Genomic DNA, 57,671 nt, shown 5'->3' with positions numbered 1-57,671 from the left:
ATTCAGTGCCAGCACCAAACTGGAATAGTGCCACGCCGACCACCGGAATAGTCACCACAAATGCGCCAATGTACGGAATAAGCACTGAGAAGCCGACCAGCACCGCCAGCAGCAGCGAATAGTTCAGTCCGAAAAGCAAGAACCCCAGCCAGGTGGCGATCCCCACCACAATCATCTCCAGCACCTTGCCACGGATGTAGTTGGTGATTTGCTGATTCATCTCCTTCCAGACCTGGCCTGCCAGCCCACGGTTACGCGGAAGCACCCGACGGACAGCATTCAACATTTGCTCTTTATCTTTCAGAAGGAAAAAGACCATCAGCGGCACCAGCACCAGATAGACGGCAATGGTCAGCAGGCCCACCAGCGAGGCGAGAGAGATTTTCACCACCGAATCGCCCATGGTGAGCATCCGACTGCGCATATTGTCGGCCATCGCATCAATAATGCCCGCATCCATTAACGCCGGATAACGGCGCGGCAACGTGGCGGCAAAATCAGACAGTTTATTGAGCATCCCCGGCATATCGCGGATTAAATAGATGCCCTGCTGCCAGGCGATAGGCAGTACCACGAACGCCATCAGCAGCAAAATACCCACGAAAACCACCAATACAATCGACGTCGCCCAACGGCGGGAACAGCCAATAGATTGCAGGCGCACGGTTGGCCATTCCAGCAAATAGGCCAGCACAATAGCCACCAGCAACGGTGCGAGCAGGCCACTAAAGAAAAAGATAATGCCAAATCCGGCAACTAAAATAACCAGCAAGGCAATCGCTTCCGGGTCGCTAAAACGGCGGCGATACCATTGCATCAACATTTCGAGCATAAAGACCTTCCCTGAACCTCAAGAGCGGGATTGCGATCCGCAATTGTATCGAAATGTCACAAAAAAGACTTCGCTTTTTATGACGGATTCAGGAAACTGAAAAGTCATTTGAGTGGGCTAATCTTCGTCGCTACACTCAAAGGCGGCGCGGTGGGAACGATATTTCACAGTATCGGTCAAATGACTATCTCCAGAAATACAGGACAGAGGTTATGTTCAGGCAGTTGAAAAAAAACCTGGTTGCAACCCTCATTGCTGCTATGACCATCGGTCAGGTAGCCCCGGCGTTTGCCGATAGCGCAGACACTTTGCCGGATATGGGAACCTCCGCAGGAAGCACGCTTTCCATTGGTCAGGAAATGCAGATGGGCGACTATTATGTTCGCCAGCTACGCGGCAGCGCGCCGTTAATTAATGACCCGCTATTAACGCAATATATTAATTCGCTGGGGATGCGCCTGGTTTCACATGCAAACTCCGTTAAGACGCCGTTCCATTTCTTTCTGATCAATAACGACGAAATCAACGCCTTTGCTTTCTTTGGCGGCAACGTGGTGCTGCACTCTGCCTTGTTCCGTTATTCCGATAACGAAAGTCAACTGGCTTCGGTCATGGCGCACGAAATCTCCCACGTCACCCAACGTCACCTGGCGCGAGCGATGGAAGATCAGCAACGCAGCGCGCCGCTTACCTGGGTCGGGGCGTTAGGTTCTATTTTACTGGCAATGGCCAGCCCGCAGGCGGGGATGGCGGCGCTGACCGGTACGCTGGCGGGAACGCGCCAGGGGATGATCAGCTTCACCCAGCAAAATGAACAGGAAGCGGACCGCATTGGTATTCAGGTGTTGCAACGCTCGGGGTTCGATCCGCAGGCGATGCCGACCTTCCTCGAAAAACTGCTCGATCAGGCGCGCTACTCTTCGCGTCCGCCGGAAATTCTGCTGACTCACCCGTTACCGGAAAGCCGCCTGGCTGATGCCCGTAACCGTGCCAATCAGATGCGCCCGATGGTGGTGCAGTCGTCGGAAGATTTCTATCTGGCAAAAGCGCGCACACTGGGGATGTACAATTCCGGACGTAACCAGCTCACCAGTGATTTGCTGGATGAATGGGCGAAAGGTAACGTTCGTCAGCAACGGGCGGCGCAATATGGTCGTGCTTTACAGGCGATGGAAGCCAATAAATACGACGAGGCACGGAAAACGCTGCAACCGTTACTGGCGGCAGAACCCGGCAACGCGTGGTATCTCGATCTGGCTACCGATATCGACCTTGGGCAAAACAAAGCCAATGATGCGATCAATCGCCTGAAAAATGCTCGTGATTTACGCACCAATCCGGTGTTGCAGCTCAACCTGGCAAACGCTTATCTGCAAGGTGGGCAGCCACAGGAAGCGGCTAATATTCTGAATCGCTACACTTTTAATAATAAAGATGACAGCAATGGCTGGGATTTGCTGGCACAGGCAGAAGCCGCGCTAAATAACCGCGATCAGGAATTGGCAGCGCGAGCAGAAGGTTATGCACTCGCAGGGCGACTCGATCAGGCCATTTCCTTGTTGAGTAGCGCCAGTTCGCAGGTGAAATTAGGCAGCCTGCAACAAGCGCGTTACGATGCGCGCATCGACCAGTTGCGCCAGTTGCAGGAACGCTTTAAGCCTTATACCAAGATGTAATTTGCATTAAAGGAAGAACAATGACCAAACAGGTAAAAATCTACCATAACCCACGCTGTTCAAAGAGCCGTGAAACGCTGAACCTGCTGAAAGAAAACGGCGTGGAGCCAGAAGTGGTGCTCTACCTTGAGACACCCGCCGATGCGGCAACGCTGCGCGATTTGCTGAAAATGCTGGGGATGAATAGCGCCCGTGAATTGATGCGCCAGAAAGAGGAGCTTTATAAAGAGCTGAACCTGGCTGACAGTTCGCTTAGCGAAGAGGCTCTGATTCAGGCGATGGTGGATAATCCGAAGCTGATGGAGCGCCCGATTGTGGTCGCCAATGGCAAAGCGCGCATTGGACGTCCACCGGAACAAGTGCTGGAAATCGTGGGTTAAGATGTGCCCCGTCGCTAGTTAAGGCACATTGCCGGATGCGACGCTTGCCGCGTCTTGTCCGGCCTGTGATTGCATTGGATGTGCTTCGCATAGTTCGGATAAGGCGTTCGCGCCGCATCCGACAATAAACACCCTGCCTACAGCTTCAGAATCTCTTTCACAAACGGAATGGTCAGCTTACGCTGTGCGGTAATCGACGCATGATCCAGCTGATCCAGTGTCATAAATAGCGTGCGCATCTCTCTGTCGAGCCGCTTCAGCAAGAAGCGTCCCACATCTTCCGGCAGTTCAAAACCACGCAAACGCGCGCGTAACTGTAGCGCCTGCAACTTATCTTCATCAGAAAGTGGCTGCAATTTGTAGATCTGCCCCCAGTCAAGACGCGACGCGAGATCCGGTAATCCCAGATTCAACTGACGCGGTGGACGATCGCCAGTGATCAACAACCGTGTTTTACCCGACTCCAGAATCCGATTGTAGAGATCGAAAATCGCCATCTCCCACAACTCATCGCCGGCAATACACTCAATGTTGTCGATGCAAACCAGCGACAAATGCTCCATACCGTCGAGCACTTCCGGGACAAACCAGGTGCGTTTATCCAGCGGGACATAGCCCACCGCATCGCCACGCTGCGACAATTCCGCGCAAGCCGCATGCAGCAGATGGCTGCGCCCCGCGCCTTCGCGTGCCCAGAGATAGATGTAACCGCTATGTTCCTGACGCAGCACGTTTTGCAGCGCGGCCAGTAGAGAGGAGTTATCCCCCGGCCAGAAACTTGCAAAGGTTTCGTCGTCAGGAAGATAAAGTGGCAAAGAGAGCTGTGCCGGTGTGTTCAGAGATACCTCAACCAGGATTTCACAAAATCGCGAGAAGTTTACCACAGAATCCCATGATGTTTGAACCGGGCAGCAGCACTGCCCGGTCAGTACATTATTTATCTGTTATATCCGCGTCTTCTGCGTCCAGCACCACTTCTTCAGGGCGCAGCACGCTAATCAGTTTGAAGATCAGGCTTAAGCCAATACCGACGATAGTCGCCAGCGCCATGCCTTTCAGCTCCGCCGCGCCGATGTTTACCTTCGCGCCACTGACGCCGATGATCAAAATCACGGAAGTCAGGATCAGGTTCTGTGCTTTGTTGTAATCCACTTTCGATTCAATCAATACACGAATACCGGAAGCACCGATGACACCGTAAAGCAGCAGCGAAACACCGCCCATTACTGGCAGTGGGATCATCTGGATAGCGGCAGCCAGTTTACCAACACAGGAAAGCAGGATAGCGAAAATCGCCGCGCCGCCGATAACCCAGGTACTGTAAACGCGAGTGATCGCCATAACGCCAATGTTTTCCCCGTAGGTGGTGTTTGGCGTGGAACCAAAGAAGCCGGAGAGCACGGTCGACAGGCCGTTAGCAAACATCGAACGGTGCAGACCCGGATCGCGCAGCAGATCTTTTTTGACAATGTTAGCCGTTACTACCAGGTGCCCTACATGTTCGGCAATAACCACTAACGCCGCTGGCAGAATAGTCAGAATGGCGAACCACTCGAAGCGCGGCGTATAGAGAGTTGGCAGAGCAAACCAGTGAGCATTAATAATCGGCGTGGTATCGACAATTCCCATTGCGAAAGAGAGCGCATACCCCACCAGCACGCCAATTAAAATCGGGATAATGGCCAGGAAACCACGGAACAGCACGGAACCTAAAACCGTGACCGCCAGCGTGGTAATAGAAATGATGATGGTTTTGGAATCTGGCGTTTGCCCTTCAGCCGGGAGTAAACCGGCCATACCAGCAGCTACGCCCGCCAGCTCCAGACCGATGACGGCAACGATTGCGCCCATTGCCGCAGGTGGAAACAGCACGTCCAGCCAGCCGGTTCCCGCTTTCTTCACGATGAAAGAAACCAGACAGAACAGCACGCCACACATAATAAAGCCGCCCAATGCGACTTCATAACCCAACGGCAACAGTAACAATACCGGTGAAATAAAGGCAAAGCTGGAGCCGAGATAAGCCGGGATTTTACCTTTACAGATGAAGAGATACAGCAGCGTCCCGATACCGTTAAATAACAGTACGGTCGCCGGGTTAATATGAAATAAGACGGGCACCAGGACGGTTGCACCAAACATGGCGAACAAATGTTGCAAACTAAGCGGGATTGTCTGTAAAAGTGGCGGTCTTTCACTCACCCCGATAGCACGGCGCGTCATAGTATATTCCTCTGTATTATGTGTTATAGGCGCTTTACTCAAAAAAAAGCCGACTCTTAAAGTCGGCTTTAATTATTTTTATTCTTTATTTTGTACCAAAGATTTTGTCACCGGCATCGCCAAGCCCCGGAATAATGTATCCGTGCTCGTTCAATCCCTGGTCAATTGATGCGGTATACAGCTCGACGTCCGGGTGCGCTTTTTCCAGCGCAGCGATACCTTCTGGCGCAGCCACCAGCACCAGCACTTTAATGCTGCTGCAGCCCGCTTTTTTCAGCAGGTCGATGGTCGCGATAACGGAACCACCAGTTGCCAGCATTGGGTCAACGATCAGCGCCATACGCTCATCAATGTTAGAAACCAGTTTCTGGAAGTACGGTACTGGTTCCAGCGTTTCTTCATTACGGTACATACCGACTACGCTGATGCGCGCGCTCGGAACGTTTTCCAGCACGCCGTCCATCATCCCCAGACCGGCGCGCAGAATTGGCACCACGGTAATTTTCTTACCTTTAATCTGGTCGATTTCCACCGGGCCATTCCAGCCCTCGATGGTTACTTTTTCAGTTTCGAGGTCAGCGGTCGCTTCGTAAGTCAGCAGGCTACCCACTTCGGAAGCGAGTTCGCGAAAGCGCTTGGTGCTGATATCTTGCTCACGCATCAGTCCCAGCTTGTGTTTGACGAGTGGGTGTTTGACTTCCACGATCTTCATACTCTTTCTCCTTTGAGGGGCAGCCACAAAAAAAATCGACGGATTATACCTCCTTTCTTTAAGGCGGCAATATTATTTTCGTTGATTTTAGTCAAAACCATAAAAATTTTAGATAAAGTTATTTCATAATCAAACAGTTAATAACGGTAATTATCCTGGCAAAAAATCATTCATCCCCTCTATGTACACCTTTTTTTGTCACTCTCTCGGTAAAAAGAGGTTAAAAAAGGTTGTGTAAAGCAGTCTCGCAAACGTTTGCTTTCCCTGTTAGAATTGCGCCGAATTTTTATTTTTCTACCGCAAGTAACGCGTGGGGACCCAAGCAGTGACCGATAAAACCTCTCTTAGCTACAAAGATGCCGGTGTTGATATTGACGCGGGTAATGCTCTGGTTGGAAGAATCAAAGGCGTAGTGAAGAAAACGCGTCGCCCGGAAGTGATGGGCGGTCTGGGCGGCTTCGGTGCGCTGTGTGCGTTGCCGCAAAAATATCGCGAACCCGTGCTGGTTTCCGGCACTGACGGCGTGGGCACTAAACTGCGTCTGGCGATGGACTTAAAACGTCACGACACCATTGGTATCGATCTGGTCGCCATGTGCGTTAATGATCTGGTGGTGCAAGGCGCTGAACCGCTGTTTTTCCTCGACTATTACGCAACCGGAAAGCTGGATGTTGATACTGCTGCATCAGTGATCAGCGGCATCGCCGAAGGTTGTCTGCAATCGGGCTGTTCGCTGGTGGGGGGCGAAACGGCAGAAATGCCGGGGATGTATCACGGTGAAGATTATGACGTTGCTGGTTTCTGCGTTGGCGTGGTAGAAAAATCAGAAATCATCGATGGTTCTAAAGTTAGCGACGGTGATGTGCTGATTGCGCTCGGCTCCAGCGGCCCGCACTCGAACGGCTATTCGCTGGTGCGCAAAATTCTCGAAGTCAGCGGTTGTGATCCACAAACCACCGAACTCGACGGCAAACCATTAGCCGATCATCTGCTGGCACCGACCCGTATTTACGTGAAGTCAGTACTGGAGTTGATCGAAAAGGTCGACGTGCACGCTATTGCGCACCTGACCGGCGGCGGCTTCTGGGAAAACATTCCGCGCGTATTGCCGGAAAACACCCAGGCAGTGATTGATGAATCCTCCTGGCAGTGGCCGGAAGTGTTCAACTGGCTGCAAAGGGCAGGTAATGTCGAGCGCCATGAAATGTATCGCACCTTCAACTGCGGCGTCGGGATGATTATCGCCCTGCCTGCTCCGGAAGTGGACAAAGCTCTCACTCTGCTTAATGCCAACGGTGAAAACGCGTGGAAAATCGGTATCATCAAAGCCTCTGATTCCGAACAACGCGTGGTTATCGAATAATGAATATTGTGGTGCTTATTTCCGGCAACGGAAGTAATTTGCAGGCAATTATTGACGCCTGCAAAACCAACAAAATTAAAGGCACCCTACGGGCAGTTTTCAGCAATAAGGCCGACGCGTTCGGCCTTGAACGCGCCCGCAAAGCCGGTATTGCAACGCATACGCTCATCGCCAGCGCGTTTGACAGTCGTGAAGCCTATGACCGGGAGTTGATTCATGAGATTGATATGTACGCTCCCGACGTGGTTGTACTGGCCGGTTTTATGCGCATTCTCAGTCCGGCGTTTGTCTCCCACTATGCCGGGCGTTTGCTGAACATTCACCCTTCCCTGCTGCCAAAATATCCCGGTTTGCACACCCATCGCCAGGCGCTGGAAAATGGCGATGAGGAACACGGTACATCGGTGCATTTCGTTACTGATGAACTGGACGGTGGTCCGGTTATTTTACAGGCGAAAGTCCCGGTATTTGCCGGTGATACGGAAGATGACATCACCGCCCGCGTACAAACCCAGGAGCACGCCATTTATCCGCTGGTGATTAGCTGGTTTGCCGATGGTCGTCTGAAGATGCACGAAAACGCCGCGTGGCTGGATGGTCAGCGTCTGCCGCCGCAGGGCTACGCTGCCGACGAGTAATTCCCTCGTAGTTAAAGCGCCAGCCCTGCCGTTGGCGTTTTTCAATTCACCTGTAAATCGCAGGCTCCAGCAGTTTTTTTCTCCCTTTTCTGGCATAGTTGGACATCTGCCAATATTGCTCGCCATAATATCCAGGCAGTGTCCCGTGAATAAAACGGAGTAAAAGTGGTAATGGGTCAGGAAAAGCTATACATCGAAAAAGAGCTCAGTTGGTTATCGTTCAATGAACGCGTGCTTCAGGAAGCGGCGGACAAATCTAACCCGCTGATTGAAAGGATGCGTTTCCTGGGGATCTATTCCAATAACCTTGATGAGTTCTATAAAGTCCGCTTCGCTGAACTGAAACGACGCATCATTATTAGCGAAGAACAAGGTTCCAATTCTCATTCCCGTCATTTGCTGGGTAAAATTCAGTCCCGCGTGCTGAAGGCCGATCAGGAATTCGACGGCCTCTACAACGAACTGTTGCTGGAGATGGCGCGCAACCAGATTTTCCTGATTAATGAACGCCAGCTCTCCGTCAATCAACAAAACTGGCTGCGTCATTATTTTAAGCAGTATCTGCGTCAGCACATTACGCCGATTTTAATCAACCCTGACACTGACTTAGTGCAATTTCTGAAAGATGATTACACCTATCTGGCGGTAGAAATTATCCGTGGTGATACCATTCGTTATGCGCTGCTGGAGATCCCCTCAGATAAAGTGCCGCGCTTTGTTAATTTGCCGCCGGAAGCACCGCGCCGACGCAAACCCATGATTCTTCTGGATAACATTCTGCGTTACTGCCTTGATGATATTTTCAAAGGCTTCTTTGATTATGACGCGCTGAATGCCTATTCAATGAAGATGACCCGCGATGCCGAATACGATTTAGTGCACGAGATGGAAGCCAGCCTGATGGAGCTGATGTCTTCCAGTCTGAAGCAGCGTTTAACCGCAGAACCGGTGCGTTTTGTTTATCAGCGCGATATGCCCAGTGCGCTGGTTGAGGTGTTGCGCGAAAAACTGACTATTTCCCGCTACGACTCCATCGTACCCGGTGGCCGTTATCATAATTTTAAAGACTTTATTAATTTCCCCAATGTCGGCAAAGCCAATCTGGTGAATAAACCACTACCGCGTTTACGCCACATTTGGTTTGATAAAGCCCAGTTCCGTAACGGTTTTGATGCCATTCGCGAACACGATGTGCTGCTCTATTATCCTTATCACACTTTTGAACATGTGCTGGAACTGCTACGCCAGGCCTCGTTCGACCCAAGCGTACTGGCGATTAAAATTAATATTTACCGCGTAGCGAAAGATTCGCGCATCATCGACTCGATGATCCACGCCGCTCACAACGGTAAGAAAGTCACCGTGGTGGTTGAGTTACAGGCGCGTTTCGACGAAGAAGCCAACATTCACTGGGCAAAACGGCTGACTGAAGCGGGCGTACACGTGATTTTCTCTGCGCCGGGGCTGAAAATTCACGCCAAATTGTTCCTGATTTCACGTAAAGAAAACGGTGAGGTTGTGCGTTACGCGCATATCGGGACCGGGAACTTTAATGAAAAAACCGCGCGTCTTTATACCGACTACTCGCTGCTGACCGCCGATGCGCGCATCACCAACGAAGTACGCCGGGTGTTCAACTTTATTGAAAATCCATACCGTCCGGTAACTTTCGATTATTTAATGGTGTCGCCGCAAAACTCCCGTCGTTTGCTGTATGAAATGGTTGACCGCGAGATAGCCAACGCTCAACAAGGGCTGCCTTGCGGTATTACCCTGAAACTGAATAATCTGGTCGATAAAGGTCTGGTCGATCGTCTGTATGCGGCCTCCAGTTCCGGCGTGCCGGTGAATCTCCTGGTACGCGGGATGTGTTCGCTGATCCCCAATCTGGAAGGCATTAGCGACAATATTCGTGCTATTAGTATTGTCGATCGTTACCTTGAACATGATCGGGTTTATATTTTTGAAAACGGCGGCGATAAAAAAGTTTACCTTTCTTCCGCCGACTGGATGACACGCAATATTGATTATCGTATTGAAGTGGCTACACCGCTGCTCGATCCCCGACTGAAGCAACGGGTGCTGGACATCATCGAAATTCTGTTCAGCGATACAGTCAAAGCGCGTTATATCGATAAAGAACTCAGTAATCGCTACGTCCCCCGTGGTAACCGCCGCAAAGTACGGGCGCAATTGGCGATCTACGACTACATCAAATCACTCGAACAATCTGAATAACCCTATGCCAATACACGACAAATCCCCTCGTCCGCAGGAGTTTGCTGCGGTCGATCTTGGTTCAAACAGTTTCCACATGGTCATTGCCCGTGTGGTGGATGGCGCAATGCAGATTATTGGCCGCCTGAAACAACGGGTGCATCTGGCGGACGGTCTGGGGCCAGATAATATGTTGAGTGAAGAAGCGATGACGCGTGGCTTAAACTGCCTGTCGCTGTTTGCCGAACGCCTGCAAGGTTTTTCTCCTTCCAGCGTCTGTATTGTCGGAACCCATACGCTACGTCAGGCGCTGAATGCCACTGACTTTCTGAAGCGAGCAGAAAAGGTTATTCCCTACCCGATTGAAATTATTTCCGGCAACGAAGAAGCGCGTCTGATTTTTATGGGCGTGGAGCATACCCAGCCGGAAAAGGGCCGCAAACTGGTTATTGATATTGGTGGCGGCTCAACAGAACTGGTGATTGGTGAAAATTTCGAACCGATTCTCGTGGAAAGTCGCCGGATGGGTTGCGTCAGCTTTGCCCAGCTTTATTTCCAGGGCGGCATCATCAATAAAGAGAATTTTCAGCGCGCACGCATGGCGGCAGCGCAAAAACTGGAAACCTTAACCTGGCAATTCCGTATCCAGGGCTGGAATGTGGCAATGGGCGCTTCCGGCACCATTAAAGCTGCTCATGAAGTGTTGATGGAAATGGGCGAGAAAGACGGGATAATTACCCCGGAACGTCTGGAAAAACTGGTAAAAGAAGTTTTACGGCACCGTAATTTCGCATCGCTGAGTTTACCGGGTCTTTCCGAAGAGAGGAAAACTGTCTTCGTTCCTGGACTGGCGATTTTATGCGGTGTGTTTGATGCCTTAGCCATCCGTGAACTGCGACTTTCTGACGGGGCGTTACGCGAAGGCGTGCTGTATGAAATGGAAGGACGTTTCCGCCATCAGGATGTGCGTAGCCGCACCGCCAGTAGTCTGGCTAACCAGTATCACATCGACAGTGAACAGGCCCGACGGGTGCTGGATACCACCATGCAGATGTACGAACAGTGGCGGGAACAGCAACCGAAACTGGCGCATCCACAGCTCGAAGCATTGCTGCGATGGGCCGCTATGCTGCATGAAGTCGGGTTGAATATCAACCATAGTGGTCTGCATCGACATTCTGCATATATTTTACAAAACAGTGACTTACCGGGATTTAATCAGGAGCAGCAGCTGATGATGGCGACACTGGTACGCTATCACCGTAAAGCGATTAAGCTCGACGATCTGCCGCGCTTTACCTTGTTTAAGAAGAAACAGTTCCTGCCACTGATTCAGCTATTGCGCCTTGGCGTATTGCTCAACAATCAACGTCAGGCGACTACCACGCCGCCAACATTAACGCTGATTACCGATGACAGCCACTGGACCTTGCGTTTTCCGCATGACTGGTTTAGCCAGAACGCGCTGGTATTGCTTGATCTGGAAAAGGAACAAGAATACTGGGAAGGCGTGGCTGGCTGGCGGTTAAAAATTGAAGAAGAAAACACGCCTGAAATTGCGGCTTAATATGAAATGAAAACGGGCCAACATGTTATGTTGGCCCAAATAAATTACGCGCTTTCCCGGACCGGTTCTCTTTCACCCAACATCGCCACTAACGGCTGCGGTTCACCAATCAAAAAGCCTTGCAGGTAATCAATACCCAAAGAGTGAACCGCCTGGCGAATCTCTTCATTTTCAACATATTCCGCAACCACTTGCATTTTCTTCATTCGCGCCAGATGACAAATTGATGCCACTATCTGGTAATCCAGACTATTCGAGACAATATTGCGTATGAAGCTGCCATCAATTTTTAATAAATTGGCATTCACATTTTTTAGCCGCGCATAACTGGCGTAGCCGGTGCCGAAATCATCAATTGCAATTTGGCATCCTAACTCCTGAAGATGCTGCAGCGTATTCTGTGCCTGCTTAACATTGGTCAGGGTATTACTCTCGGTTACCTCAAAGATAAGCTGCCACGCTTCTATTTGATATTTATTCAAAAATTTACTGACATCTAAAGGGAAACTCGCCTGACAAACGGAAGTGGGCGACAGGTTAATAGCAAATCGGCGAGCAGGCATTTTTTCTCTATTTTCTGCCATAAATTGCAGTGTATGCTCGATAACCCACATGTCGATGCTGGACGATAAGCCAAATTCATGCGCGACCGGTAAGAAATTGTCAGGATTGATGAGTTCGCCATTCTCTCCTTTCATGCGCAGCAGAATTTCATGATAAACATCACCGCGCACTCCTGTAATCGGCTGGGCCATCAGGCAAAAATCGTTATGCTCGAGCGCCTGTTGTAGCCGATTCATCATCGCCACCTTGTCTTTCAATTCACGTTGTAAATACATTGCCCCGCGACGCTGCATATTTTCCGGGGTATTGGTCACGATAGAAAGTTCGGCAACCGTATTTAGCTCTCCCAGCAGCAGATATATATGATTAACCGGTGAGCGGACATAGCAATAACTGACGCCAATCTGAGGCTGTAACGGCATTCCATCCCAAAAGAAACGAAACTGCTTCAGATGATTATCCAGCGTGGTAATGCGCTCCTGGTATGATTCTGTATTCAGTCGCAACGCAAGGTCGTTACCGGAAAGCTGATAAACAGCTTCGCCCGGTTCCAGCAACGGTGTCAGCCAGTGTGAAAGTTTTTGTTTATATTGAATGCGTAGCATGATGCCATAGTTCTTTACCAGCATTTCCATGCCAGGGATGCGTAAATAACATAGCGCGGACCATGGTGCATCACGCAATGCACGGTTCAGGGCGCGAATATTTGGCAGATGAACAACCGGATCCACATATGCAAGCCGCTGAATGCGTCTGACCACCGCTCGCTGACGGGTTGCCAGAACAGCCATGTAATTGACAATAAAAGAAAATACCAGATAACTGGAGGAAGTTATGGTCAGTTGCGTGGTATATCCAGGATAAAGGGGAATGTAGTTCTGATAGCTGTGAATGCTGATCATCAGCACTACCGCCCAGAGCAGCGATATAAACTTATAGCCATAGCGCATTGCTCCCCACATCATCAGCGGTAGCAATAACGATAACGTATAGTTGGTGCTAAAAATTGTGCTTTTTTCATTTAACGGCATACATAGCAACAACAACAACGCACCCAATGCAAGCAACCAGATCGCAAATTCTTTTTTGGTAACCTTTTTGTCAACCTGCTGTTTTAATTGCGAATAATAGCTACGTAAATAAAACGGATTCCGCACCACCCGAATGATGAAGTAGCACAATGGGACGCCGATAAGATTACCTACCAGCAAGGCCTGGTAATTGATTAATGTCCCGAGGTTAAAGGGCATAACCCCTACCAGATTGTCTCTGCTTGCCAGTAACCCTACAAACGCAGCAAACTGGAAAAGTACCAGGAACAACGTTGCCGGAAAAACAATCTGCCAGAAAATTCGCTGGGAAATTAAGCGGGTATCCCCATGTGCAACGTTGTTACGCCGGGGAGAAAAAACTCTGTAACCACCCCAACAAATAATGACAATGATAATAAAATTAGTCGTTAACGAAAGCGTTTCATACAGGCCAAGCTCCGCATACTTACGAACAAAAATGCCTAATGCTATACCCGGTAATGCTGCCCAGTTAAAAAACATCATCATGCTGATCATCAGAGCCAGGGGCAGATAAAAGAGAAAAACTTCACCGGAGGAAATATGCGCAAAAGTATTTATTTGTGCGAAAACGGGCAAGATTAAAGAAGGCAGGATCAGCGGAAGCCCCCACCATTTATCACGTATTTTTATATAAGTTGCATTCAGTTTCATAGATGCTCAACAGAATTCCCCACATCCTGAAAGGGGTGTATTCAGACAGGCATCCCACCTGAATTCGACGGATGATTATTCATCACTATAGAGAGTATCGATTCTAAGTGTCATATGAAAGTTCCAATTGATATATATCAAACAAAACAACCCTGATTAATGAATTATTACGTTTATCATGTTAAGCCATCATTATTACATCATTATTGTAAATAATTAAATTAACTTCCATAACATTGAAATATGTATCCACTGACGCTTTTTTACATAATGAAGAATTGACCATTTTGCCCAGGTGTGCCTTAATGTAAGTACCGTCCACAGAGTGGGACATACTTCAAGGAACCTTTTGTGAGTCAGGCAACCAGTATGCGAAAACGACACCGATTTAACAGTCGCATGACCCGTATCGTACTACTCATCAGCTTTATCTTCTTCTTTGGTCGCTTTATCTACTCGTCTGTTGGTGCCTGGCAGCATCATCAGAGCAAAAAAGAAGCGCAGCAATCCACACTCTCTATCGAATCCCCGGTACAACGTTAGCGGTTACCTTCTCCATTTTAACTTAGCAAGACGGCGCATTGCTGCCCGATGTTTTTGCTCTTTGTAGTTAACAAAGCGGCAGGCATTCTTTCACCTTAAATTTCACCCATTGTCCTGACTGACGTAGATCCTGCCTAAGAAGTAATACGCTCTAAATTAATACATATATTTAAATTATATTTCTTTAATAATTTATTTTCCGCATGAATTTTAATAAATTTAATCTATTAGTTTATACACAATACATTTACTTTCCTCTTTTGATGATCTTAAATATCTTATTTTTCGTAATGTGTATAACAAGGAATAGTGATGAAATTTAAAAAATGTCTTCTGCCTGTGGCAATTTTAGCGTCATTCACCCTGGCAGGATGCCAGTCAAATGCTGACGATCATGCCGCCGATGTTTATCAAACCGATCAACTGAATACAAAACAAGAAACCAAAACCGTTAATATTATTTCCATTCTTCCCGCCAAAGTTGCCGTAGACAACTCACAAAATAAACGGAACGCACAAGCCTTCGGCGCACTTATTGGGGCCGTCGCTGGCGGCGTTATCGGCCATAACGTCGGCTCCGGCAGTAACTCCGGAACGACGGCAGGTGCAGTTGGCGGCGGAGCCGTAGGTGCGGCGGCTGGTTCTATGGTGAATGATAAAACATTAGTGGAAGGTGTTTCTTTAACATACAAAGAAGGCACCAAAGTGTACACCTCCACCCAGGTGGGTAAAGAATGCCAGTTCACGACGGGTTTAGCCGTTGTTATTACCACTACGTATAACGAAACGCGTATTCAGCCAAATACAAAATGTCCTGAAAAAAGCTAATAATCAGGAGGATTCATGAAGAAGGTTTTACTTTGCGCCATCTTAGCCGCCTTAAGTAGTTCAACTTTCGCCTCTTCATTACAGGATCAACTCTCTGCTGTCGCAGAAGCGGAACAACAAGGTAAAAATGAAGAGCAAAGGCAGCATGACGAATGGGTAGCGGAGCGCAACAGGGAAATCCAGCAAGAGAAGCAACGGCGTGCAAATGCGCAGGCTGCAGCAAATAAAAGAGCGGCAGCAGCAGCAGCGGATAAAAAAGCTCGCCAGGATAAACGGGACGCCGAGGCCACTGCGGATAAAAAGCGCGATCAAAGTTATGAAGATGAGCTACGCAGCTTAGAGATTCAGAAGCAAAAACTGGCGCTGGCAAAAGAAGAAGCCCGCGTTAAGCGTGAGAACGAATTTATCGATCAGGAACTGAAGCACAAAGCCGCGCAAACCGATGTTGTGCAATCTGAAGCTGACGCTAACAGGAATATGACTGAAGGCGGCCGCGATTTGATGAAGAGTGTGGGTAAAGCAGAAGAGAATAAATCGGACAGTTGGTTTAATTAATTGATGTCAGTAACTTCAAGCCTATGATTTGTGAGGATTATGGGCTTTTTTATATTGCTTGACTTTAGTCAGCGATGTAAAAAAACCCTCTGTAGCAACAGAGGGTTTTGTTCATTCATAGTGCGGGTATCAAATCATTCCCACTCAATAGTCGCTGGCGGCTTGCCGCTGATGTCATACACCACGCGGGAAATGCCGTTCACTTCATTGATAATTCGATTGGAAACGCGGCCGAGGAAATCGTACGGCAGGTGCGCCCAGTGTGCGGTCATAAAGTCGATGGTTTCGACAGCACGCAGAGAAACAACCCAGTCATACTTACGACCATCGCCCATTACGCCAACGGAACGTACTGGCAGGAAGACGGTGAACGCCTGGCTGACTTTGTCGTACAGATCTGCTTTACGCAGCTCTTCAATGAAGATGGCATCCGCACGGCGCAGCAGGTCGCAGTACTCTTTCTTCACTTCGCCCAGCACGCGCACACCAAGACCCGGTCCCGGGAACGGATGGCGATACAGCATGTCATACGGCAGACCCAGCTCCAGACCAATCTTACGCACTTCGTCTTTGAACAGCTCTTTCAGCGGTTCAACCAGGCCCATCTTCATCTCTTTCGGCAGGCCACCCACGTTGTGGTGAGACTTGATAACGTGCGCTTTACCGGTCGCAGACGCGGCAGATTCAATAACGTCAGGATAGATAGTTCCCTGCGCCAGCCACTTCACATCTTCCAGTTTCAGTGCTTCTTCATCGAATACTTCAACGAAGACGCGACCGATGATTTTACGTTTTGCTTCCGGATCGTTTTCGCCAGCCAGTGCTGACAGGAAGCGGTCTTCTGCCGGAACGTGAACAATGTTCAGGCCGAAGCGATCGCCAAACATATCCAGAACCTGCTCTGCTTCGTTGAGACGCAGCAGGCCGTTGTCGACAAATACACAGGTCAGGTTTTTACCAATTGCACGGTGCAGAAGCATTGCGGTTACGGAAGAGTCCACACCACCAGAGAGGCCAAGGATCACTTTATCGTCGCCCACCTGTTCGCGGATGCGGGCTACCGCGTCGTCGATAATTTTCGCCGGAGTCCACAGGGCTTCACACTGGCAGATATCACGCACAAAACGCTCCAGCATACGCATACCCTGACGGGTGTGAGTCACTTCCGGGTGGAACTGCACACCGTAGAAGCGTTTTTCTTCGTTAGCCATAATGGCAAACGGGCAGCTTTCGGTGCTGGCTACGGTAACGAAATCTTGAGGAATTGCAGTTACCTTATCACCGTGGCTCATCCACACGTCAAGCAGCGGTTTGCCATCTGCGCTTAATGCATCTTCGATACCATGAATCAGCGCGCTATCAGTTTGTACTTCAACCTGCGCATAACCAAATTCACGTTCGTTAGAGGCTTCAACATGACCACCTAACTGCATCGCCATAGTCTGCATACCATAGCAAACACCGAATACCGGTACGCCTGCTTCAAAGACATACTGCGGCGCACGCGGGCTGTTTTCTTCGGTGGTACTTTCCGGGCCGCCGGAAAGAATAATGCCGCTTGGATTGAAGTCACGAATTTGTGCTTCTGTCACATCCCACGCCCACAGTTCGCAGTAAACACCCAGTTCACGCACGCGGCGCGCAACCAGTTGAGTGTACTGAGAACCGAAGTCCAGAATGAGGATGCGATGCTTATGAATGTTTTCCGTCATTGACGCTTATTCCGAGGCAAGTGAAACAGATAATATAAATCGCCCGACATGAAGTCGGGCGAAGAGAATCAGGAGCCCAGACGGTAGTTCGGGGACTCTTTAGTAATGGTCACGTCGTGAACGTGGCTTTCCTGGATGCCCGCACCGCTGATACGTACAAACTCCGCTTTAGTACGCAGTTCGTCGATAGTACCACAGCCGGTCAGACCCATACAGGAGCGCAGGCCGCCCATCTGCTGGTGGATGATCTCTTTCAGGCGGCCTTTGTACGCTACGCGACCTTCGATACCTTCCGGCACCAGTTTGTCAGCGGCGTTGTCGCTCTGGAAATAACGGTCAGAAGAACCTTTGGACATCGCGCCCAGAGAGCCCATCCCACGGTAAGATTTGTAAGAACGCCCCTGGTAGAGTTCAATTTCACCCGGAGATTCTTCAGTACCTGCCAGCATGGAACCTACCATCACCGCGCTTGCACCAGCAGCGATAGCTTTCGCAATATCGCCAGAGAAGCGAATACCACCGTCAGCGATAACCGGAATACCGGTGCCTTCCAGGGCTTCTACTGCGTCAGCAACGGCAGTGATCTGCGGAACACCTACACCAGTAACGATACGAGTCGTACAAATAGAGCCAGGGCCGATACCGACTTTAACTGCGCTGCAACCTGCTTCTGCCAGCGCGCGGGCACCAGCAGCCGTTGCTACGTTACCACCGATGATTTGCAGATCCGGATATTTAGCGCGAGTTTCACGGATACGCTGCAGAACGCCTTCAGAGTGACCGTGAGAGGAGTCGATCAGCAGAACGTCAACGCCTGCGGCAACCAGTGCATCAATACGCTCTTCGTTTCCAGCACCCGCGCCAACCGCTGCACCAACACGCAGACGACCTTGTTCGTCTTTACACGCGTTCGGTTTACGTTCCGCTTTCTGGAAGTCTTTCACGGTGATCATGCCGATCAGGTGGAATTCGTCATCAACCACCAGCGCCTTCTCAACGCGTTTTTCGTGCATTTTTGCCAGCACAACTTCGCGGGCTTCGCCTTCACGCACAGTCACCAGACGCTCTTTCGGCGTCATGTAAACGCTAACTGGCTGGTTCAGGTCGGTCACAAAACGCACGTCACGACCGGTGATGATGCCGACCAGTTCGTTTTCTTCGGTAACGACCGGGTAGCCCGCAAAGCCATTACGTTCAGTCAGTTCTTTCACTTCGCGCAGCGTCGTGGTTGGCAGAACCGTCTGTGGGTCAGTCACCACGCCAGATTCGTGTTTTTTCACACGGCGAACTTCTTCAGCCTGGCGTTCAATAGACATGTTTTTGTGGATAAAGCCGATACCGCCTTCCTGAGCCAGAGCAATAGCCAGGCGCGCTTCCGTTACGGTATCCATTGCTGCGGAGAGCATAGGGATATTCAGACGAATAGTTTTCGTCAGCTGGGTGCTGAGGTCAGCAGTATTCGGCAGAACGGTAGAGTGAGCAGGAACGAGGAGAACGTCGTCAAATGTGAGAGCTTCTTTAGCGATACGTAGCATGGGCAATATCTCGACCAGAGTGGTTAATAAATATTGCCGCGGCATTATACAGAGCGTAACCGATTGCATCTACCCCTTTTTGCAAAAAATGCTTGCTATCCCCAGAAGGCGGGTTACTATCGATTGAATAACCTGCTGATTTAGAATTTGATCTCGCTCACATGTTACCGTCTCAATCCCCTGCAATTTTTACCGTTAGCCGCCTGAATCAAACGGTTCGTCTGCTGCTTGAGCAGGAGATGGGACAAGTGTGGATCAGCGGTGAAATCTCGAACTTCACACAACCGGCCTCCGGTCACTGGTACTTTACGCTCAAAGACGATACCGCCCAGGTTCGCTGCGCGATGTTCCGCAACAGCAACCGCCGGGTTACCTTTCGCCCACAGCACGGGCAACAGGTTCTGGTTCGCGCCAACATTACGCTGTATGAGCCGCGCGGTGATTATCAGATTATCGTCGAGAGTATGCAGCCAGCCGGTGAAGGCTTGTTGCAACAGAAATACGAACAGCTAAAAGCGAAGTTGCAGGCAGAAGGTTTGTTCGATCAGCAACTAAAAAAACCGCTCCCCTCCCCCGCGCACTGTGTCGGTGTGATTACATCCAAAACCGGCGCGGCGCTGCACGATATTTTGCATGTGTTAAAACGTCGAGATCCTTCACTGCCGGTGATTATTTATCCTACTGCCGTTCAGGGCGATGATGCGCCGGGGCAAATCGTTCGCGCGATTGAACTGGCGAACCTGCGTAACGAGTGCGACGTCTTGATCGTCGGTCGCGGCGGCGGTTCGCTGGAAGATTTGTGGAGTTTTAACGATGAGCGTGTGGCGAGGGCGATTTTTGCCAGCCGAATTCCGATTGTCAGCGCCGTCGGTCATGAAACCGATGTGACGATTGCCGACTTTATTGCCGATCTGCGCGCACCAACGCCCTCTGCCGCCGCCGAAGTCGTGAGCCGCAATCAACAGGAGTTACTGCGCCAGGTGCAATCTGCCCGCCAGCGGCTGGAGATGGCGATGGATTATTATCTCGCCAACCGTACCCGGCGCTTTACGCAGATTCATCACCGTTTACAGCAGCAACATCCGCAGTTACGTCTGGCGCGGCAGCAAACCATGCTGGAGCGACTGCAAAAACGGATGAGCTTTGCGCTGGAAAACCGGTTGAAGCGGGCAGGTCAGCAACAGCAACGGCTTGAACAACGTCTGAATCAGCAAAATCCTCAACCACGCATTCATCGCGCGCAGACTCGCATTCAACAACTGGAATATCGCCTGGCGGAAACTCTGCGAGCACAGCTTAGTGCCACACGTGAACGCTTTGGTAATGCAGTGACACATCTGGAAGCCGTGAGTCCACTGTCCACGCTGGCGCGTGGCTATAGCGTCACCAGCGCCGCCGATGGGACAGTGCTGAAGCAAGTTAAGCAGGTAAAACCCGGTGATACATTGACCACGCGTTTGAATGATGGCGTGGTGGTCAGCGTGGTGAGCGACGTGACGAAAACACGCAAATCACGCAAAAAAGCGGTGAACTCGTAGGCCGGATAAGCTGCGCCTGCATCGCGTCCAGCAATATCACCATGCCAGCACCAGATGCAACCAGGCCATTATTGGAAACAGGTGGCAAAACCTGGTGTTTTACCCGCCTCAATACCACAATCCTGAGTACTATTTTGTTCAAACATGCCGCAATATAATACCCCGGCTCGATCGGTTGAAAAGTAAGGGAAGTTTTTAGGGGATGAGGGCCACCCTAACGAATTAAAGCTGTTAGATAACACCTCTAACTCGTTATATGTCGGCGCACTATCCATGCTACCGCACTGTTTCTTGATATCCCATTTTGACGAATCAACGACATGAGCAAGACCCCACGTTTCGTTATTGATATCAGGTGTCCCAGCTGCTTGTGCCCCAGAGGGTAATTCCGTCGACAGCAATGGTCGATGTAATGTTTTTCCATTCACCCCCACCGTATCCGCCATATGTCCCCAGAAATGAGCCGAGGAGACGTTCGGGCTGGTGATAACAGTGAAAATAGTGTCCATCGTCGCGTTGATGCTGGTGTTATCGGTCAGCGTCACCGTCAGCGGCGTTTTATATCTAGGCGTATTATCCTGTTTAATCATAAATGTCGCTGTACCGTCGGAACCGGTGGTTCCCTGGAGTGAATTACCACTATCAGTCATTATGACCGTCGCGCCAGTTGGCGGCTGAACGGTCAGATCATCCATTGCCGCCACATCGCCATATAAAGTCGCACCTGGGTTGCGCGGCGCTGCATCACCGCGTTTCAGGCTAAAGGCCACGTTTGACACTGGGTTCCCGGCGCTGTCTCTCACGGTGACAGTCACAGGCATAGATTCCCCTTTCTTCACTTTCGCAGCCTGAGTAGAAGAATCAAACGCTGGTGAGGTAAGTGTTACCACAGACACCGAAGCGTTAGGGTTCAGCAAGCAGGCCTGCAATGCGCGGCTTCTGTTCGCCGCCTCAGCCTGGCCATTATACAAATCGACAGTCGCGCATCTGTTGACTCCACTGGTATCACACGTTGAGTCCACTGCCCACCAGGCATACCCCGATGACTCCACCGGCCAGCCGGTATCAGCCATCAATGTTCCATTGGGATGACGGTTATACAGCGATATAAGTTGCTCGTTGGTCGGCCAGCGCGCGGCCTCACACGCCGCCGTGCCGCTACGTTCCCTTTCCTGAACAGTAGGCACAAGCCAACTTTCACTATTTAAATCCTTAACGTGAACGCCTGAGGTGTTCGTTAACTCAGCCTTTATTTTAGGCCGCACAAAAACGGTGCCATCTGCCGCCGTCACCGTTTCCCCCATATGCCCCCACATGTTGGCTACGCTAACGTCCGGGCTGGTGATAACCGTGAAAATCGCGTCCAGCGTGGCTGTTGGCATAGGGCTGAAGCCCAGTGCTTTTACGGTTATCGGCGTTCTAAGACCGGTCGTACTATCCTGGTGAAGATTCAGCGTCGCTTTACCCTGAGCATCAGTCTGAATAACCAGATAACTGGTATTACTACGACCATTCATGCTGGCGCTTTGTATGGTTTGTGCTGGGTTGAACGTATCAGCCACCAAATCATCCGTCGTTACCGTTTCGCTGAGCGATGTGCCCGCGCGATTGTAGCTGGCGGCACGCAAAATCCCTACCGACTCAAATGGTGCAGGCGAGCCATCCGCACGGGTCACAGTAATCGTCAACGGAAGCGGTGAGCCTTTATGTGCTTTCCCGGCCGGTAACGAACTATCCCAGTTTTCCTCCGCAGTGGTCAGGGTAATATTGCCCACCGACTCCACACTTTCCAGACAGGTCTGGAAGTTGAGATCTGCAGAATCCGACGCGACATGTCCAGTATTCCCCACCTTGAGGTTAATATACTGATAATTAGGATTAACAGCGCCTGAACTGGAGACAACGCTTCGTGACCAGAAGTACGGCTTTGGCGCTGTTGACTTGTCAAGCGGCCAGCCCTGTGCCGTTTCAATCGTTCCTGAAGGGTATGCCTCATATAACGATTGCAGATCGCCAATAGACGGCAGTTTATCTTTACAACCTCCCTGCATACCACTCAGCGCATTATTGATAGTCAGTCGCTGCCAATATTCATTGTTAACAATAAGCCCATTGGAAGAACCGACTTCATCTTTTAACTGTGGGCGATGGAAGACTTTGCCGTTTTTAGCCGTTAAGGTCTCCGGCATATGACCCCAGAAGTTAGCTTTTGGCGTATCCGGGCTGGTAACGATCGTGAAAATCGCGCTCAGCGTATTCGAGATAATGCCGTTACCGTCATCAATTTCTGCGGTGAGCGGGATACGCGTACCGTCTCCCTTATATATCTGGCGTAGAATAAAAGTGACCGTACCGTCACCACTGGTCATGCTGTAATATTTATTTCCGTCATCAAAATAACCGTTGGAATTATTGTAACTGTCTTGCACATAAATCAGCCGTGACTGATTGGTAATCTTGCCGTTGTTGGTCGCATTTGAGGTTCGAGCCACGGTGAAACCATGATTCAACGTAATCGGCACATAACCTTTCGGATTTCCCTGGGCGTCGCGAGTGGTCACCGTCATGGTGATTTGATCCCCGGTATTGCTGTAGTCTGTTCTGACTTTTACTGCATCAAGGTTGTCATACTTTGCCGTTTTATCAGACGTTAATTCGATGGTGCTCACCTTCGGATTTGCCGTTGCCTGGCAGGTCAGATACCCTAACTCCGTGGATGCCAGACTGTAGCTGGTCCCGTCGCTCAATTGTACGCTTTTATATTTGCGATCCTCGATACTGTCTTTTTCCGGTGTGCTGGAGTCGTAACCTTTTTTTAGCAAGACAGGCCAGCCATCTACCGCATGTCCACGCCATTCACTGGCGAGTGTGAGTAACGCGTCCTGAGTCGGAATATAATCCGCGCCACAGCCGCCATTACTGGCCTTCGTCGCCTGATCTTCGGTAAACAGAGCCCAGCTTTCGTTATCCTCTACATCAGACTTACGTTTGGCGGCAGGGCTATCGGTTAGTTCCGTAAACAGAATCGGCCGTTTAAATGTCAGTCCACCTGCGCTCAACGTTTCCGGCATGTGGCCCCACATATTCGCTTTATCGGTATCCGGACTGGTAACCACGGTGAAAATGGTATCCATTGCAGCCTTTTTTGTCGGATCGGAATAGAGCGCGGCGGTGAGCGCCGTTTTCGTGCCGTGGGTATCCGGACGCGTAATATTGAGAATTTTACTTCCGTCGCTACCGGTTAGTGCCACATATGCTGTCGCTGTATCGTTGAGCACCATCTCATCAGGCAGACCCGCATCAACCACCACCGATGAAACAATCCCATCACCGCTACCTGCCGTATGACGTTCACCAGAACGGGTATATCCATCGCCACGTTTCAGGGTAAATGGCATATCTGCCATCGGGTTACCGGCAACGTCTTTGACCGTCACCTTCACCTGTAACGTCTCGCCCTTTTTCAGCTTTGCCGCATTAAGCGAACTATTCCACTGCGCCTGATCCACCACTTCCAGTGTAATGATGCTTGCGGGAGGGTTAGCATCTTTCAGACAACTCATATAAATCGAGTCATCGGCAGCATTCTGTACGTTCCCGTTATTCAACCAGACGGAGGCAAGGTGCGGAACTTTATCCATCGGCGTACCGCTCCAGTATTGTTCACGCAAGGTGAGCCAGCCATGAACGGTTTGAATCGTATTGTTACTGTTGGCGTTGTACAGAGCGGTAAGCTGTGACTGGCGTGGCACTTTATTTTTCTCGCAACCGCCAGCCGCGATATTTTCGATATCAGACTGCGCCACACGCACCCAGGTTTCGTTATTTTCCACTAGTGAACGGTTTCCTGCGCTCACTTCAGAGAATAATTTCGGTCGCTTAAAAGTTATAGAATCCACAGTGATGGATTCGTCCATGTGACCCCACATTTGCGCACTGGCTACATCCGGGCTGGTGGGGGTAGTAAAAATCACGTTGTAGTTAACGGTATTGGGAACATAAGAGTTAGTCGGCGTGATATCCAGAGGAGTCCCCAGCCCAACGCCTTGCGGCTGCTCAATGTCCACCGTTGCTATACCTCGAGCGTCGGTTGTACCGGAATAGACAGTTGTGGGCTGAGAAGTACCGTAGAAAGTACCGTTCATCTCTATCGCGCCGCTGGTTGGATCATCAAACCCAGTAACCTGCCCTGGACGGTTATACCCCATGCCTTTGGTGATGGTGAAATTTGTAAACGGCACAGCCGCGTCATTTAATGCGTTATAGGTTCGCACTGTCATGACAATTTTTTCACCGACTTTAGCCTGCGCCCGGCTTCCAATAGCGACATCATGATCGGTCGTGACCGCCACCTGCGCGACCATTTCATTACCTGAACAGGAAAGGTAGTTTTGTTTAAAGCCAGAATAACTATCGACCAGCCCCGTTTTGAAACTGACCGATGAATGCGTCGCCTGCTCCACCGCGCTTAAGTAATCTTGTTTTGCCGTTGGCCAACCGTATTTTGTGCCTATAACATTAGCAGGATAAGCGTTGTACAGACTTTCCAGCGAACTCTGGCGCGGAATATGTCCCGTTCTACATTCCGCCTGCATAGAGCCATTTTGGTCAAACAGTGCCCAGTCTTCGTTATTTTCCCGCATAGAACCCAGTTCATGAGCAGTTTCATCCGCCAGCAGCGGGCGTTTAAAGACGCTACCAGATTCGATAATCCCGAGCATATGCCCCCACATTCTGGCCTTATCGCTGTCCGGACTGGTTACTACTGTGAAAATGACATCTTTCGCATCAGACGCAGTGAAGTCACTACGCATTCTCGCCGTAATATGGGTTTTAACGCCAGCGCCATCGGGCTGACTCAACCTCAATGAGGCCTGACCGTTAACATCTGTTATCCCTTCATAAGTATGCGCATCAACCTGGTGAAAATTGGCTCCTCCCGTTATTTGCACCGGATGCGCTTCCCATGCGTCGTCGGATTGATTCTTTCGGTTGATGCCATCATCCAGATGCAGCGAGAAATAGTAGTAAGCCAGCGGCTGACCATTATTTTTGTTATCGGTGATTGTCAGTCGCATAGAGGCATCTTCACCCACCTTAACCTTCATCGCCTGTACCGTGGAGTCATAGCTTGCAGGTGTGAGAATCAGTTTTGGTTCAACGTCCGGTGCCTCTTTATCCACACAGCTAACAATAAGTTTTGTATCGTCCGGTTTTTGCGCTTCGCTACGGTTAGACACATCTGCCGCATGATGCTGCCCGGTCATGCCCGCGAGGGATGACCAGTAATAATCTCCCTGCATCGGCCAGCCAGCGACTTCCTGAATTGATGTAGGAACCACCGTTGCCATCGCGCCAAACTGGCGCATACCTGGCAAAATATCGCAGTGATTATCTGCGCCACTCCAGGTGAAGGTTGACCAGGTTTCATTATGATCATCGACGCTGCTTGCTTCATTATCGACTTCAGCCGCCAGTTTCGGACGGCTGAAGGTATAATCCCGAGCCTTGAGCGTATCCGCCATATGACCCCACATGTTTGCCTGTGGTACGTCCGGGCTGGTGAGAACGCTAAAAATGACCGCCGTTTCGCTGGTTTGGCTAATGCCAGACAGGCTTACGACCAGCGGCGTTTTTACGCCTTGCCCGTTCGGTTGAGCCACCGTTACCGTCGCCGTACCATTTTCATCCGTCGTGCCGTGATATTCCGTTGCCGTGGTGGTAAGTTCCGTACTCCCCAGTTTTACCGGACCGATGTTATTCACCACGCCCTGACGGTTTTCTGCATCCCGACGTTTGATAATAAAAGGAATATTTCCTGCCAGATTGCCCTGACAGTCTTTCGTCGTCACCGTTAGCGTAATTGAACCATCCACGGTCGTTTTTGCCGCTTTCAGCGTATCGTCATATCCGTTAGCGGTAATGGTAACCAGATCACCCTGTGCAGCCGCGATGTTCAGCGTCACTTTATTATCAACCAACGGCACTGCCCCCTGATTAGGTACGCCCGTTAAGGTAAAGAGATAAAGTAAAGGTATCGTTTGTTGTTGGTCAATTCGCGGCCAGGCAACCAGAGAATGTCCAGCCAGATCCTGGGCACAAAATGACCTGTCTGGGCGCGGTTGTGGATCTAACGGCGTATCCGGCGTGGCGGCCTCAGCCCACACCAGAGAAACAGAAGGTGGATTTTGATTTTCCCAACGCAGCAGCGGTGGCGTGGAGAAAACGTCCCCTTCAGTATCCAGAGGGCTCTGTAAGATCATCTGCGTAGCCGTATCATCTACGCTAAATTCACTGGGTTTTGCAAAGGCCTGAACATCGTGAGGTTCTGTCGGTTCAAGCAGGGTGCTGCCCTGATAAACGGGTATACTGGCGCTCTCTGCCCCAGGCACAGTGCCATTGATTGCGTCGGTCGAGATACCCGTTTGTTGCCACTAGCCACCTTTTAACACTGCCGCTACCTGAAAAGAAAGGGAGAGCAGTAAAACCGCCGTTATCGCTTTTATCAGTTTCAAAGCCCCGCCCATAATTGAAACCTGCCCGTTTAAAGTTACTTTTTCACCTCAACCCACTTTGCTTAACGCAGGTTAAGCAAAGTGCGCGGAAAAGCACCATTCCCCTGGGGAATGGTGCCGGTGACGATTATTTTCTCTGGTAGTCGATGGACAAACCGTAGCCCTGAACACCATCTGCGCCAATTGTGAGGCCGCCTTCGCTGTAGTCGAACGCAGTCTTCGCTTCGGCATTGGTAACCGGGATAACCAGGTCGCTGTTGTTGTAGCTCGGGTTGACAATCCCCCCCGCCGTCCGCAACTGCAGACTGGTGCCGGTAAAGCGCCAGCGGTAGTTGTACTGGCTGGTAACCTCTTCACCCGTATCGTAGGAACCGTTGCTGTTTTTATCTTTCCACAGCATGACCTGATAGGTGGTATTCGTTTTAAGTTTGGTATCTTTACCCAGCAGGTTGGTATTGATATCCTTCTCGTGAATGACAACTTTAACTGCGTCATCAAATACTGGCCCTTCAGGAATATCATCGCTGTCAGAACCACCGCCTGCATTAGTAGAGAGATCCAACAGCACCAGTTGTTCTGCGACGTTAGGGTCGCCGGTTGTCGTGGTTGGGGTAATTTTCAAACCGATATAGCGGTCAGCATCTGCTGCGGCAATGGTGTAAGTATCACTGCCAGCAGTACCGATCTCCTTCGGATCGCCCCCCGCCTGGTCACTAAAGCTCATCCATTGCAGCGTCGCTTTTGTCGCGGTGTTGTTGTCATCAAGATCGCCCTGGGTATCGCCAATGGCCCAGTTTGCCGTTAACTTATCGCCAACATGAAATTGCTTTTCGCCATCCGTAGATGCAGTACGACCACCGCGATCAACGGTTATGGACACATGAGATTTATCGGCGTCGGTGATTTCTGTCGCGCTACGGGTTATCCACGGCACTGTACCCTGAATCGTTCCGGTTGATTGCGTCTCTGATTGCCACTGGCCAGCTCTTAGATTGCCCTGCCCTTCTGCCATGGCGGCAGGTACTGCGCAGTACCCTGCCAGAGCCAGTGCCAGCGCGACTTTGGTCATCGGTCGCTTTAAATAATGTTTCATTCAACTCTCTCCTTGATTAATTTCCAGCGGCTGGCCGATCGGCCATTACGCCGATCTAGTGCTTGCTGTAAACCACACGTAATCCATATCCCTGCACGCCATCTTCTTTTTGAGCACCGAACTTCTGCACGGCCTCGTCGTTGGTGGCAGGGATGACAATATCTTCATTACTGGTATTCGATTGCGCACCGGTGTAGCCATTAACGCTGTGCCCGGTAAATTCCCACTGGTAGTCGTATTGCGCCATCTCTTCTTCCGTCAGTTTTTCCGACTGCTGGAAAACACCATCTTTATTGGCGTCACGCCATAAGACAAAACGGTAGGCGTTATCCACAGGTAAATGCTCTTTCTCATTGTCGATAAGATTGACGGGGTTAGTCGCAGATATACGGTAGATAAACGCATTAACATCATTCCCCCCGGCACCAAGGAATGTCACATCCACATAGTTGCTGTCGTCATACGGAGCAGCTTTTGCTTTCCAACGGAAAGTGCCGGGTAACGTACTGGAGAGTGTGACGGTTCCTTTCTCTTTATCTTGCTTCGCGATAAAGACACAGGGGTTATCGGTTGAGCAGGGCTTATTGGCGAGCGTGACTTTTTTGTCTTGTGCATCATAAAGTTGTGGACTCAGACCATTGTCTGGAAGCGGATCACCGTTACGATCCGTGTCATCACCAAAACTGTCAGTGATATCAAGATCCATCACCACGCCATCGACACCATCAGCCTGGGCGCTGGCTTCATGGCTGTGATTGTTTTCTTCAGGCACGTTAGCAATGTTATTGACGATCAGCTCAATTTTACGATCCTGCTGTACGGTGATTTCTACCACACCGGAGTTTTGCCGATGACCCTTTTCATCTTCCAGCGCCAGACGCACTCGCCAGGTGTTGAGCTTTTCTTGTTCGGCTTGATCAGAGCTGTATTGCCAGGCAGGCAACACCAGATTCCAGTGATTATTGTTACCCTCGGTGATGGTGTTGGCTTTCACCACAGGCATCACTAGCGTGCGGGCGGCATTGTTTTTCGCCTGCCAGGAGGCGGCGACAATTTTATAGTGATGGTTGATCAGCGCATTAATGGTCCACTTACATTTTTCCAGTCCCACCGCAGCTTCCGGGGTGTCCTTGATAACACATTCCGGATGTTCGTTAGTGGAATCAGCCTTTAGCCAGAGCGTAACGTCGAGAGGGTCTTTTTCTTTATATTCCAGAACAATAAAATTATTTCGCTCAACAAAGTCATGTCGGCTACCCATCAGCGAGTGGGCTGCTTTGACATTATCGCTATTCAGTTGATCTTTAAGTGGTACACCGAACTGATAGTTAACGGTAGCGTTAATACTAAGATCACGGTTATCTCCAGTGCCTGCTTTATATTCCGTCCCGACTGTCAATAACGGAACTGGTTGATAGTTAACTCCAAGCGTCACCGCATACGGATCTTTCTCTAAATTATCAGTGCCGAACAGCGCAACTTCGTCACCATAATATTGCTCGAAAACAACTTTGCCCCCCAACTGTGGATAAGAAGGTAGCCAGGCTTTCGCACGAACATCCCAACCACGCGCAGGTCGTTCTAAATAGAAGTCGAAATCTTTTGAGTCTTTCCAGTCAGAAAGTGGATGGTAATAGTTACCAGAAAGTTTTAAATAATCCGTCCAGGCTTCAGTCCCTAACCCTAAACGGCGATGTCCGCGAGTGAAATCATAATCGTAAAATATATTTCCACCCAGAAGCCATTTATCAAAATTATGCCTCACCCCAAAACCTATATTACCTATCGTGCGTTCTTCTTTACGTTGGGCTGATAACTGGCTGAAATAAACACTTTTTTGATTGTCATATAAAGGAACAAAATAGTCGATTGAACTACCGTCCAGGTCGCCATCCTGGCCGATAGAAAGATTTGAGCGGACTTTACCGTATGGAGAAAGCGCGCCTTCAATATAAGACTGCGCAGATGAGGTAATTTGCCCTTGCAGATAGCTTCTGGCCTGGGATTCCAAAGCTTCTGGGGTCAGGTTCTCAAACCCCTGCCGGGCGGATTCGGCGACGTAGTTGGCACCACGCTCTTTGAAGGATTTACCTTTATTATTTTGTTCTTCTTGTAAGGCTGCTTCGCTTCCCAAATCCGGTAATGAAGAGTCACTTTGCTTAACCTTTATCTCTGGTGTCGCATAAGCAGCACCAGAGATAAAAATTAGCATAAAATAGCGTATCCATCGCAACATGCCTTTTCCCTGTAACTATTTTATAATCTGAAATTAGCTTCGGCATTGTATTCCAGATAGTTCAAAGATTGCACACCAGAAATGCTAAATATATTCTTAAAGTTATAATAATGGGAGTTTGTTCACTCTAATTACGTGTTAAAGTAATAGAAAATAGCTCATAAAATTTATACCGGGAATATATAAAAGAAAAATATATATTCCCGTGATATTAAGCAGTGGTAAATTCAACGCGTTTTTTAGAAATTAAACCGTGTCCATTCTGGCAGAAATAATCCACCGCGCCACAGGCTTTTAATACCTGTAACGGCTGATGACAGTCAGGGCAAAGCGCCTGAACAGTGAAATCTTTATCGCAAGTTGTGCAGTGAGCCGTCTCGCCATTGCGTTCGAGAGGGCTTTGGCAGACTGGGCAGTTGAGTTCCATATTTCTTCCTCGCGATTGGTTGGGTTTCCCTTCCTGGATGGCAAGAGAAACCCAATAAGTAATTACTTACTTTTCTTAATGTGCTTCATCAGACGCTTACGTTTACGCATCTGGGTCGGCGTTAGAGTGTTACGCTTGTTCGCATACGGGTTTTCCCCTTCCTTGAACTGAATACGAATCGGCGTACCCATCACGTCCAGAGATTTACGGAAGTAATTCATCAGGTAACGTTTGTACGAGTCAGGCAGGTCTTTCACCTGGTTGCCGTGAATCACCACAATCGGCGGGTTATAACCACCAGCGTGGGCATATTTCAGCTTCACACGACGCCCGCGAACCAGTGGCGGCTGGTGATCTTCAACAGCCATGGTCATGATACGCGTCAGCATAGATGTCCCCACACGACGGGTAGAGCTGTCATATGCTTCACGTACTGATTCAAACAGGTTACCAACACCGCTACCGTGCAATGCAGAGATAAAATGCACACGAGCGAAGTCGATAAAGCCCAGACGGAAGTCCAGCGTCTCTTTCACCTGCTCTTTCACTTCCTGGCTCAGGCCGTCCCATTTGTTCACCACAATCACAAGTGAGCGCCCACTATTGAGAATAAAGCCAAGCAGGGAGAGATCCTGATCAGAAATACCTTCGCGTGCGTCAATTACCAACATCACAACGTTGGCATCTTCAATCGCCTGCAATGTTTTGATTACCGAGAACTTCTCTACCGCATCGGTAATTTTTCCGCGTTTACGCACGCCCGCAGTATCAATGAGCACATACTCACGTCCGTCACGTTCCATCGGAATGTAGATACTGTCACGCGTCGTGCCTGGCATGTCGTAAACCACGACGCGCTCTTCACCCAGGATACGGTTAGTGAGTGTAGACTTACCGACGTTTGGACGACCAACAATCGCCAGTTTGATCGGCAGACTTTGCGGATCAAAGTCGTCTTCCTCTTCTTCTTCGCCGTTCTCTTGCGCTTCAAATTGCGCCCAGTATTCAGCGTCTTCGTCGACTTCTTCTTGCGGCGCGATATCTTCCATCCACGGCAGCAGCACGTGCTCCAGCAGACTTAATACGCCACGACCATGCGAAGCGGCAATTGGGTAAATTTCACCTAAACCAAGTGAATAAAAATCAACGATTGCTTGATCCGGGTCCAGTCCATCGGTTTTGTTCGCCACCAGGAAGGTTGGCTTTTCGCGGGAACGCAGATGTTTGGCAATGGCTTCATCCGCAGGCATCAGACCCGCGCGCGCATCCACCATAAACAGCACCACATCCGCCTCTTCAATCGCCAGCAGCGACTGTTCCGCCATGCGAGTTTCTACACCGTCTTCTGTACCGTCAATCCCGCCGGTATCAATACAGATAAACTCGCGGCCTTCAATTTCCGCACGACCGTACTTACGGTCACGAGTCAGACCCGGGAAATCCGCAACCAGCGCATCTCGGGTGCGAGTTAGACGGTTAAATAACGTGGATTTTCCTACGTTAGGGCGCCCGACAAGCGCGACCACAGGTACCATGTTTAAAGCCTCATTTTTATAAATCATCAGACAACGCACGCTATTTTCGCGTCGTTGTTAAAAACAGGAAAACGGCTCCTGTCCAGGAGCCGTTTTCAAAGTGAACGACAGAGACGATTAACGTGTAATGGAGTACACGGTTCCGTCTTTTGCCTGGATCAGCAGTTTGCCATCAGCGGCAACCGGGTCAGTCTGGAAACCGGAGCTATCAACTTTTTGTTGGGCAACGAAACGTCCATCTTCCACATTAATCCAGTGCAGATAACCTTCGCTATCACCCACCACCAGGTTGCCATTATACAGCACCGGAGAAGTCAGCAGGCGGTGCAGCAGATCGCTTTGTGTCCACAGCGTCACGCCACCATCGATGGTCAACGCCATTACCCGGTCATTTTGATCAACCAGATAGATACGGTTACCGTCGACAATGAAATCATTCACCGAACCCAGTTCGCGTTTCCACATAATCTGACCACTGCGCAAATCAAGCGCCGTCAGGTTACCATTATAGGCCAGCGCGAAAACAACACCGTTCACAACCACTGGCGTAGTATCAACATCGCTCAGACGGTCAATTTCGGTTGAACCGGTCGCCTGGGAGATACGCTGCTGCCAAATCATCTGTCCCTGCTGCATCAACACAGCACTGACGCGACCATTATCGCCACCGACGACTGCCGCACCAAATGCAGTTGCTGGCGCAGACTCACCACGCAGAGAAAGCGAAGGCATATCAAGGTTAACAGTCCATTTAACAGCGCCGTCAGCTTCGTTCAGCGCCTGCAGCTGACCGTTGCTGGTGTGAATTAACACCAGACCGTCGCTGACCACCGGGCGAGAAAGTGCTTCACCCGCTACTTTGGTTTGCCATGCCACAGTGCCATCGCTGGTGTTCAGCGCGTAAACCTGCGCTTTTTCGCTGCCAATATAGACATGACCACCTGCGACGGTCACACCGCCAGAAAGTAATGCCGGCTCTTTAGATAACCAGCCATCTTTCTCAGCCAGGCTGACAGACCAGATTTCTTTACCATCATCCGCATTCATCGCCTTTACCAAACCAGCGCGATCGGCTGCATAGACAACGTTATCCGCCAGTGCCGGATGAAGATTAGAGTAGAAGTTACCAATGCCGCTACCAACGGAAGTGCTCCACGCCGTGGTCGGCGTAAACTGGTTTTCAACGGTCGGCAATGAGGACATCTTGACCACATCTTCTTCACTGTTAAACAGCGAACAGCCGCTTAAAAGGGTAACGGAAAGCACTCCTGGCAGCAGTAATTTACGCAATTGCATCGGGTCCCTCTCAGATGGACAAATTATTAATTTTCATCTGCATCATTTCGCTCAGTGCCGGGGTCACATCGCTTTTCACGCCTGCTTCCCATGCACTACGCGCACCTTGCTTATCACCTTTGCTCAGTAATGCTTCACCACGCAAGTCGGCAACAATGGCAGCCCACCCTTCACCTTTTATGGTATCAAGGGTTTTCAGCGCAGCATCAGTCTGCTTGAGCTGCACCTGAACTCGGGCAAGACGCAGATTTATCACGGCTTTGAGATTTTCATCGCTCGTGTCCGCCAACCCTTGTTGCAATTGAGCGGCGGCTTTCTCTAGTTCATTTTTGTCAACAAATTGCTGCGCAAGTTCCAAAGAAGCCAGCGCGCCGTAAGTATTTTTATTTTCAGCAGCAAATTTTTCCGCCGCTGGGATGCTGTCCGGTTTGCCTTCGCTAACTGCGGTAACCGCATTTTGATAGGCAAGAGAAGCGGAGCGTGCGGACTCAACCTGATGGCTGTTCCAGTAGCGCCAGCCAATCAGTGCGCCAACGCCTAAAATCACCCCAACAGCCAGTGCTTTGCCATTTTCAGCAAAAAAGCGTTTAACCGCTTCAACCTGGTCGTTTTCGTTCTCGTAAATTTCCACGCTGTCCTTCTCCTTCCTTAACCCAGTAACGTGTGCAAATGCGCGGCTACGCTATCCTGCGCAACTGCCGTTTGCTCACCAGAGCGCAAATCCTTCACTACTGCCGTGCCATTAGCTACTTCAGACTCACCCAGCACCACAGCAACGCGGGCACCCCATTTATCAGCACGGGCAAACTGTTTCTTAAAGTTGCCGCCACCGTGGTTGGTCATCAGTTTCACGCCAGGTAATTCATCACGCAGACGCTCAGCTAATGCCATAGCCGCAGATTGTGTATCAGTACCCGAAGCCACCAGGTATATATCGACAACGGGATCGGCTTTAAATTCCGGGTTAACTGCCTGAACTAACAACACCAGACGTTCGAGACCCATCGCAAAACCGACTGCCGGTGTGGCGCGACCGCCCAGTTGTTCCACCAGACCGTCATAACGACCGCCCGCGCACACCGTGCCCTGGGAACCGAGGCTGTTAGTGACCCACTCAAAAACGGTACGATTGTAGTAATCCAGACCACGCACCAGACGCTGGTTTACGGTGTAGGCAATGCCTGCGCTCTCAAGCAGTTTGCACAGACCGGCAAAATGCTCGCGAGACTCTTCATCCAGATAATCGCCCAACGCCGGAGCGTCGTTGAGTAACGCCTGCACTTCCGGATTTTTGGAATCCAGCACGCGCAACGGGTTGGTGTACATACGACGTTTACAGTCTTCGTCCAGCTTTTCTTTATGCTGTTCAAGGAACGCAACCAGCGCATCGCGGTAATTGGCGCGAGCTTCCAGCGAACCAATAGAGTTCAGTTCGAGAGTAACGTGCTCAGAGATACCCAGCGCACGCCACCAGCGGGCGGTGAGCATAATCAGTTCGGCATCGATATCCGGGCCTTGCAGACCGAAAACTTCGCAGCCCAACTGATGGAACTGACGATAACGCCCTTTCTGCGGACGCTCGTGACGGAACATTGGCCCGATATACCACAGACGCTGTTCCTGATTGTACAGAAGACCATGCTCGATGCCGGCGCGTACACAGCCCGCCGTCCCTTCAGGACGCAGAGTCAGGCTGTCGCCATTACGATCCTCAAAGGTGTACATCTCTTTTTCAACCACGTCGGTGACTTCACCAATCGCACGTTTGAATAGCGGGGTCTGCTCTACAATCGGCAAGCGGATTTCACTGTAACCGTAGCTGCCGAGCACGTTTTTCAGTGTGCCTTCAATGCGCTGCCAGATGGCCGTTTCGCCAGGCAGGTAATCGTTCATGCCGCGAATGGCTTGAATGTTTTTTGCCACGTTTATTCTCTTTCTGAATATAAAAATGAACCCTCAACGCTTCCCTCAATATTTCGGGAGCCATGCGGGTTCAATCATACACGGGAAGCGAGGCGCTTCCCATCACGTTATTATTTTTCAACCTGCTGAACGTCAATTCGACGCGCTTCGTCCAGTTGGCTGGCTTTCGCACGAATGCGTGCTTCCAGCTGATCGATCATGTCGTTATTGTCCAGACGGTCTTTGCGCACGCCATCTTCATAGAGGCCGCTTTTCTTGTTGCCGCCCGTAACGCCAAGCGTAGAAACCAGCGCCTCGCCTGGGCCATTCACCACGCAGCCAATAATCGAAACGTCCATCGGGGTGATGATATCTTCCAGACGTTGCTCCAGCGCGTTAACCGTACCGATAACGTCAAACTCCTGACGTGAGCAGGTCGGGCAGGCGATGAAGTTGATGCCACGCGAACGAATACGCAGCGATTTCAAAATATCAAAACCGACTTTGATCTCTTCGACCGGATCAGCCGCCAGCGAGACGCGCAGCGTGTCGCCAATGCCTTCCGACAACAGCAGACCTAAACCAATGGCCGATTTCACCGCCCCGCTGCGTGCGCCACCGGCTTCGGTGATCCCCAGGTGCAACGGCTGATCGATCTGTTTTGCCAGCAGACGATAAGACTCAACCGCGAGGAAAACGTCAGATGCTTTCACACTGACCTTGAACTGATCAAAGTTCAGACGATCGAGATGATCAACATGGCGCATGGCAGATTCCAGCAACGCCTGCGGCGTCGGTTCGCCATACTTTTCTTGCAGATCTTTTTCCAGCGATCCAGCGTTAACACCAATACGAATCGGAATGTTTTTATCGCGCGCACAGTCAACCACCATGCGAATGCGTTCTTCATTACCAATATTGCCTGGGTTAATGCGCAGACAGTCAACGCCGTATTCCGCTACTTTCAGTGCAATGCGATAGTCGAAGTGGATGTCGGCCACCAGCGGTACGTTAACCTGCTGCTTGATGAGCTTGAACGCTTCTGCCGCGTCCATCGTAGGTACAGAGACGCGAACGATATCAGCGCCGACACGTTCCAGCGCCTTAATTTGATTGACCGTTGCTTCGACGTCTGTCGTACGCGTATTGGTCATGGACTGTACGGCGATGGGAGCACCATCACCAATCGGCACATTCCCAACGTAAATACGTGTTGATTTTCTACGTTGAATTGGAGCCTGGTTATGCATGAAAAATCTCCCGCGTTACCCGTCTGTTACTGCGCCGGTGATTGTTCGGCATTGAGGGTCAGACGCGCAACCTGGTTAGTTCTGATAAAACGACTCAGATCGACAGGTTTCCCTTGATACTGGATCTGTACTGCGGCTGGTGCACCAATTTTCAGTTTATACGGTGCCTGACCGCTTAAATTCAAATTACCGCCTTTACGCTGCATCCCACTGAACAGTTTTTTGCCGGTAGAATCGGTGACTTCCAGCCAGCAATCAGCAGTAAAGTTCATCACCAGCGCATTAGGATCAGCCGCTGGAGTGGTCACGCCAGCCTGATCGATTGGCAACGGCGCAGCGCCATCTGGCGTTGTTGTTGCAACCGGCGCCGCTGGTGTAGTAGTAGCCGCGATATCAACATTTGCCTGTGAAGGAGGAACAACCGCGTCCTGCTGCGGCGCTACAGCGGGTGCTGGCGTCGTCACGGCTGGTGTTTGCGTGTTCGTGGCGGTGGTATCTACAGCCGCAGGCGATGTAGTCGTCTGGGTTTCGGTAGCTGATGTATCTAACGGTACACTCTGACTCTGGTTATTATTCAGCTCCGCAGTGGATTGATCAGCCATGGTGCTAATTTCTTCCTGCTGGGCTTTGTGATCCTGCCACCACCAGGCACCGCTCAGGCCAATCACCACAAACAGCACCAGCCAGGTGAAAGTCATCAACCAGCCATCGCGTTTTTTGCGGCGTTTGCCGAGGGAAAAACTCTGCATTGGCGCAACTTTTGCGGCTCGCAGTGGAGCCTGCTTTTCCAGTCCCGGCAGCAGTTCTTCTTCCGGAATATGGACCAGACGCGCATAAGAGCGGATATACCCGCGCAAGAATGTTGAAGCAAGATCGGCGGGTGCCTTATCTTCTTCAATGTCGCGTACCGTGGAAACCTTCAAACAAAGTCGTTCGGCAACGGCTTGCTGGCTAAGTCCAAGTTGTTCACGGGCATTACGCAAGCGAGCGCCGGTGGTAAGTGCTTCATTTTGGTCGTGCGTGGCTTCAGTATTCATTCGCTGCAGGTACGTTTAAAAGAGAATTGGGATGCCGGTGAACCATCACGCCCACCCACACCGCGAAACATCCGTAAAGTTAACCTTTATCATACAGTATAAGACTGTCTGTGTGCTCGTGACAAAGCCCACATGAATCAAAGCTAACTTACTGTTGCATCGTTACATACTGCCTTAAAGTCAGCAAAAACGCACCGTTAATATTGATCAGACAATTGCAACTTAATGCTACATTCATAAAACATTACGCCACGGTACATAAAGTAACCGTGGCGTAATGGCTATCAGACCGTTTTAATATCGATGGCTTCACCCTGCATCCGTTTACGCAGAGTACGTTTAGTACGGTCAATGACATCGCCCGCCAGCTGACCACAGGCGGCGTCGATATCATCACCACGAGTTTTACGCACAATGGTGGTGAAACCGTAGCTCATCAGCACTTTTGAGAAGCGGTCGATACGGCTGTTCGAACTACGACCATACGGCGCGCCCGGGAACGGGTTCCATGGGATCAGGTTAATCTTACACGGCGTATCTTTCAGCAGCTCCGCCAGTTGGTGCGCGTGTTCAGTGCCATCGTTAACGTGGTCAAGCATCACGTATTCAATAGTGACTCGGCCCTGATTAGCATTGGATTTCTCCAGATAACGGCGCACTGCAGCAAGGAACGTTTCGATATTGTACTTTTTGTTGATTGGTACAATTTCATCACGAATTTCGTCGTTCGGCGCGTGCAGGGAAATTGCCAGCGCAACGTCAATCATATCGCCCAGTTTATCCAGCGCCGGAACCACACCGGAAGTGGAAAGCGTCACGCGACGTTTAGACAGACCAAAACCGAAATCATCGAGCATGATTTCCATCGCCGGAACGACATTGTTCAGGTTGAGCAGCGGTTCGCCCATGCCCATCATCACTACGTTAGTGATCGGACGCTGACCAGTGATTTTTGCTGCGCCGACGATTTTCGCCGCACGCCACACCTGACCGATGATTTCCGACACCCGCAGGTTACGGTTAAAACCCTGCTGGGCAGTGGAACAGAATTTACACTCCAGCGCACAACCAACCTGCGAGGAGACACAAAGCGTGGCGCGGTCGTCTTCCGGGATATACACCGTTTCGACACGCTGATCGCCAACAGCAATCGCCCATTTGATGGTGCCGTCGGATGAACGCTGTTCTTCAACCACTTCCGGTGCGCGGATTTCCGCCACCTCTTTCAGTTTGCCACGCAACACTTTGTTGATGTCGGTCATCTCATCAAAGTTGTCGCAGCAATAGTGATACATCCACTTCATCACCTGATCGGCGCGGAAGGGTTTTTCACCTAAATCTTTAAAAAACTCCCGCATCTGCTGACGGTTGAGATCCAGCAGGTTAATTTTTCCATCTTTCGTGGTGACGTTTTCAGGTGTGACTAATTGTTCAGACATATGCTATTCCGGCCTCGTTATTACACGTTATGGCCCCTGGAGGGTTGAAAAAAGAAACGCCCCGGTGAGCGGCTGCTCGTCCGGGGGCGCTGCATTGTACAAATTCTGGCGCACGGATGCCACGTTTGCACGCGGCATTTACGAAATTATTAACGGGTGCGCGGGCACACTTCGCCTTCACCGAAGAAGTAGGCGATTTCGCGAGCGGCAGATTCTACAGAATCGGAGCCATGAGTGCCGTTTTCAGTCAGGCTGTCAGCGTAGTCTGCGCGCAGAGTTCCCGCCAGAGCGTTCGCCGGGTTGGTCGCGCCCAGCAGATCGCGGTGACGCTGAACGGCATTTTCACCTTCCAGCACGGAAACGACGATCGGACCAGAGGTCATAAACTCAACCAGACCATCAAAGAACGGTTTCCCATCGTGTTCAGCATAAAAGCCACGAGCCTGCTCAACGGTCAGGTGCAGCATTTTGGTGCCGACAATTTTGAACCCTGCAGCTTCAAAGCGCGCAAAGATATTACCAATGACGTTTTTTGCTACCGCGTTCGGTTTGATGATGGAAAAAGTACGTTCAATAGCCATTTTTACCTCTGTAAATTATTCTGTTGTTGTCTGTACCAGCGTACGAGATGGCGCGGATTATAATGAGCAACAGAGCCGTTGACTATTGATGAAGGTAACATTTTTTTAAAATAAACCTAGTTTAAGCAACAAACATGGTGGAAACAGACTATTGCATAACAAATTTCACTGTCGCTACCTGCCCCACTTCATCCATTACCAGCAATTGATAATCACCTTTTTCCGTTAAATGCAGAGTCACACTACGCCCGCGTTCAGCTAACGGTTCGCCATTCAGAAACCACCAGCGTTCTCCGGCACCACCGTTGGATTGCACCGGCAAAGTCGCTTCCGCCGCACCAGGTAAACGCTTGATAATGGTGCCATCACGAACGCCAGTCAATTGCAGCGGGAGCTGAGCGTCGTGACCGTACGGTGGGCAAATTGTCGAGGCTGGTGGCAAGCGCACAGCGCGGCGTTCTGATGCAGGCAACCAGGGTTCCAGCGGTAGTGGCCAGACATTCATCATTGCTTGTCGCGCCTGTGGGCAATCGGCGGCGACGCGTTTGCCATTTTCATCCAGCCAGATGGGAAAACGGATGCCATTAATCCCTTCTTGCTCTGGCAGTAACAGGGTTGGCGGCTGGCTTCCATCCAATAACCAGGTTGCCAGACGACGGCGACAGTTACTGTCACCTTCTGGTAAAGACTGCCCGCCAGGCCAGCAGATAACGCCACGAGTGACTGAGTTCGGGCGCGGATCTTTCGGCAGATTTGCACTGCGCGACAACAAAATATTATTAACCTGATTCAACAACGGTACGGCGCTGGCAAAGCCAAACTGACCGACAACGGGCGTGCCGTCCGGTCTGCCAGTCCAGATGCCAATCACATAGCGAGCGTTTACACCTATCGCCCAGGCATCACGATAGCCGTAGCTGGTGCCCGTTTTCCACGCCAGGGGTACGACGCGCGGCAAGGCACCGTCCGGCAAGGGCTGCGCTTCATCAGCCATGATTCGGCGGATGATCCATGCGGCGCCCGGCGACATTAAGGGGCGTTCAAGCAGCGGATCGTCAGGCTGTAAGCGCAATTTTCCTGCCTTACCGTGGCGGGCAAAAGCGGTGTACGCTGCCGCCATATCCTCCAGTTTTGCGCCAGCACCGCCGAGAATGAGCGAAAGATTCGGCACAGCACCATTGGGCAGATACAACGGCAACCCAACATTGCGTAATTTTGCCGCAAACCGTTTCGGGCCATAGGCTTCCAGCACCTGCACAGCAGGTAAGTTCAGCGAGCGAACCAGCGCCTCGCTCATGCTGATCGGGCCATGAAAACCGCTGTCAAAGTTACCAGGCCGGTAATCACCGGTGCGTCGGGGAACGTCTTGCAACAACGATGCCGGATGGATCAATCCCTCATCCAGCGCCAGACCATAAACAAAGGGTTTGAGCACTGATCCTGGCGATCGGATCGCATTGACCATATCAACATGACCAAAGCGTGAATCATCGTTGAGATCGACCGATCCCACCCAGCCGCGAACACGCATATCGGTATGATCAATCACGATCATCGCGAGTGAACTGCGCGGTGGCAATCGTCCTTTCCAGTTTTGCGCCAGTTCTTCCAGACGCCGCTGAAGACCGGCATCCAGCGTAGTAACAATTTTGTCGCTTTTACTTTTACCGAGCATCATCCGTGAAAACAGCGGTGCCAGTTGCGGCATTTGTCGGGGTGCCAGCCAGATGGGTTCTTCCCTTGACTCTTTTACCTGCTCGCGGGACCACACACCTTGCACAGCCATCCGTTCGAGCACTTTATTACGCGCGGCCTCAGCACGCTCCGGCCAGCGATCCGGGCGCAGTCGGCTGGGCGCTTGCGGTAACACAGCCAGCATTGCTGCCTCGGAATAGCTTAAATTCGCGGGCGATTTTCCAAGATAAGCCCAGCTTGCCGCTCCAATCCCCTGCAACGTGCCACCAAACGGGGCGCGATTAAGATACAGGGTCAGAATGTCACGTTTAGACAGATGCCACTCCAGTTGCAACGCGCGCCAGAGCTGGCGAATTTTACCACCAAACGTTTTGGGGTGAGGATCAAGCAAACGAGCAACCTGCATGGTGAGCGTGCTGCCGCCGGAGATAACCCGACCAGAAGTTAGATCCTGCCAGGCGGCGCGCATCACCGAGAACGGGTTTACGCCCGGATGCTTCCAGAACCAGCGATCTTCGTAATTGATCAGTGCTTCAAGGTAACGCGGAGAAACATCTTCGATAGTCACTGGATAACGCCAGATACCGTCAGCATCGGCGAAGCGCCAGAGCGGCGTTCCATCCTGCGCCACGACCACACGTGCGGGATTGACTTCATGCAGCGGCAGAGGCCAGAGTTTATCTGCTCCCCACGCCGCCAGAATGATAATAAAGGGCGCGGCTGCCAGCGTTATCCAGCAACCGCGTTTACTTAACAGACGAAGCATTTACGGTCTGACAATCAGCAGATCTTCAGCCACGCCGGTCGCCCGCCATTGAGGAACATACATCGATTCCACCATCGGCTGCGGCACCTGATACGTTCCCGGCGTCACCGCCCGCGCCAGATATACCAGCGTAACCGGCTGGTATTCATCAACGGCAACCGCCGCCACAAAGCGATCGTCACGAAACTCAATGTGCTTAATGCTCGCCTGCTGCATTTGATTAAGCAGGTTTTGCACTTCGCTACCACTTTGCTCCAGACTGGCGCTGCCGTTCGCCAGGTTCTGGTTTTCCAGTTCCAGACCCGCTGGCAGCAAATCAACCACCAGCGCATCTGGCACGCTGTTACTGGCTTTTACCTGCAACCAGACCAGTACCAGATCGCCGCTACGTAAAGAGTCCAGCGATTTGCTCTTACCGTCAGTACCAAGAATATGACGCTCGATTTGCAGCACATTACTCGCAGGTAAAGGTGCGGATTGCGGATAACCGCTGGCATCCACACGCAGCCATAACGGCTGGGTGCCACTGTTAGTTACCTGCAAAGTTGCCAGTTGATCGCTATTCAGATTGCTGTTTTGCGCTTTCTCGCCAGTCAGCGGCTCGGCAGAGAAAGAGGTTTGCGCTTGCCATTTACCCGGTAAATCCTGAATCGAACGGGCAGCCAGGAACAACGCATTACTTTCCTGAGTTGATAGCCAGCGTTCACCAAACGCCTGCTGCGAAAGTGTATTCAGCAAGGTGTTCTGCTCATCTGGCAACAGTTTGTTCTCTTCCAGTAAGGAGAGCATCAACGCGTTGTCGCGCAGTGGGCTACCGTAATCGCCAAGCCATATCCGCTCATCATTATTACGCGGCGTTTTCAGCGCCAGCGCAATTGCGTCTACACTCCGCGTCGCATCACCCATGGTTTTCAGCGCAATGCCAAGTTGCAGTAGCGGTAAACCAGAAGCGGCATCTGCACGACGCTCCCAGATTTCACGCAGCGCACCCAGCGGTGCCTTTTGCTGACGAGCCAGCACCAGCGCAGCGTAAGACTGTACTGCGAATTTACTGGCTTTGAGATTATCGGCATACGGGATCGACATCATGCCCGGATCTTGTAAATAGCGCAGCAGACGCTCATTCCCCCGGTTAATGGCTTCTGTCGGCACGCTGTAACCCTGCTCACCTGCGCGAACCAGGAAATCCATCACATAAGCCGTCAGCCAGTACTCTTCGTCACTGTATTTATCCCATAGCGCAAAACCGCCATTATCGCGTTGCATTTGCAACAAACGGGAAATGCCAATATCGACTGCCGCACGGCGTTTATCATCACTGTCGCCTTTGATGCCCAACGCCTGTAGCTGGGCTGCATTGGTATAGAGCGACGGGAACAGACCGCTGGTGGTTTGCTCCAGACAGCCGTACGGATATGCTTTTAACTCTTTGATATAACGTGCGATGTTCAGCGGTGGCTTGCCGCTCAACAACAATTGCCCTTCCAGCGTAACAGGCGAGAAGTTTTGCAGTCCGCCCGCCGGTATCGCCCATGTTTCACCAGGCTGCAACACCGTACCATAATTGACGGTTTGCGCCGGGAATGCCGGACGGACGCCAATTTTCCACTGCTTATGCTGATCGGCAACGGTTTCTCCTGGCAAATTCAGGCCACTGATAGTCGCCTGAATTTCACCATCGCCATAACCCGGCAATGCTCGCACCGGGATAAACAGCGTAGTACGCACGCCTGGCGCTAATTCAACAGGTGCGGGTGAATCGCTTACTAGTTCAACCAAACCGCTGGCGGTCAGGGCAACGTTCAGTTTTTGCGGTTTATCAGTAAGATTAGTGATATCCAGCGTCAGACGCGAAGTGTCGCCACTCGCCATAAAGCGCGGCATGTTCAGTTCGGCTATCACTGGTGCAGCAACAATCACTTTGCTTTCGTTGCTGCCGAAGTCATCTGCCGTCCAGGCTTGCGCCATGACGCGCAATTCACCGTTAAAATCGCTAATCGGCAGTGTAACCGTACCTTCGCCCTGTTCGTTGAGCGTTACCGGCTGTGCCTGTTGCGCGACAATATTGACGTGATTGACCGGCGGCTTACCACCACGTTTCAGTTCATCGCCATCGCCACCAAAACGCAGTGCTGCCAGGCGTCCCTGTCCTTCAATGACCTGACCGTAAATATCGTATATGTCTGCGCCATAGCGTTTCTGACCGAAGAACGCCTGCCACGGATCTGGCGTAACGTAATCAGTAATATTCAGCACACCGCTATCAACGGCAGACACCAGCACATTCACCTGTTTTGGCATATCACCATTTTTATTGCTGGCTTTGATTTTCACAGTTAATGGCTGATTGGGGCGCATTTTTGCCGGTGTTTCCAGCGCCAGATCGAGACGACGGTTTTCATCGCCAAGCGGCAAATGCAACACGCCAACCGCGCGTTTTGGCGTCGCAGAGCGAGATTTATCGCCAGGACGCACCACCAGCGTACTTAAATAGAGGTCGTGCCGATTCCAGGTTTTATCGACCGGAATCGTTAAATCCAGCCCTTGTGCCGGAACATCAATCTCTTGCCACCACAGCGGCCCTTCACTGGACTCGACCATCGCATAGCCTTTACCCGCCGTTGGCGCGGCAATGTGCAACTTAATGGTATCGCCAGGACGATAACTGGCTTTATCCAGTTTCATCGTGACGCGATCCGGACGTACCGCACCGCTACCGTCGCTGTTGTCCTGCCAGCTATAGCCAGCCCAGAAACGCACGCTACTAACCGCTTCATTCGGCGCTTTGACTTCCAGACGATAAGCGCCCCACTCTACCGGAAAACTTACCTTACCAGTTTCATCCGCTTGGAGATCCAGCGTTTGTTCATTTTCGATCAGATCTTTTTGATCAAACTGTGACTGCCAGCCTTCATCTTCTGACCAGTTCCAGTAGTAATCTCGACGTTCGCGAATCAGACGCACCTGCAAGCCCGAAACGGCTTTTTTCACGCCCTGCGCATCGCTATAAACGATGTCAAAAGCGGCGTTGCTGCCTTCATTAACAATGGGTTGTTTTACAGTCGTGTCAGTACGGTAATCGTAAACCGATTTCAAGGCGAACTGCGGGCGGATCCCCGGGAGCGCATCGGCAGGCCATATAGCCTGTTCAGCACGGCGCGTCACCGGGCGACCGCCAGATTCCAGCAAACTGCCCTGGAGAATAACCTGCAATGGGGAATGCGTTTCCTTCCACTGGCTTTCTGTAGAAACTTCGCCGCGCCCTTTATCATCCAGCGTCAACTGAACTTCATCCAGCGTGCGGGAAAGGTTTTCGGCAGCTATATCGCCAAATTCGAAACCAGGTAATGCAGAAACCGCTTCACGCAGAGGGCGCAGGAAAAGCTGCCCCTGCAAAGTATTACCGTTAGCAGGCGCACCGTACAGGTAGTAACCCACCACGGAGAATTTCACCTCATCTTTCGGCGTTAACGGGATTTTCTCGCCGGTCAGGTTCAACGCCATGCGTTCTGGCATAAAATCTTCGACGTGGAAATCCCACATCCGATACTGGTTATCGCCAGTGTTAGCGCGAATATGCCACATGCCGGTTGCCGCACTGCTATCCAGTTGCCAGGTAAAGTGATAGAGGCCATTCTCCAGCTGACTAACGACACTACGCAGTACCTGCCCGTCAGGTTTAATCACGTCTAACTTGATGGGTTGATCGGGCAATGCTTTACCGTCTGCATCACGCAGTAAGCCGTTGAGGATTACGGTTTCACCCGGGCGATAAAGATCGCGCGGGCCAAACATAAAGAACTGTTTGCTATAACCCGGTGCACCAGCAATGTTAAATTCCGCTAAGTCCAGCGCGGGAAGTTTTAAATCGAGCAGCGTTGTCTGACCATCTTTACGTGCCAGCAGTAATGCCGCGTTTTTGTCGTTTTCCAGCTGTACATGACCCTGTGCATCACTGGTCGCCTGAGTCAGAGTCTGCCCTTTCTCATTTAATAACGAGACTTCAATTCCTTGCTGAGCCGCACCGTTTTCCAGGCTTTGGGTAAAGATATCCAGACGATTGTGATAACGGTGAGCCGATACGCCGATATCACTTAATGTAAACAGAGTCGCGGGATTACTGTAATCGTAACGTCCGGCCTGATTCATCACAGCTAGATACACGCCCGCCTGCTGAAGCGGTTTGATATCACCCAGCGGCAGCAATAATTTTTCACGGGTATTACGCGCAGGATTGAGATCAAAACGTCCGGTGTAGACTAGATCCGCCATCTGCAGCAATTTGTCAGATTGCCAGTTCGCCAGCGAATTGCGGTATTCCCATTGGCTAATGAATGCTGGCAGAGATTCGGGTTTAACACGGAAGAAGTTAACATCGACATTGTTAACGTTGAGCGCCATTACCGGCAGTCCTTCAACGACTTTTCCAGGCAGCAGCGAACCACGGCTGGCAAAACCGACGCTGGGTTGAATATCGCGGGTGGTGATCGTCTTTTCGTAATCTTTACTGAAGGTTGCGTTATTGAGCGCCTTCATTTCCTGCCCAATAGTCACGATCAAATCACGTTTAGGTTCGAGGTGGCGTAAACGCAGCTCTTTAAGATTATCTGACAGCTCCCAGGCACCATCCACTTTACCGCTCTTTTTATCGACGACATGAACAACACGCGAGAAATCCTGATCCGGGTCGAGGGGGATGGAGAAAGTCAGCACCAGCGTGGCTGCACCATCGAGTTGGACCTCAGAGAGATCAAGCAATGTCAGTGTCTTACCGGCACTCTGTTGTGCCAGCTTTTGCCTCTCCGGCGCAGAGAGTTTTGCTGAACTCGCGTTTTCTGAAGATGTACCTTTAGCAGCTTCAGAAGGGGTATCTTTTTTCACCGCTGTTGGCGCGTTATCGTTGTTGTCGCACCCTGCCAGCGCCAGCATTAACATGCAGGCGGCTATGCGTAACTTTTTCATTTATCATCCCTGCCACAATGGCCCGTTAGCAACGTCGAATAATTATTATGCGTGAGAATTAGCGTTATGTAATTCAGTATCACGTCCACAGAATCTGAATTTTGGTGATAAATGTGGCTCAGGCAGCCAAATCAGCCTCTTTTGCTTGTCGCTTTTCACTAAACGTCCGACAATTTAGCCTACCCCGGCAAAAATGGAGATGCCTATGTCCACGACATGGTTTGTAGGAGCCGACTGGCTCGCCGAACATATTGATGATCCTGAAATTCAGATTATTGATGCCCGCATGGCACCGCCCGGACAGGAAGATCGTAACGTTGCCCAGGAGTATCTCAATGGGCATATCCCCGGCGCAGTATTTTTCGATATCGAAGCTCTTTCCGATCACACCTCCCCGCTTCCGCACATGCTGCCGCGCCCGGAAACGTTCGCCGTAGCGATGCGTGAACTGGGCGTTAATCAGGACAAACATCTGATTGTCTATGACGAAGGTAATCTTTTCTCAGCCCCGCGAGCATGGTGGATGCTGCGCACCTTTGGCGTGGAGAAAGTGTCGATTCTTGGCGGTGGACTGGCGGGCTGGCAGCGTGATGACCTACTGTTAGAAGAAGGCGAAGTGGAGCTGCCAGAAGGAGAGTTTAACACCGCCTTTAACCCGGAAGCCGTGGTGAAAGTAACCGATGTATTGCTGGCAAGCCATGAAAAAACGGCACAAATTATTGATGCCCGTCCGGCTGCGCGTTTTAACGCTGAAATTGATGAACCTCGCCCTGGTTTACGTCGCGGGCATATTCCTGGTGCGCTGAATGTTCCGTGGACAGAACTGGTGCGTGAAGGTGAACTGAAAACGACAGATGAACTCGATGCGATATTTTTTGGTTACGGTATCAGCTATGACAAACCGATCATTGTCAGCTGTGGCTCTGGTGTAACGGCCGCCGTTGTGTTGCTGGCACTTGCTACGCTGGATGTGCCAAACGTGAAACTGTACGACGGCGCATGGAGTGAATGGGGCGCGCGAGCAGATTTACCGGTTGAGCCAGTGAAATAAGCTTTTTACAGGCAACAAAAAACCGCCGAATTTGGCGGTTTTTTGTTGCTGGTCTGGTTCGCGGCCTTTCCAGCTGGTTGACTTGTGTTGCCGGAGCAACGCAGGCACCCCACAGTGTTGAAATATTCTCTTTTATGCCTGGCCATGTCAAGATAATAAATAGAGTAATTATTCAAACATGAGGGTATTATTCTTGACGGCCCTTTTCGCCGTCTCGCAAACGGGCGCTGGCTTTAGGAAAGGATGTTCCATGACCGTAAATGCAGGTACCCCACAGTGCTTGCTATCGCGGCAATATCGCCAGTGGTGCTGTCGTGATGCGGTCTTCGCATGGACCGCACAATGAAGATACGGTGCTTTTGTATCGTACTTATTGTTTCTGGTGCGCTGTTTTCCGAAGTAAATAATAACCGGAATCTCTCTGGTAATAATTTACTGGTGGCTCACAACCTTCAGAACAGCAAGTAAGCCCGAATGCCGCCCTTTTGGGCGGCATATTTTAGATTATCCGATTCTGTTTAAAATCACGCAGGAATCCACCCCAGCGACGTTCATAGAATGGCGCAATATGTTCGGTAATAAAGTGGCTAATTCCTTTTTCCCCTTTTTTCACCTGGCAAATATCAATAGGTTCATCGCCAGGTAATGTATCTGTCGCTACACTTCCCGCCGCCTGAATAATTTCTTCGATATCACCATCGGCTTCAATGCCAATAAGCAGATTAGGCAGTGCCTCTTCGCTCTCTTTAATTGAACAAATAAAAGCACGCTTCACCGGCTTAATAGTTTTAAATAAGGTAGTGAGTGAATCAATCATTTGTGCTGGCGGCTCTGCGACTTCCGATAATATCAGCGATTCGCCGCCTTCCAGTACTTCCTGACTGCTCAGCGGATTACCCTCTTCACCGATCAGCAAACTGATTTCACGCGGCATAAATTCTTTACCGGTAGGCAGTTTGGCATTGAGAAAGAGCGTTTCACCAAGGGTCATCTCAAACAGCGTGCGAACGGGCATTACGACAAATGCCTGTTCGCCGTCAACCGCCTGTTGAAGTGCTTCTAACGAGGTGAAAAAAGGAATGACGCTGGTGCCGTCTTCTTTTTCCCAATGTTGTAAATCAAGCGCGCTATCTTCAACCACAGCCTCGCCCTGCGCCGCTGTACCTGGCACCCAGACGGTGGATTCCAATAGAGTACGGAAAAAAGCCGGACGATGAGCCGGTTCGGTTGCTGCTTTTTCCAGCAGGTCTTCAAGTTCGTTTTTTGTTTCGGACATAAGAACCACAATTCATTCAACGTTCGGGGCGGAAGTGCCTGATGCGCTACGCTTATCAGGCCTACAAAGGAATCGCAATTTGTTGAATTTGCAATACTTTGTAGGCTGGATAAGGCGTTTACGCCGCATCCGGCATAAACGATTACGCCGTTAACAGATTAGCAATCGTGCGCACACCCAGTCCCGTTGCGCCCGCAGACCACTGTTCAACCGGCGCTTTACGGTAAGTCGCCGAACAATCTATATGCAACCAGCCTTGCTGATAGTTCTCAACAAAGTGCGACAGGAAGCCCGCCGCCGTGCTTGCACCTGCCGGATACGCCGCGCTACCGGTATTATTGAGTTCAGCAAAGTTTGACGGCAACTGGCTGCGGTGGAACTCTGCCAGCGGCAGACGCCAGAATGGTTCGTTCTCCTGCGCGGCACTCGCCAGCAAACGCCCTGCCAGCGCATCGTCAAAACTAAACAGCGCGTGATAATCATTACCCAGCGCGGTTTTCGCCGCTCCGGTCAGGGTCGCGGCATCAATAATCAGTTCTGGTTTCTGCGCACTGGCGTCAATCAGGCCATCTGCCAGCACCAGGCGCCCTTCCGCATCGGTGTTCATCACTTCGACTTTTTTACCGTTGCGATAGGTGATGATATCGCCCAGCTTGAACGCGTTGCCGCTGATCAGGTTATCCGCACAGCAGAGGAACAGCTTCACGCGCTTGTTCAGACCGCGAGTGATGGCAAATGCCAGCGCCCCAGTAACCGTTGCCGCACCGCCCATATCGGACTTCATTGAATCCATAAACGCGGTCTGTTTGATGCTGTAGCCGCCGGAATCAAAGGTGATGCCTTTGCCTACCAGGCACGCGTACACCGGCGCTTCTTTATCGCCAGTTGGGTTGTAATCCAGCGACAGCAATACTGGAGAACGTTCTGAACCGCGCCCGACGGTGTGCAGCCCCATATAACCTTGCTCACGCAGGTCTTCGCCTTTGGTGATCCGGTAAGTCACACGATCGCCCGCGACGTTACTGATCAGATCAACAGCACGCTGTGCCAGTTGCGATGGCCCCAGTTCTTCCGCCGGCGCGTTGATGGTGTCACGCACCCAGTCGATGATCATCAGGCGGTTATCCAGCTCCTGGCGTTGAGCATCGTCCAGATCCGGCCACCCCACTTTACGCGTGCCTTTCGGGGCTTTGTAACCTTGCCAGAATGCCCAGCAACGATCCGCATCCCAGCCTTCACCGCTTAACTGAACATGTTTGATACCCAGACCGTCAATCTTGCGCGCCGCACGCTGGATCAGCCCCAGATCGTCCGCCCCGTTCAAATGCAGGGTAATGCCATCATTATTAATGCTGTAAGTCGCTTTTTCTCCCCAGCGCGCGTCGGCAGGCTGGGTCGAGAGGGTAATTTTCATCGCTTCTGTCATTTTAGTTATCCTTATTTGTTTAACAGCAAAACGGGCCACCCCCAGGCAGCCCGTTTATTCACTCAGCTTCGTCCAGCCAGACTAACAAAATCGCTTCGAGGATTTTCTCGTTAGATGCCTGCGGGTCGTCGTCGAAATCTTCCAGATCGCAAATCCACTGATGCATATCGGTGAATCGAACCGTTTTCGGGTCGAGATCGGGATACGCATCGTACAGTGCTTCGCCAATTTCGCGGCTATCGGTCCACTTAAGTCCCATACTAACCTCTGTTAATGCTCACGCGCATGGTTGATAGTGTAACGCGGAATTTCGACCACTAAATCTTCGTCAGTGACGCGCGCCTGGCAGCTTAAACGGCTTTCCGGCTCCAGCCCCCAGGCTTTGTCCAGCATGTCGTCTTCTTGCTCAGAACTTTCCGGCAGCGAGTCAAAACCTTCACGCACGATGCAGTGGCAGGTGGTGCAAGCACATGATTTTTCACAGGCGTGTTCAATCTCGATACCGTTACGCAACGCAGCATCAAGAATGGTTTCACCGCTATTAGCTTCCAGAACAGCGCCATCAGGGCAGAGATCCTGATGAGGCAAAATAACAATCTTTGGCATATTAAACCTCGTCCACGGAATGGCCTTTCAGCGCACGACGAACCGACTGGTCCATGCGGCGAGCGGCGAAATCCTGGGTTTGTTTGTCTACGTTTTTAATCGCTTGTTCGATGGCATCAACGTCATCGCCCTGCGCCACTTCACTCAGATGAGCGGCAGCATCGTCAATGACCTGACGCTCTGCGGCGCTTAACAGCGCGGCATCAGCAGCCAGCGCACCGTGCAGACTTTCCAGTACGCGTGCCGCTTCGACTTTTTGTTCTGCCAGCATACGGGCTTTTACGTCCTGCTCGGCATAGCTCATTGAGTCTTTGATCATTGAGGCGATTTCGCTGTCAGTCAGACCATAAGACGGTTTGACCTGAATAGACGCCTCAACGCCGGTCGATTTTTCCATCGCCGTCACGCTCAAAAGACCGTCGGCATCGACCTGGAACGTTACGCGAATATGCGCGCCGCCAGCCGGTAACGCCGGGATACCACGCAGCGCAAAACGCGCCAGCGAACGGCAGTCCTGCACCAGTTCACGCTCACCCTGCATAACATGGATAGACATCGCTGTCTGGCCATCTTTGAAAGTGGTGAAATCCTGGGCACGAGCCACCGGAATCGTGGTATTACGCGGGATCACTTTCTCCACCAGGCCGCCCATGGTTTCGAGGCCCAGCGACAGCGGGATCACATCAAGCAGCAGCATTTCGCTGTCCGGCTTGTTACCCACCAGAATATCCGCCTGAATCGCTGCGCCAATAGCGACGACTTTATCCGGGTCGATGGAAGTCAGCGGTGGACGACCGAAAAACTCGCCCACTCGTTCACGCACCAGCGGCACGCGAGTAGAACCGCCAACCATCACCACTTCCAGTACTTCATCAGCCTCTACGCCCGCGTCTTTCAACGCACGACGACAGGCCAATAAGGTACGTTTTACCAGCGGTGCGATCAGTTCGTTGAATTGTTCACGGCTGATTTCGCCCTGCCAGCCCGCGACGTTAACGGTCACAGAGTCCGCATCGCTCAGCGCGATTTTGGCTGCAATGGCGGCATCCAGCAGTTCACGCTGAACACGGTTATCGCTACGGTCAGGAATGCCCGCCTGCTCGCGAATGTAATCCGCCAGCAGATGGTCAAAGTCATCGCCGCCGAGCGCGGAATCACCGCCGGTCGCCAGCACTTCAAACACGCCGCGACTTAAGCGCAGAATGGATATATCAAAAGTCCCGCCGCCAAGGTCATAAACGGCGATCACACCTTCCTGACCGGAATCCAACCCGTAGGCGATAGCCGCAGCGGTCGGTTCGTTAAGCAGGCGCAGGACGTGCAGGCCAGCCAGGCGCGCGGCATCTTTGGTGCCCTGACGCTGGGCATCGTCAAAGTACGCCGGAACGGTGATAACCACACCATCCAGCTCGCCGGCCAGGGCTTCAGTTGCCCGGGCCGCCAGTGCTTTGAGGATGTCCGCAGAAACGCGCACCGGGTTCAACAGCCCCGCCGCCGTTTCAATCATTGGCAGGCCGTTTTCGCTGGCCTGGAATTGATAAGGCAGGTGCGGATAACGTTGCTGGATATCAGCCAGCGAGCGCCCCATCAGGCGTTTAACAGAACTAATGGTGTTGGCGGTATCAAGCGCAGCGTTAGTACGCGCGTCATAACCCACCGAATGCCCTTGCTGTTGATAGTGAACAACAGACGGCAGCAGGTGACGGCCTTCATGGTCGGCTAACGTTTCGGCCTGACCGCTGCGTACTGTCGCCACCAGCGAGTTGGTTGTGCCCAGGTCGATACCGGCCGCCAGACGACGCTGATGCGGCGCAGCACTCAAACCAGGTTCACTAATTTGTAATAAGGCCATGTTTAGCTTCCAGAAATTAAAAATCGAGCAGTTTTTCTTCGAGTTGTTCGGCACTGCTTCGCAGTTTATCGAGAAAACGCAGCTTACGCACGGTATCCGCCGCCGCGTCCCACGTCTCGTTGTCTAACTGTTCAACCATCAACTGATGGCGGGTATCAAACATCTTTTTCACACGTTTGATAAAGCTTTCCAGCCGCGCTTCATCTTTCGCCTGTTCGATCTCGTCCAGTTCTTCGCGCAGTTCCAGCTGTTCCATCAGGAACGCGGTATCACGCACAGTATGCTGCTCGCTGGCGAGATCAAAACCGTGCAACGAAAGCAGGTATTCTGCCCGCATCAATGGATGACGCAGCGTTTGCCATGCCTGGTTAATGGTTGCAGATTGCTGTACGGCGGCGAGTTGTTCCGCCTGGCTTCCGCTGGCGAATTTATCAGGATGATACTGACGTTGTAGATCCTGAAAACGCAGGCTCAGTGCCTGGGTATCGAGTTGATAACGAGCAGGCAAGCCAAAGAGGGTGAAGTAATCCATAACATTCTCAGGGCTGCGATCCGCCGCGATGGCGGCGAATCAGGTAAAACAAACCCCACGCGCAGGCGACCACGGTGGGGTTATCGGTATGCGCATCAGACGTGGAAGCTTTCGCCGCAACCACATTCATCTTTGACGTTCGGGTTGGTGAATTTAAACCCTTCGTTCAGGCCTTCTTTTACGAAGTCCAGTTGCGTACCGTCCAGAAATTGCAGGCTTTTTCCATCGACCACGACTTTCACGCCTTTGTCTTCAAACACGATGTCTTCCGGCGTCGGTTCGTCAACAAATTCCAGTACATAAGCCATACCTGAACACCCGGAGGTTCTCACGCCCAGACGCAGGCCAAACCCTTTACCACGGTTAGCCAGAAAGGTATTTACTCGCGCTGCTGCACTGTCGCTCAGTGTAATCGACATAACCAAACCTCAACTCTTATTTTGCTTCACGTTTGCTTTTATAGTCCGCAATGGCGGCTTTGATCGCGTCTTCTGCCAGAATAGAACAGTGAATTTTCACCGGCGGCAGTTCAAGTTCTTCAGCAATATCGGTGTTTTTGATCGCCTGTGCTTCGTCCAGAGATTTCCCTTTCACCCATTCGGTCACCAGGGAGCTGGAAGCGATAGCGGAACCGCAGCCGTAAGTTTTAAAACGCGCGTCTTCAATGATACCTTCATCGTTGACTTTAATCTGCAACTTCATCACGTCGCCACAGGCCGGTGCACCCACCATGCCGCTGCCCACGTTCTCGTCGTTGTTGTCGAAGGAACCCACGTTACGCGGATTCTCGTAATGGTCGATAACTTTTTCGCTGTAAGCCATTATAAATTCTCCTGATTCCGATACCGATTAATGATGAGCCCATTCGATGCTGTTCAGATCCACGCCCTGCTTGTACATTTCCCACAGCGGAGAAAGGTCACGCAGACGACCGATGGATTTACGAACTAACTCGATGGTGTAGTCGATCTCTTCTTCAGTAGTAAAACGACCTAAAGAGAAACGGATAGAGCTATGTGCCAGCTCGTCGTTCAGCCCCAGCGCGCGCAGCACATAGGACGGTTCGAGGCTTGCCGACGTACAGGCGGAACCTGAAGAAACCGCGAGGTCTTTCAGCGCCATAATCAGCGACTCACCTTCAACGTAGTTAAAGCTGACGTTGAGAATGTTCGGCGCACCATGTTCCAGGTCACCGTTCAGGTAAACTTCTTCGATATCTTTGATGCCGTTCCACAGACGGTTACGCAGACCGCGCAGACGTTCCATCTCGGTCGCCATCTCTTCTTTTGCGATGCGATAGGCTTCGCCCATACCGACGATCTGGTGAACAGGCAAAGTGCCGGAACGCATACCGCGCTCGTGACCGCCGCCGTGCATTTGAGCTTCAATGCGTACGCGCGGTTTACGACGCACATACAGCGCACCGATACCTTTCGGGCCATAGATTTTGTGGCCGGAGAAAGACATCAGGTCAACTTTCAGCTGGCTCAGGTCGATAGGCAGTTTACCCACGCTCTGGGTTGCATCAACGTGATAGATAATGCCACGAGCACGGCACATTTCGCCGATAGCCGCGATATCCTGCACCACGCCGATTTCGTTATTCACGTGCATGATAGAAACGAGGATGGTGTCGTCACGCATCGCTGCTTCAAGTTCTTTCAGGTCGATAATGCCGTTACGCTGCGGTGCCAGGTAAGTGACTTCAAAACCTTCGCGCTCCAGCTGACGGCAGGTGTCCAGTACCGCTTTGTGTTCGGTTTTGCTGGTGATGATGTGCTTGCCTTTTTTCTGATAAAAGTTGGCTGCACCTTTGATTGCCAGGTTGTCAGATTCGGTTGCACCAGAGGTAAAAACGATTTCACGCGGGTCAGCACCGACCAGATCGGCAATCTGATTACGGGCGATATCTACGGCTTCTTCAGCCTGCCAGCCGAAACGGTGAGAACGGGAGGCCGGGTTACCAAAGGTTCCGTCCATCGTCATAAACTGCATCATTTTCTCGGCAACACGCGGGTCCACCGGCGTGGTTGCGGAGTAGTCGAGATAAATCGGTAATTTCATTGCTCTATAAACTCCGTACATCACTCAATGCAAGGAATCAGGCTACCGGCTGGATGTACGACCGTGTTTACGGAGCGCGATACGCCCCGGCCTGATTCTGAATACTTTTTATCTTTTATGCGCGCAACTTAACGTCGATCGCGTCTTGTGTGCGGCTGCGTGGCGCGTCGTGAGTATGCTGACGACCAGACACATCCAGCACTTCCTGGTTATTAACCAGTTCGCCTAAAGTAATGTTGTTGAGAAAACCGGTGAGACGGTCGCTCAAATCACGCCACAGCGCGTGGGTCAGGCATTTATCGCCGCCCTGGCAGCCGCCTTTACCCTGACAACGGGTGGCATCTACAGATTCGTCAACGGCGCTAATCACTTCGCCAACGGCGATGCTGCTGGCATCTTTGCCCAACAGATAACCACCGCCAGGTCCACGTACGCTGGAAACCAGACCATTTTTACGCAGACGGGAAAACAGTTGTTCCAGATAGGAAAGGGAAATTCCCTGACGTTCGGAAATATCAGCCAACGGTACCGGGCCTGCTTCGGAGTTGAGCGCAACGTCCAGCATTGCGGTCACGGCATAGCGCCCTTTAGATGTCAGTCTCATGTCTTACTTCACCTCAAACTCGCCCCTGCCCGGGGTTTTTTATTGTAAAAGTGGGGGTATTGCATAGCAGGGTCAAGTCTGACATTCCCGAGTAATTTGGTCAACTATTTACTTGACTGATTTAGTCGGGTATTTAACCTTCAGTGCCATTTTTTATCGTGGCGTTTGTACCTATTATAGGATGCGGCGTGAACGCCTTATCCGACCTGGGGTTCTGTACACTTCCAGGCCTGATAAGACGCGATAAGTGTCGCATCCGGCGACGACTGTTATTCAGCCTTGTTACCTTTGTTTTGCTGCTCAATGGAAGCCAGAATCCCGCGCAGGATATTCAACTCCTGGCTTTCCGGGCGCGCACGGGTAAACAGACGGCGCAATTTATTCATCACCTGCCCCGGATGGTTTTCACGAATAAAGCCGGTTGCCAGCAGCGTTTGCTCCAGATGACCGTAAAAACGCTCAAGATCATCGACCAGCGGATACGGCGTCTCTTCATACTCAACCTGCTCGCCGTTTTCCTGAGTCGCCAGCCAGGCCATGCGCACTTCATACGCAATAACCTGAACCGCCATCGCCAGGTTCAGCGAGCTGTATTCCGGGTTAGCGGCAATCGCGACATGATAATGGCATTTCTGCAACTCTTCATTGGTCAAGCCGACGCGCTCGCGACCAAAAACCAGCGCCACCGGGGTATTTGCCGCTTCAGCAACGCTTTTCAGACCGCATTCGCGCGGGTCGAGCATCGGCCACGGCAGCGTGCGGGAGCGTGCGCTGGTGCCCACCACCAGGCTACAACCGGCTAACGCTTCGTCGAGGGTATCGACAATGTGAGCATTACCAATCACATCGCTGGCCCCCGCCGCCAGCGCGATGGCCTGAGAGTCAGGTTTCACCAGTGGATTAACCAACCACAGATTGG

At 51.2% G+C, this 57,671-nt stretch carries 44 protein-coding genes and 1 pseudogene (2 of these 45 cut by a window edge); 12 read left to right on the top strand and 33 right to left on the bottom strand.

What is annotated here, in order from left to right:
* Nucleotides 1-832: the 5' portion of an AI-2E family transporter gene (locus BEG40_RS07585; RefSeq protein WP_000892038.1), read on the bottom strand. It extends 230 nt beyond the left edge of the window; 832 of the gene's 1,062 nt are visible here — the first part of the coding sequence; the start codon lies at nt 830-832; its stop codon lies beyond the left edge, outside the window.
* A 212-nt stretch (nt 833-1,044) separates the two neighbouring features.
* Between BEG40_RS07585 and bepA the strand changes: the two genes are divergently transcribed.
* Nucleotides 1,045-2,508: a beta-barrel assembly-enhancing protease gene (bepA, locus tag BEG40_RS07575; protein WP_000489665.1), complete on the top strand. Its 1,464-nt coding sequence runs from the start codon at nt 1,045-1,047 to the stop codon at nt 2,506-2,508.
* A gap of 20 nt (nt 2,509-2,528) precedes the next feature.
* Nucleotides 2,529-2,888, top strand: coding sequence for an arsenate reductase (glutaredoxin) (arsC, locus tag BEG40_RS07570; RefSeq protein ID WP_000166460.1), 360 nt, complete (start codon nt 2,529-2,531; stop codon nt 2,886-2,888).
* A 137-nt stretch (nt 2,889-3,025) separates the two neighbouring features.
* On the opposite strand, the gene BEG40_RS07565 is transcribed toward arsC, so the two are convergent.
* The 3 genes from BEG40_RS07565 to upp form a co-directional block, all read right to left on the bottom strand.
* Entirely contained in the window at nt 3,026-3,727 is a 702-nt protein-coding gene (locus BEG40_RS07565; protein WP_071599018.1) for a DnaA inactivator Hda, read from the bottom strand.
* A gap of 94 nt (nt 3,728-3,821) precedes the next feature.
* Nucleotides 3,822-5,111 carry a uracil permease gene (uraA, locus tag BEG40_RS07560; protein WP_010349867.1) on the bottom strand — a complete coding sequence of 430 codons (1,290 nt, stop codon included), beginning with the start codon at nt 5,109-5,111 and terminating at the stop codon, nt 3,822-3,824.
* Between the two features lie 85 nt (nt 5,112-5,196).
* Nucleotides 5,197-5,823 (bottom strand): uracil phosphoribosyltransferase, encoded by a 627-nt coding sequence (gene upp / locus BEG40_RS07555; RefSeq protein WP_001295473.1) that lies wholly within the window; start codon nt 5,821-5,823, stop codon nt 5,197-5,199.
* Between the two features lie 325 nt (nt 5,824-6,148).
* On the opposite strand from upp, the gene purM reads away from it, so the two are divergent.
* From purM to ppx, 4 genes are all read left to right on the top strand, one after another.
* Nucleotides 6,149-7,186, top strand: coding sequence for a phosphoribosylformylglycinamidine cyclo-ligase (gene purM, locus BEG40_RS07550; protein WP_010349865.1), 1,038 nt, complete (start codon nt 6,149-6,151; stop codon nt 7,184-7,186).
* Nucleotides 7,186-7,824, top strand: coding sequence for a phosphoribosylglycinamide formyltransferase (purN, locus tag BEG40_RS07545; RefSeq protein WP_001028604.1), 639 nt, complete (start codon nt 7,186-7,188; stop codon nt 7,822-7,824). Before purM ends, purN begins: the two co-directional genes overlap by 1 nt.
* A 171-nt stretch (nt 7,825-7,995) precedes the next feature.
* Nucleotides 7,996-10,062, top strand: a complete 2,067-nt coding sequence (gene ppk1, locus BEG40_RS07540) for a polyphosphate kinase 1 (RefSeq protein WP_010344570.1) — start codon at nt 7,996-7,998, stop codon at nt 10,060-10,062.
* A 4-nt stretch (nt 10,063-10,066) separates the two neighbouring features.
* Entirely contained in the window at nt 10,067-11,608 is a 1,542-nt protein-coding gene (gene ppx, locus BEG40_RS07535) for an exopolyphosphatase (protein WP_001121372.1), read from the top strand.
* A gap of 44 nt (nt 11,609-11,652) precedes the next feature.
* Here ppx and BEG40_RS07530 read toward each other — a convergent pair whose 3' ends face one another.
* Both BEG40_RS07530 and BEG40_RS21905 read right to left on the bottom strand, forming a co-directional pair.
* Nucleotides 11,653-13,896: a bifunctional diguanylate cyclase/phosphodiesterase gene (locus BEG40_RS07530; RefSeq protein WP_016158772.1), complete on the bottom strand. Its 2,244-nt coding sequence runs from the start codon at nt 13,894-13,896 to the stop codon at nt 11,653-11,655.
* A gap of 181 nt (nt 13,897-14,077) precedes the next feature.
* Entirely contained in the window at nt 14,078-14,230 is a 153-nt protein-coding gene (locus BEG40_RS21905) for a hypothetical protein (protein ID WP_105285162.1), read from the bottom strand.
* Nucleotides 14,231-14,247: 17 nt separating this feature from the next.
* Here BEG40_RS21905 and BEG40_RS07520 point away from each other — a divergent pair, with 17 nt between their 5' ends.
* The 3 genes from BEG40_RS07520 (at nt 14,248) to BEG40_RS07510 (ending at nt 15,822) form a co-directional block, all read left to right on the top strand.
* Nucleotides 14,248-14,439, top strand: a complete 192-nt coding sequence (locus BEG40_RS07520; RefSeq protein WP_000075999.1) for a YfgG family protein — start codon at nt 14,248-14,250, stop codon at nt 14,437-14,439.
* Nucleotides 14,440-14,748: 309 nt separating this feature from the next.
* Complete coding sequence (locus BEG40_RS07515; protein ID WP_010344568.1) at nt 14,749-15,267, top strand: outer membrane lipoprotein; 519 nt, start codon at nt 14,749-14,751, stop codon at nt 15,265-15,267.
* Nucleotides 15,268-15,282: 15 nt separating this feature from the next.
* Nucleotides 15,283-15,822: a DUF5384 family protein gene (locus tag BEG40_RS07510; protein ID WP_000756784.1), complete on the top strand. Its 540-nt coding sequence runs from the start codon at nt 15,283-15,285 to the stop codon at nt 15,820-15,822.
* Between the two features lie 134 nt (nt 15,823-15,956).
* On the opposite strand, the gene guaA is transcribed toward BEG40_RS07510, so the two are convergent.
* Nucleotides 15,957-17,534 (bottom strand): glutamine-hydrolyzing GMP synthase, encoded by a 1,578-nt coding sequence (gene guaA / locus BEG40_RS07505; protein ID WP_000138265.1) that lies wholly within the window; start codon nt 17,532-17,534, stop codon nt 15,957-15,959.
* Between the two features lie 68 nt (nt 17,535-17,602).
* Nucleotides 17,603-19,069 (bottom strand): IMP dehydrogenase, encoded by a 1,467-nt coding sequence (gene guaB, locus BEG40_RS07500; RefSeq protein ID WP_010349860.1) that lies wholly within the window; start codon nt 19,067-19,069, stop codon nt 17,603-17,605.
* Nucleotides 19,070-19,230: 161 nt separating this feature from the next.
* Between guaB and xseA the strand changes: the two genes are divergently transcribed.
* A complete protein-coding gene (gene xseA / locus BEG40_RS07495; RefSeq protein WP_105285161.1) occupies nt 19,231-20,607 on the top strand; it encodes an exodeoxyribonuclease VII large subunit in 1,377 nt (458 codons plus the stop codon).
* Nucleotides 20,608-20,675: 68 nt separating this feature from the next.
* Here xseA and BEG40_RS07490 read toward each other — a convergent pair.
* The 14 genes and pseudogenes from BEG40_RS07490 to yfhM all read right to left on the bottom strand — a co-directional run.
* Nucleotides 20,676-27,041: pseudogene (locus BEG40_RS07490) on the bottom strand (adhesion domain-containing protein); the annotation flags it as partial.
* 208 nt (nt 27,042-27,249) lie between these two features.
* Nucleotides 27,250-28,215 (bottom strand): SinI family autotransporter-associated protein, encoded by a 966-nt coding sequence (locus tag BEG40_RS07485; RefSeq protein WP_000683614.1) that lies wholly within the window; start codon nt 28,213-28,215, stop codon nt 27,250-27,252.
* 55 nt (nt 28,216-28,270) lie between these two features.
* On the bottom strand, nt 28,271-30,451 hold the full coding sequence (gene sinH / locus BEG40_RS07480; RefSeq protein ID WP_105285160.1) for an intimin-like inverse autotransporter SinH: 2,181 nt from the start codon (nt 30,449-30,451) through the stop codon (nt 28,271-28,273).
* A gap of 211 nt (nt 30,452-30,662) precedes the next feature.
* Nucleotides 30,663-30,878 (bottom strand): zinc ribbon domain-containing protein, encoded by a 216-nt coding sequence (locus BEG40_RS07475; protein WP_000422360.1) that lies wholly within the window; start codon nt 30,876-30,878, stop codon nt 30,663-30,665.
* 62 nt (nt 30,879-30,940) lie between these two features.
* Nucleotides 30,941-32,413, bottom strand: coding sequence for a ribosome biogenesis GTPase Der (gene der, locus BEG40_RS07470; protein ID WP_016158778.1), 1,473 nt, complete (start codon nt 32,411-32,413; stop codon nt 30,941-30,943).
* Nucleotides 32,414-32,530: 117 nt separating this feature from the next.
* Entirely contained in the window at nt 32,531-33,709 is a 1,179-nt protein-coding gene (gene bamB / locus BEG40_RS07465; protein WP_105285159.1) for an outer membrane protein assembly factor BamB, read from the bottom strand.
* A gap of 10 nt (nt 33,710-33,719) precedes the next feature.
* Nucleotides 33,720-34,340, bottom strand: coding sequence for an ancillary SecYEG translocon subunit YfgM (gene yfgM / locus BEG40_RS07460; protein WP_000409213.1), 621 nt, complete (start codon nt 34,338-34,340; stop codon nt 33,720-33,722).
* A 17-nt stretch (nt 34,341-34,357) separates the two neighbouring features.
* A complete protein-coding gene (gene hisS, locus BEG40_RS07455) occupies nt 34,358-35,632 on the bottom strand; it encodes a histidine--tRNA ligase (RefSeq protein ID WP_016158779.1) in 1,275 nt (424 codons plus the stop codon).
* Nucleotides 35,633-35,742: 110 nt separating this feature from the next.
* Nucleotides 35,743-36,861 carry a flavodoxin-dependent (E)-4-hydroxy-3-methylbut-2-enyl-diphosphate synthase gene (gene ispG / locus BEG40_RS07450; RefSeq protein WP_000551807.1) on the bottom strand — a complete coding sequence of 373 codons (1,119 nt, stop codon included), beginning with the start codon at nt 36,859-36,861 and terminating at the stop codon, nt 35,743-35,745.
* A gap of 26 nt (nt 36,862-36,887) precedes the next feature.
* Nucleotides 36,888-37,898, bottom strand: coding sequence for a cytoskeleton protein RodZ (gene rodZ / locus BEG40_RS07445; protein ID WP_021551220.1), 1,011 nt, complete (start codon nt 37,896-37,898; stop codon nt 36,888-36,890).
* Between the two features lie 284 nt (nt 37,899-38,182).
* A complete protein-coding gene (gene rlmN / locus BEG40_RS07435) occupies nt 38,183-39,337 on the bottom strand; it encodes a dual-specificity RNA methyltransferase RlmN (protein WP_000003311.1) in 1,155 nt (384 codons plus the stop codon).
* Between the two features lie 149 nt (nt 39,338-39,486).
* A complete protein-coding gene (gene ndk / locus BEG40_RS07430; protein ID WP_000963837.1) occupies nt 39,487-39,918 on the bottom strand; it encodes a nucleoside-diphosphate kinase in 432 nt (143 codons plus the stop codon).
* A 148-nt stretch (nt 39,919-40,066) separates the two neighbouring features.
* Nucleotides 40,067-42,379: a peptidoglycan glycosyltransferase PbpC gene (gene pbpC, locus BEG40_RS07425; protein ID WP_105285158.1), complete on the bottom strand. Its 2,313-nt coding sequence runs from the start codon at nt 42,377-42,379 to the stop codon at nt 40,067-40,069.
* On the bottom strand, nt 42,380-47,341 hold the full coding sequence (yfhM, locus tag BEG40_RS07420) for an alpha2-macroglobulin (RefSeq protein WP_105285157.1): 4,962 nt from the start codon (nt 47,339-47,341) through the stop codon (nt 42,380-42,382). It abuts the gene before it with no gap.
* Nucleotides 47,342-47,546: 205 nt separating this feature from the next.
* Here yfhM and sseA point away from each other — a divergent pair, with 205 nt between their 5' ends.
* Both sseA and timP read left to right on the top strand, forming a co-directional pair.
* Nucleotides 47,547-48,392 carry a 3-mercaptopyruvate sulfurtransferase gene (gene sseA / locus BEG40_RS07415; protein WP_000108603.1) on the top strand — a complete coding sequence of 282 codons (846 nt, stop codon included), beginning with the start codon at nt 47,547-47,549 and terminating at the stop codon, nt 48,390-48,392.
* 342 nt (nt 48,393-48,734) lie between these two features.
* Complete coding sequence (timP, locus tag BEG40_RS22060) at nt 48,735-48,860, top strand: small toxic inner membrane protein TimP (protein WP_286135060.1); 126 nt, start codon at nt 48,735-48,737, stop codon at nt 48,858-48,860.
* Between the two features lie 31 nt (nt 48,861-48,891).
* Here the strand turns inward: timP and sseB are convergent, their stop codons facing one another.
* From sseB to trmJ, 11 genes are all read right to left on the bottom strand, one after another.
* Nucleotides 48,892-49,668 (bottom strand): enhanced serine sensitivity protein SseB, encoded by a 777-nt coding sequence (gene sseB, locus BEG40_RS07410; protein WP_105285156.1) that lies wholly within the window; start codon nt 49,666-49,668, stop codon nt 48,892-48,894.
* Between the two features lie 142 nt (nt 49,669-49,810).
* Nucleotides 49,811-51,094: an aminopeptidase PepB gene (gene pepB, locus BEG40_RS07405; protein WP_105285155.1), complete on the bottom strand. Its 1,284-nt coding sequence runs from the start codon at nt 51,092-51,094 to the stop codon at nt 49,811-49,813.
* A 58-nt stretch (nt 51,095-51,152) separates the two neighbouring features.
* Nucleotides 51,153-51,353: a Fe-S cluster assembly protein IscX gene (gene iscX, locus BEG40_RS07400; protein WP_000523616.1), complete on the bottom strand. Its 201-nt coding sequence runs from the start codon at nt 51,351-51,353 to the stop codon at nt 51,153-51,155.
* An 11-nt stretch (nt 51,354-51,364) separates the two neighbouring features.
* Complete coding sequence (fdx, locus tag BEG40_RS07395; RefSeq protein ID WP_001124469.1) at nt 51,365-51,700, bottom strand: ISC system 2Fe-2S type ferredoxin; 336 nt, start codon at nt 51,698-51,700, stop codon at nt 51,365-51,367.
* A gap of 1 nt (nt 51,701) precedes the next feature.
* Nucleotides 51,702-53,552 (bottom strand): Fe-S protein assembly chaperone HscA, encoded by a 1,851-nt coding sequence (gene hscA, locus BEG40_RS07390; protein ID WP_001196613.1) that lies wholly within the window; start codon nt 53,550-53,552, stop codon nt 51,702-51,704.
* Nucleotides 53,553-53,568: 16 nt separating this feature from the next.
* Nucleotides 53,569-54,084 (bottom strand): co-chaperone HscB, encoded by a 516-nt coding sequence (gene hscB / locus BEG40_RS07385; protein ID WP_000384413.1) that lies wholly within the window; start codon nt 54,082-54,084, stop codon nt 53,569-53,571.
* A gap of 95 nt (nt 54,085-54,179) precedes the next feature.
* Nucleotides 54,180-54,503, bottom strand: a complete 324-nt coding sequence (gene iscA / locus BEG40_RS07380; protein WP_000028953.1) for an iron-sulfur cluster assembly protein IscA — start codon at nt 54,501-54,503, stop codon at nt 54,180-54,182.
* Nucleotides 54,504-54,519: 16 nt separating this feature from the next.
* A complete protein-coding gene (gene iscU, locus BEG40_RS07375) occupies nt 54,520-54,906 on the bottom strand; it encodes a Fe-S cluster assembly scaffold IscU (RefSeq protein ID WP_000331707.1) in 387 nt (128 codons plus the stop codon).
* A 27-nt stretch (nt 54,907-54,933) separates the two neighbouring features.
* Nucleotides 54,934-56,148 (bottom strand): cysteine desulfurase, encoded by a 1,215-nt coding sequence (gene iscS / locus BEG40_RS07370; protein ID WP_001295373.1) that lies wholly within the window; start codon nt 56,146-56,148, stop codon nt 54,934-54,936.
* A gap of 115 nt (nt 56,149-56,263) precedes the next feature.
* Nucleotides 56,264-56,752 (bottom strand): Fe-S cluster assembly transcriptional regulator IscR, encoded by a 489-nt coding sequence (iscR, locus tag BEG40_RS07365; RefSeq protein WP_001241355.1) that lies wholly within the window; start codon nt 56,750-56,752, stop codon nt 56,264-56,266.
* 269 nt (nt 56,753-57,021) lie between these two features.
* Nucleotides 57,022-57,671, bottom strand: partial view of a tRNA (cytosine(32)/uridine(32)-2'-O)-methyltransferase TrmJ gene (gene trmJ, locus BEG40_RS07360; protein WP_000940022.1) — the 3' portion only. The gene runs 91 nt beyond the window's last position; the window shows 650 of its 741 coding nt (coding positions 92-741); its start codon lies off the right edge, out of view; its stop codon occupies nt 57,022-57,024.

The sequence above is a fragment of the Escherichia sp. MOD1-EC5495 genome, from assembly GCF_002965965.1.
Lineage (GTDB): Bacteria > Pseudomonadota > Gammaproteobacteria > Enterobacterales > Enterobacteriaceae > Escherichia > Escherichia ruysiae.
The sequence above is the reverse complement of the archived record's forward strand: the minus strand, read 5'-3'. Positions and strand labels throughout refer to the sequence as shown.

What these genes read in the sequence shown, in the direction of transcription:
- purN (WP_001028604.1), top strand. Translation starts at nt 7,186, where the DNA reads ATGAATATTGTGGTGCTTATTTCCGGCAACGGAAGTAATTTGCAGGCA.
- rlmN (WP_000003311.1), bottom strand. Translation starts at nt 39,337, where the DNA reads ATGTCTGAACAATTAGTCACACCTGAAAACGTCACCACGAAAGATGGA.
- BEG40_RS07485 (WP_000683614.1), bottom strand. Translation starts at nt 28,215, where the DNA reads ATGAAACATTATTTAAAGCGACCGATGACCAAAGTCGCGCTGGCACTG.
- iscX (WP_000523616.1), bottom strand. Translation starts at nt 51,353, where the DNA reads ATGGGACTTAAGTGGACCGATAGCCGCGAAATTGGCGAAGCACTGTAC.
- bepA (WP_000489665.1), top strand. Translation starts at nt 1,045, where the DNA reads ATGTTCAGGCAGTTGAAAAAAAACCTGGTTGCAACCCTCATTGCTGCT.
- sseA (WP_000108603.1), top strand. Translation starts at nt 47,547, where the DNA reads ATGTCCACGACATGGTTTGTAGGAGCCGACTGGCTCGCCGAACATATT.
- ppk1 (WP_010344570.1), top strand. Translation starts at nt 7,996, where the DNA reads ATGGGTCAGGAAAAGCTATACATCGAAAAAGAGCTCAGTTGGTTATCG.
- BEG40_RS21905 (WP_105285162.1), bottom strand. Translation starts at nt 14,230, where the DNA reads ATGTCCCACTCTGTGGACGGTACTTACATTAAGGCACACCTGGGCAAA.
- xseA (WP_105285161.1), top strand. Translation starts at nt 19,231, where the DNA reads ATGTTACCGTCTCAATCCCCTGCAATTTTTACCGTTAGCCGCCTGAAT.
- yfhM (WP_105285157.1), bottom strand. Translation starts at nt 47,341, where the DNA reads ATGAAAAAGTTACGCATAGCCGCCTGCATGTTAATGCTGGCGCTGGCA.
- guaB (WP_010349860.1), bottom strand. Translation starts at nt 19,069, where the DNA reads ATGCTACGTATCGCTAAAGAAGCTCTCACATTTGACGACGTTCTCCTC.
- arsC (WP_000166460.1), top strand. Translation starts at nt 2,529, where the DNA reads ATGACCAAACAGGTAAAAATCTACCATAACCCACGCTGTTCAAAGAGC.
- pbpC (WP_105285158.1), bottom strand. Translation starts at nt 42,379, where the DNA reads ATGCTTCGTCTGTTAAGTAAACGCGGTTGCTGGATAACGCTGGCAGCC.
- hscA (WP_001196613.1), bottom strand. Translation starts at nt 53,552, where the DNA reads ATGGCCTTATTACAAATTAGTGAACCTGGTTTGAGTGCTGCGCCGCAT.
- iscR (WP_001241355.1), bottom strand. Translation starts at nt 56,752, where the DNA reads ATGAGACTGACATCTAAAGGGCGCTATGCCGTGACCGCAATGCTGGAC.
- BEG40_RS07530 (WP_016158772.1), bottom strand. Translation starts at nt 13,896, where the DNA reads ATGAAACTGAATGCAACTTATATAAAAATACGTGATAAATGGTGGGGG.
- timP (WP_286135060.1), top strand. Translation starts at nt 48,735, where the DNA reads ATGAAGATACGGTGCTTTTGTATCGTACTTATTGTTTCTGGTGCGCTG.
- uraA (WP_010349867.1), bottom strand. Translation starts at nt 5,111, where the DNA reads ATGACGCGCCGTGCTATCGGGGTGAGTGAAAGACCGCCACTTTTACAG.
- sseB (WP_105285156.1), bottom strand. Translation starts at nt 49,668, where the DNA reads ATGTCCGAAACAAAAAACGAACTTGAAGACCTGCTGGAAAAAGCAGCA.
- guaA (WP_000138265.1), bottom strand. Translation starts at nt 17,534, where the DNA reads ATGACGGAAAACATTCATAAGCATCGCATCCTCATTCTGGACTTCGGT.
- BEG40_RS07510 (WP_000756784.1), top strand. Translation starts at nt 15,283, where the DNA reads ATGAAGAAGGTTTTACTTTGCGCCATCTTAGCCGCCTTAAGTAGTTCA.
- sinH (WP_105285160.1), bottom strand. Translation starts at nt 30,451, where the DNA reads ATGTTGCGATGGATACGCTATTTTATGCTAATTTTTATCTCTGGTGCT.
- fdx (WP_001124469.1), bottom strand. Translation starts at nt 51,700, where the DNA reads ATGCCAAAGATTGTTATTTTGCCTCATCAGGATCTCTGCCCTGATGGC.
- der (WP_016158778.1), bottom strand. Translation starts at nt 32,413, where the DNA reads ATGGTACCTGTGGTCGCGCTTGTCGGGCGCCCTAACGTAGGAAAATCC.
- iscU (WP_000331707.1), bottom strand. Translation starts at nt 54,906, where the DNA reads ATGGCTTACAGCGAAAAAGTTATCGACCATTACGAGAATCCGCGTAAC.
- upp (WP_001295473.1), bottom strand. Translation starts at nt 5,823, where the DNA reads ATGAAGATCGTGGAAGTCAAACACCCACTCGTCAAACACAAGCTGGGA.
- hscB (WP_000384413.1), bottom strand. Translation starts at nt 54,084, where the DNA reads ATGGATTACTTCACCCTCTTTGGCTTGCCTGCTCGTTATCAACTCGAT.
- ispG (WP_000551807.1), bottom strand. Translation starts at nt 36,861, where the DNA reads ATGCATAACCAGGCTCCAATTCAACGTAGAAAATCAACACGTATTTAC.
- rodZ (WP_021551220.1), bottom strand. Translation starts at nt 37,898, where the DNA reads ATGAATACTGAAGCCACGCACGACCAAAATGAAGCACTTACCACCGGC.
- iscA (WP_000028953.1), bottom strand. Translation starts at nt 54,503, where the DNA reads ATGTCGATTACACTGAGCGACAGTGCAGCAGCGCGAGTAAATACCTTT.
- ppx (WP_001121372.1), top strand. Translation starts at nt 10,067, where the DNA reads ATGCCAATACACGACAAATCCCCTCGTCCGCAGGAGTTTGCTGCGGTC.
- iscS (WP_001295373.1), bottom strand. Translation starts at nt 56,148, where the DNA reads ATGAAATTACCGATTTATCTCGACTACTCCGCAACCACGCCGGTGGAC.
- BEG40_RS07475 (WP_000422360.1), bottom strand. Translation starts at nt 30,878, where the DNA reads ATGGAACTCAACTGCCCAGTCTGCCAAAGCCCTCTCGAACGCAATGGC.
- ndk (WP_000963837.1), bottom strand. Translation starts at nt 39,918, where the DNA reads ATGGCTATTGAACGTACTTTTTCCATCATCAAACCGAACGCGGTAGCA.
- bamB (WP_105285159.1), bottom strand. Translation starts at nt 33,709, where the DNA reads ATGCAATTGCGTAAATTACTGCTGCCAGGAGTGCTTTCCGTTACCCTT.
- pepB (WP_105285155.1), bottom strand. Translation starts at nt 51,094, where the DNA reads ATGACAGAAGCGATGAAAATTACCCTCTCGACCCAGCCTGCCGACGCG.